This window comes from Bradyrhizobium archetypum (assembly GCF_013114835.1).
GTDB lineage: Bacteria > Pseudomonadota > Alphaproteobacteria > Rhizobiales > Xanthobacteraceae > Bradyrhizobium > Bradyrhizobium archetypum.
The window spans coordinates 388,289-444,228 of the sequence record NZ_JAAVLW010000005.1 but is presented as its reverse complement, the minus strand read 5'-3'; the positions used below and the strand labels follow the sequence as shown (position 1 = coordinate 444,228).

Annotated in this window: 57 protein-coding genes (2 of these 57 running past the window's edge); 28 read left to right on the top strand and 29 right to left on the bottom strand. The window is 62.5% G+C overall.

Annotated elements, in window-relative coordinates:
• On the bottom strand, nt 1-137 hold the beginning of the coding sequence (locus HCN50_RS18510; protein ID WP_171711093.1) for an ATP-binding cassette domain-containing protein. It extends 1,726 nt beyond the left edge of the window; only the first 137 of its 1,863 coding nucleotides appear in the window; it begins with the start codon at nt 135-137; its stop codon lies beyond the left edge, outside the window.
• Between the two features lie 466 nt (nt 138-603).
• A complete protein-coding gene (locus HCN50_RS18505) occupies nt 604-861 on the bottom strand; it encodes a sulfur globule protein precursor (protein WP_171711092.1) in 258 nt (85 codons plus the stop codon).
• A gap of 321 nt (nt 862-1,182) precedes the next feature.
• On the opposite strand from HCN50_RS18505, the gene ndk reads away from it, so the two are divergent.
• Both ndk and HCN50_RS18495 read left to right on the top strand, forming a co-directional pair.
• Nucleotides 1,183-1,605: a nucleoside-diphosphate kinase gene (ndk, locus tag HCN50_RS18500; RefSeq protein WP_171711091.1), complete on the top strand. Its 423-nt coding sequence runs from the start codon at nt 1,183-1,185 to the stop codon at nt 1,603-1,605.
• A gap of 65 nt (nt 1,606-1,670) precedes the next feature.
• Nucleotides 1,671-2,507, top strand: coding sequence for a TerC family protein (locus HCN50_RS18495; protein WP_171711090.1), 837 nt, complete (start codon nt 1,671-1,673; stop codon nt 2,505-2,507).
• 125 nt (nt 2,508-2,632) lie between these two features.
• Here HCN50_RS18495 and HCN50_RS18490 read toward each other — a convergent pair whose 3' ends face one another.
• Both HCN50_RS18490 and ligD read right to left on the bottom strand, forming a co-directional pair.
• Complete coding sequence (locus tag HCN50_RS18490) at nt 2,633-2,800, bottom strand: hypothetical protein (RefSeq protein WP_171711089.1); 168 nt, start codon at nt 2,798-2,800, stop codon at nt 2,633-2,635.
• Nucleotides 2,800-3,720: a non-homologous end-joining DNA ligase gene (gene ligD, locus HCN50_RS18485; protein ID WP_171711088.1), complete on the bottom strand. Its 921-nt coding sequence runs from the start codon at nt 3,718-3,720 to the stop codon at nt 2,800-2,802. The genes HCN50_RS18490 and ligD overlap by 1 nt, the downstream gene beginning before the upstream one ends.
• A 106-nt stretch (nt 3,721-3,826) precedes the next feature.
• Here ligD and HCN50_RS18480 point away from each other — a divergent pair, with 106 nt between their 5' ends.
• From HCN50_RS18480 to HCN50_RS18470, 3 genes are all read left to right on the top strand, one after another.
• Nucleotides 3,827-4,114 (top strand): hypothetical protein, encoded by a 288-nt coding sequence (locus HCN50_RS18480; RefSeq protein ID WP_171711087.1) that lies wholly within the window; start codon nt 3,827-3,829, stop codon nt 4,112-4,114.
• 733 nt (nt 4,115-4,847) lie between these two features.
• Entirely contained in the window at nt 4,848-5,069 is a 222-nt protein-coding gene (locus HCN50_RS18475; protein ID WP_171711086.1) for a hypothetical protein, read from the top strand.
• A gap of 420 nt (nt 5,070-5,489) precedes the next feature.
• Nucleotides 5,490-5,729 (top strand): hypothetical protein, encoded by a 240-nt coding sequence (locus HCN50_RS18470; protein WP_171711085.1) that lies wholly within the window; start codon nt 5,490-5,492, stop codon nt 5,727-5,729.
• Nucleotides 5,730-6,216: 487 nt separating this feature from the next.
• Here the strand turns inward: HCN50_RS18470 and HCN50_RS18465 are convergent, their stop codons facing one another.
• A complete protein-coding gene (locus HCN50_RS18465; RefSeq protein ID WP_171711084.1) occupies nt 6,217-7,488 on the bottom strand; it encodes a DUF892 family protein in 1,272 nt (423 codons plus the stop codon).
• Nucleotides 7,489-7,699: 211 nt separating this feature from the next.
• On the opposite strand from HCN50_RS18465, the gene HCN50_RS18460 reads away from it, so the two are divergent.
• Nucleotides 7,700-10,048, top strand: coding sequence for a xanthine dehydrogenase family protein molybdopterin-binding subunit (locus HCN50_RS18460; protein ID WP_171711083.1), 2,349 nt, complete (start codon nt 7,700-7,702; stop codon nt 10,046-10,048).
• Nucleotides 10,049-10,215: 167 nt separating this feature from the next.
• Here the strand turns inward: HCN50_RS18460 and HCN50_RS18455 are convergent, their stop codons facing one another.
• Nucleotides 10,216-10,578, bottom strand: coding sequence for a hypothetical protein (locus HCN50_RS18455; protein ID WP_171711082.1), 363 nt, complete (start codon nt 10,576-10,578; stop codon nt 10,216-10,218).
• Nucleotides 10,579-10,872: 294 nt separating this feature from the next.
• On the opposite strand from HCN50_RS18455, the gene HCN50_RS18450 reads away from it, so the two are divergent.
• Entirely contained in the window at nt 10,873-11,103 is a 231-nt protein-coding gene (locus HCN50_RS18450; RefSeq protein WP_171711081.1) for a DUF6894 family protein, read from the top strand.
• 21 nt (nt 11,104-11,124) lie between these two features.
• Here HCN50_RS18450 and HCN50_RS18445 read toward each other — a convergent pair whose 3' ends face one another.
• Nucleotides 11,125-11,328 (bottom strand): hypothetical protein, encoded by a 204-nt coding sequence (locus HCN50_RS18445; RefSeq protein ID WP_171711080.1) that lies wholly within the window; start codon nt 11,326-11,328, stop codon nt 11,125-11,127.
• On the opposite strand from HCN50_RS18445, the gene HCN50_RS18440 reads away from it, so the two are divergent.
• Both HCN50_RS18440 and HCN50_RS18435 read left to right on the top strand, forming a co-directional pair.
• Nucleotides 11,312-12,199: a Crp/Fnr family transcriptional regulator gene (locus HCN50_RS18440; protein ID WP_311968068.1), complete on the top strand. Its 888-nt coding sequence runs from the start codon at nt 11,312-11,314 to the stop codon at nt 12,197-12,199. The genes HCN50_RS18445 and HCN50_RS18440 overlap by 17 nt on opposite strands.
• 184 nt (nt 12,200-12,383) lie before the next feature.
• Nucleotides 12,384-12,599 (top strand): hypothetical protein, encoded by a 216-nt coding sequence (locus HCN50_RS18435; protein WP_171711079.1) that lies wholly within the window; start codon nt 12,384-12,386, stop codon nt 12,597-12,599.
• A gap of 12 nt (nt 12,600-12,611) precedes the next feature.
• Here the strand turns inward: HCN50_RS18435 and HCN50_RS18430 are convergent, their stop codons facing one another.
• The 5 genes from HCN50_RS18430 to HCN50_RS18410 are packed head-to-tail and all read right to left on the bottom strand — an operon-like array spanning nt 12,612 to nt 14,597.
• Entirely contained in the window at nt 12,612-13,058 is a 447-nt protein-coding gene (locus tag HCN50_RS18430; RefSeq protein ID WP_235977052.1) for a DUF1801 domain-containing protein, read from the bottom strand.
• 38 nt (nt 13,059-13,096) lie between these two features.
• Nucleotides 13,097-13,573, bottom strand: a complete 477-nt coding sequence (locus HCN50_RS18425) for a DUF1801 domain-containing protein (RefSeq protein WP_171711077.1) — start codon at nt 13,571-13,573, stop codon at nt 13,097-13,099.
• Between the two features lie 21 nt (nt 13,574-13,594).
• Nucleotides 13,595-13,801 (bottom strand): hypothetical protein, encoded by a 207-nt coding sequence (locus HCN50_RS18420; RefSeq protein WP_171711076.1) that lies wholly within the window; start codon nt 13,799-13,801, stop codon nt 13,595-13,597.
• Nucleotides 13,802-13,845: 44 nt separating this feature from the next.
• Nucleotides 13,846-14,277, bottom strand: a complete 432-nt coding sequence (locus HCN50_RS18415) for an SRPBCC family protein (RefSeq protein WP_171711075.1) — start codon at nt 14,275-14,277, stop codon at nt 13,846-13,848.
• Nucleotides 14,274-14,597, bottom strand: coding sequence for an ArsR/SmtB family transcription factor (locus HCN50_RS18410; RefSeq protein ID WP_171711074.1), 324 nt, complete (start codon nt 14,595-14,597; stop codon nt 14,274-14,276). Before HCN50_RS18410 ends, HCN50_RS18415 begins: the two co-directional genes overlap by 4 nt.
• A gap of 133 nt (nt 14,598-14,730) precedes the next feature.
• Here HCN50_RS18410 and HCN50_RS18405 point away from each other — a divergent pair, with 133 nt between their 5' ends.
• A complete protein-coding gene (locus HCN50_RS18405) occupies nt 14,731-15,366 on the top strand; it encodes a class I SAM-dependent methyltransferase (protein WP_171711073.1) in 636 nt (211 codons plus the stop codon).
• Between the two features lie 8 nt (nt 15,367-15,374).
• Here the strand turns inward: HCN50_RS18405 and HCN50_RS18400 are convergent, their stop codons facing one another.
• Nucleotides 15,375-15,779: a four-helix bundle copper-binding protein gene (locus tag HCN50_RS18400; RefSeq protein ID WP_171711072.1), complete on the bottom strand. Its 405-nt coding sequence runs from the start codon at nt 15,777-15,779 to the stop codon at nt 15,375-15,377.
• Between HCN50_RS18400 and HCN50_RS33110 the strand changes: the two genes are divergently transcribed.
• From HCN50_RS33110 to HCN50_RS18350, 10 genes are all read left to right on the top strand, one after another.
• Complete coding sequence (locus HCN50_RS33110; protein ID WP_210264982.1) at nt 15,754-16,377, top strand: hypothetical protein; 624 nt, start codon at nt 15,754-15,756, stop codon at nt 16,375-16,377. The genes HCN50_RS18400 and HCN50_RS33110 overlap by 26 nt on opposite strands.
• Before the next feature lie 83 nt (nt 16,378-16,460).
• Nucleotides 16,461-16,868, top strand: coding sequence for a FixH family protein (locus HCN50_RS18390; protein ID WP_171711070.1), 408 nt, complete (start codon nt 16,461-16,463; stop codon nt 16,866-16,868).
• Nucleotides 16,865-18,268, top strand: a complete 1,404-nt coding sequence (locus HCN50_RS18385) for an efflux RND transporter periplasmic adaptor subunit (protein WP_171711069.1) — start codon at nt 16,865-16,867, stop codon at nt 18,266-18,268. The genes HCN50_RS18390 and HCN50_RS18385 overlap by 4 nt, the downstream gene beginning before the upstream one ends.
• The gene (locus HCN50_RS18380) at nt 18,265-21,456 is read left to right on the top strand and encodes an efflux RND transporter permease subunit (RefSeq protein ID WP_171711068.1); all 3,192 of its coding nucleotides are present in this window, start codon (nt 18,265-18,267) and stop codon (nt 21,454-21,456) included. Before HCN50_RS18385 ends, HCN50_RS18380 begins: the two co-directional genes overlap by 4 nt.
• Nucleotides 21,457-21,534: 78 nt before the next feature.
• Nucleotides 21,535-22,146 (top strand): class I SAM-dependent methyltransferase, encoded by a 612-nt coding sequence (locus HCN50_RS18375; protein ID WP_171711067.1) that lies wholly within the window; start codon nt 21,535-21,537, stop codon nt 22,144-22,146.
• 304 nt (nt 22,147-22,450) lie between these two features.
• Nucleotides 22,451-23,557 carry a TRAP transporter substrate-binding protein gene (locus HCN50_RS18370; RefSeq protein ID WP_171711066.1) on the top strand — a complete coding sequence of 369 codons (1,107 nt, stop codon included), beginning with the start codon at nt 22,451-22,453 and terminating at the stop codon, nt 23,555-23,557.
• Between the two features lie 110 nt (nt 23,558-23,667).
• Nucleotides 23,668-24,231, top strand: coding sequence for a TRAP transporter small permease subunit (locus tag HCN50_RS18365; protein ID WP_171711065.1), 564 nt, complete (start codon nt 23,668-23,670; stop codon nt 24,229-24,231).
• Nucleotides 24,228-25,652, top strand: a complete 1,425-nt coding sequence (locus HCN50_RS18360; RefSeq protein WP_171711064.1) for a TRAP transporter large permease — start codon at nt 24,228-24,230, stop codon at nt 25,650-25,652. Before HCN50_RS18365 ends, HCN50_RS18360 begins: the two co-directional genes overlap by 4 nt.
• Before the next feature lie 188 nt (nt 25,653-25,840).
• On the top strand, nt 25,841-27,166 hold the full coding sequence (locus HCN50_RS18355; RefSeq protein ID WP_171711063.1) for an FAD-dependent oxidoreductase: 1,326 nt from the start codon (nt 25,841-25,843) through the stop codon (nt 27,164-27,166).
• A gap of 21 nt (nt 27,167-27,187) precedes the next feature.
• Nucleotides 27,188-28,141, top strand: coding sequence for an alpha/beta fold hydrolase (locus tag HCN50_RS18350; protein ID WP_171711062.1), 954 nt, complete (start codon nt 27,188-27,190; stop codon nt 28,139-28,141).
• A gap of 18 nt (nt 28,142-28,159) precedes the next feature.
• Here HCN50_RS18350 and ppx read toward each other — a convergent pair whose 3' ends face one another.
• From ppx to HCN50_RS18330, 4 genes are all read right to left on the bottom strand, one after another.
• Nucleotides 28,160-29,662 (bottom strand): exopolyphosphatase, encoded by a 1,503-nt coding sequence (ppx, locus tag HCN50_RS18345; RefSeq protein WP_171711061.1) that lies wholly within the window; start codon nt 29,660-29,662, stop codon nt 28,160-28,162.
• 12 nt (nt 29,663-29,674) lie between these two features.
• Complete coding sequence (locus HCN50_RS18340) at nt 29,675-31,882, bottom strand: RNA degradosome polyphosphate kinase (RefSeq protein ID WP_171711060.1); 2,208 nt, start codon at nt 31,880-31,882, stop codon at nt 29,675-29,677.
• A gap of 142 nt (nt 31,883-32,024) precedes the next feature.
• A complete protein-coding gene (locus tag HCN50_RS18335) occupies nt 32,025-32,702 on the bottom strand; it encodes a P-loop NTPase family protein (protein WP_171711059.1) in 678 nt (225 codons plus the stop codon).
• 101 nt (nt 32,703-32,803) lie between these two features.
• Nucleotides 32,804-33,346 (bottom strand): CDP-alcohol phosphatidyltransferase family protein, encoded by a 543-nt coding sequence (locus HCN50_RS18330; RefSeq protein WP_171711058.1) that lies wholly within the window; start codon nt 33,344-33,346, stop codon nt 32,804-32,806.
• Between the two features lie 150 nt (nt 33,347-33,496).
• Between HCN50_RS18330 and purM the strand changes: the two genes are divergently transcribed.
• The 3 genes from purM to HCN50_RS18315 all read left to right on the top strand — a co-directional run bounded on the left by purM (nt 33,497) and on the right by HCN50_RS18315 (nt 36,016).
• Nucleotides 33,497-34,570: a phosphoribosylformylglycinamidine cyclo-ligase gene (gene purM, locus HCN50_RS18325; protein WP_171711057.1), complete on the top strand. Its 1,074-nt coding sequence runs from the start codon at nt 33,497-33,499 to the stop codon at nt 34,568-34,570.
• Nucleotides 34,567-35,220, top strand: coding sequence for a phosphoribosylglycinamide formyltransferase (gene purN, locus HCN50_RS18320; RefSeq protein ID WP_171711056.1), 654 nt, complete (start codon nt 34,567-34,569; stop codon nt 35,218-35,220). The genes purM and purN overlap by 4 nt, the downstream gene beginning before the upstream one ends.
• Before the next feature lie 64 nt (nt 35,221-35,284).
• Nucleotides 35,285-36,016 carry a glutathione S-transferase family protein gene (locus HCN50_RS18315; protein WP_171711055.1) on the top strand — a complete coding sequence of 244 codons (732 nt, stop codon included), beginning with the start codon at nt 35,285-35,287 and terminating at the stop codon, nt 36,014-36,016.
• 62 nt (nt 36,017-36,078) lie between these two features.
• Here HCN50_RS18315 and HCN50_RS18310 read toward each other — a convergent pair whose 3' ends face one another.
• Nucleotides 36,079-36,282, bottom strand: coding sequence for a cold-shock protein (locus HCN50_RS18310; protein ID WP_171711436.1), 204 nt, complete (start codon nt 36,280-36,282; stop codon nt 36,079-36,081).
• Nucleotides 36,283-36,639: 357 nt separating this feature from the next.
• Here HCN50_RS18310 and HCN50_RS18305 point away from each other — a divergent pair, with 357 nt between their 5' ends.
• Nucleotides 36,640-37,779 carry an autotransporter outer membrane beta-barrel domain-containing protein gene (locus HCN50_RS18305; protein WP_171711054.1) on the top strand — a complete coding sequence of 380 codons (1,140 nt, stop codon included), beginning with the start codon at nt 36,640-36,642 and terminating at the stop codon, nt 37,777-37,779.
• Nucleotides 37,780-37,886: 107 nt separating this feature from the next.
• Here the strand turns inward: HCN50_RS18305 and HCN50_RS18300 are convergent, their stop codons facing one another.
• Entirely contained in the window at nt 37,887-38,282 is a 396-nt protein-coding gene (locus tag HCN50_RS18300) for a rhodanese-like domain-containing protein (protein WP_171711053.1), read from the bottom strand.
• Between the two features lie 53 nt (nt 38,283-38,335).
• Nucleotides 38,336-38,920, bottom strand: a complete 585-nt coding sequence (locus HCN50_RS18295; RefSeq protein ID WP_171711052.1) for a carboxymuconolactone decarboxylase family protein — start codon at nt 38,918-38,920, stop codon at nt 38,336-38,338.
• A 235-nt stretch (nt 38,921-39,155) separates the two neighbouring features.
• Here HCN50_RS18295 and HCN50_RS18290 point away from each other — a divergent pair, with 235 nt between their 5' ends.
• Nucleotides 39,156-40,187, top strand: a complete 1,032-nt coding sequence (locus HCN50_RS18290) for an AraC family transcriptional regulator (protein WP_171711051.1) — start codon at nt 39,156-39,158, stop codon at nt 40,185-40,187.
• Nucleotides 40,188-40,255: 68 nt separating this feature from the next.
• Here HCN50_RS18290 and rnd read toward each other — a convergent pair whose 3' ends face one another.
• Both rnd and HCN50_RS18280 read right to left on the bottom strand, forming a co-directional pair.
• Nucleotides 40,256-41,404 carry a ribonuclease D gene (rnd, locus tag HCN50_RS18285; RefSeq protein WP_171711050.1) on the bottom strand — a complete coding sequence of 383 codons (1,149 nt, stop codon included), beginning with the start codon at nt 41,402-41,404 and terminating at the stop codon, nt 40,256-40,258.
• Between the two features lie 690 nt (nt 41,405-42,094).
• Nucleotides 42,095-43,567 (bottom strand): protein adenylyltransferase SelO, encoded by a 1,473-nt coding sequence (locus HCN50_RS18280; protein WP_171711049.1) that lies wholly within the window; start codon nt 43,565-43,567, stop codon nt 42,095-42,097.
• A 191-nt stretch (nt 43,568-43,758) separates the two neighbouring features.
• Here HCN50_RS18280 and aspS point away from each other — a divergent pair, with 191 nt between their 5' ends.
• Entirely contained in the window at nt 43,759-45,534 is a 1,776-nt protein-coding gene (gene aspS, locus HCN50_RS18275; RefSeq protein WP_171711048.1) for an aspartate--tRNA ligase, read from the top strand.
• A 1-nt stretch (nt 45,535) separates the two neighbouring features.
• On the opposite strand, the gene HCN50_RS18270 is transcribed toward aspS, so the two are convergent.
• A complete protein-coding gene (locus HCN50_RS18270; protein WP_171711047.1) occupies nt 45,536-47,518 on the bottom strand; it encodes an aq_1923 C-terminal domain in 1,983 nt (660 codons plus the stop codon).
• Between the two features lie 258 nt (nt 47,519-47,776).
• Here HCN50_RS18270 and HCN50_RS18265 point away from each other — a divergent pair, with 258 nt between their 5' ends.
• Complete coding sequence (locus HCN50_RS18265) at nt 47,777-50,086, top strand: NADP-dependent malic enzyme (RefSeq protein WP_171711046.1); 2,310 nt, start codon at nt 47,777-47,779, stop codon at nt 50,084-50,086.
• A 278-nt stretch (nt 50,087-50,364) separates the two neighbouring features.
• On the top strand, nt 50,365-50,817 hold the full coding sequence (locus HCN50_RS18260) for a DoxX family protein (protein ID WP_171711045.1): 453 nt from the start codon (nt 50,365-50,367) through the stop codon (nt 50,815-50,817).
• A gap of 26 nt (nt 50,818-50,843) precedes the next feature.
• Here the strand turns inward: HCN50_RS18260 and HCN50_RS18255 are convergent, their stop codons facing one another.
• The 6 genes from HCN50_RS18255 to HCN50_RS18230 form a co-directional block, all read right to left on the bottom strand.
• Entirely contained in the window at nt 50,844-52,262 is a 1,419-nt protein-coding gene (locus HCN50_RS18255; RefSeq protein WP_171711044.1) for a TRAP transporter large permease, read from the bottom strand.
• The gene (locus HCN50_RS18250; RefSeq protein WP_171711043.1) at nt 52,259-52,852 is read right to left on the bottom strand and encodes a TRAP transporter small permease subunit; all 594 of its coding nucleotides are present in this window, start codon (nt 52,850-52,852) and stop codon (nt 52,259-52,261) included. The genes HCN50_RS18255 and HCN50_RS18250 overlap by 4 nt, the downstream gene beginning before the upstream one ends.
• Nucleotides 52,853-52,924: 72 nt before the next feature.
• Nucleotides 52,925-54,001, bottom strand: coding sequence for a TRAP transporter substrate-binding protein (locus HCN50_RS18245; RefSeq protein ID WP_171711042.1), 1,077 nt, complete (start codon nt 53,999-54,001; stop codon nt 52,925-52,927).
• Between the two features lie 172 nt (nt 54,002-54,173).
• Nucleotides 54,174-54,728 (bottom strand): dihydrofolate reductase family protein, encoded by a 555-nt coding sequence (locus HCN50_RS18240; protein ID WP_311968066.1) that lies wholly within the window; start codon nt 54,726-54,728, stop codon nt 54,174-54,176.
• Between the two features lie 17 nt (nt 54,729-54,745).
• On the bottom strand, nt 54,746-55,696 hold the full coding sequence (locus tag HCN50_RS18235; protein WP_171711041.1) for a polysaccharide deacetylase family protein: 951 nt from the start codon (nt 55,694-55,696) through the stop codon (nt 54,746-54,748).
• A gap of 157 nt (nt 55,697-55,853) precedes the next feature.
• Nucleotides 55,854-55,940, bottom strand: the final stretch of a protein-coding gene (locus HCN50_RS18230) for a glutathione peroxidase (protein WP_171711040.1). Its footprint extends 486 nt past the window's final position; only the last 87 of its 573 coding nucleotides appear in the window; the start codon falls outside the window, past its right edge; its stop codon occupies nt 55,854-55,856.

Genomic DNA, 55,940 nt, shown 5'->3' with positions numbered 1-55,940 from the left:
GCGTGAAACAGCGTCGATTTGCCGACGCCGTTGCGGCCGACGAAGCCGACGCGCGCGCCCGGCGCGATCTGCACCGTACTGTTGTCGATCAGGAGCCGGCCGGCAATCCGGATCGAAATGTCCGTGATGGAAAGCATGCGGCGTTGTCACCGGAGCCGCAGCCAAACGCAACCTCTATATCGGTAAAATCGGCGCCCCGACGGCACTCAATGCACGTCACTGTCGTGGCGGCGCAATTCTTCTAAGAGCTCTCGTAAGCGTGGAGACAGTTCGGCTTCGGGGCGGAAGCTCTGTTGTAGCCGTTCGCCGATGGCGTCGCAGATTGACACGCATGTCTTGTGGTCGATTTGTTCGAAGTCACGGCTGATTCGGACATCCATCGGCGGTTTCTCGGCGAGTTCCACCTCGCAGCGCTGGCAAGGCTTGAATGTGAATATTTGATGGATCAAGTCGCGGCGGCGAAATTGGTTTCCCGCGCAAGGAACGTGTGCGTTCGTTTGCAACTGCGCGAATCACGGCTGCAAATTCTGTTCCGCATAAGGCGCATAAAAAACGCCCCGGCACGGGGCCGGGGCTTCAAGTCAAGGGGAAGCTCACATCAGATCAGTAGCAGCGGTTCACCAACCGCCAACGTGGACCCCAAGGGGTCGGAACCAAGCGCCGCACATAGCAGCCGCCGTATCCGCCAAAGTAGGCTGGGCCGCCGATCACGACGCGAGGGCCCCAGCCCCAGCCGTGATGGTGATGATGCCAGCCGTGATGATGCCAGCCGCCGCCCCAGGCCGAGGCCGATGTCGGCGCCAGTGCGGCCGCTCCCAGCGCGGCCGCAGCCGCTGCAACGAGTGAGAATTTGCGTAACATGATCGTCTCCTCAAGGTTCGGCGCGAGTCTACGCGCCATCGGTGAGATCGCCTCCCGTAACGCCCCGGGCCGCGGATGCGTGCCCGGCGTCCGATCGTCGGAAAGTCTAGCTGTGCAAAGCTGAATGGCGGCGTGACGAAGATTACAGAATGGGTTCACCTCCGTGAAATTGCTGTAATCTTAGCGCCACGGAGGCGTGTGCCGGGTGAAAACACGCCCAAAAGGGGTGGCAGCCGCGTCACCGGGTCGCTTGCCGTCATGGGATGGCACCGATATAAGCCCCGCAACTCTCCCACCCGGCGTTTTGCAAGGACGTAAACAATGGCGATTGAACGCACTTTCTCGATCATCAAACCGGACGCGACCGCGCGCAATCTGACCGGCGCGGTCAACGCGCTGATCGAGAAGGCTGGCCTACGGATCGTGGCCCAGAAGCGCATTCGCATGACCCGGGAGCAGGCGGAAACCTTCTACGCCGTTCACAAGGCGCGTCCGTTCTTCGGCGAACTGGTCGACTTCATGACCTCGGGCCCGGTCGTGGTGCAGGTGCTGGAAGGCGAGGGTGCTATCGCCAAATATCGCGACGTGATGGGCGCCACCGATCCCTCGAAGGCGGCGGAAGGCACGATCCGCAAGATTCATGCGAAGTCGATCGGTGAGAATTCGGTGCACGGTTCGGATGCGCCGGAGACCGCGGCGGTCGAAATCGCGCAGTTCTTCTCAGGTAATGAGATCGTCGGCTGATTGATTGGTGGAGCGGCAGGCAATAGCCGCGCGCAACGGCCGCAGGGCCGTGGGGGAGAAACGTTGTGAACTGGCTGTTGCAAATTTTTGATCCGGCGGTGATCTCGGCATTCTTTGTCCAGTTCCAGACCGAGGTGCAGCAACCCGCTTTCTGGGTAGCGCTCGGCAAGATCATGTGGATCAACATCCTGCTGTCGGGCGACAACGCGCTGGTCATCGCGATGGCCTGCCGAGGATTGCCGCCGCGCCAGCGATTCTGGGGCATGATCCTGGGCGCCGGCGTCGCCGTCCTGCTGCGCATTATCTTCACGGGGATCGTGGTGACCTTGATGGCGCTGCCATACCTCAAGCTGGTCGGCGGACTGGCGCTGCTGGTGATCGCGGCAAAGCTCCTGGTACCGGAACACGAGGATGAGAGCGACACGGAAGCGGCCGCGCATCTGTGGGCCGCGGTGCAGATCGTGGCGATCGCCGACATCGTGATGAGCCTCGACAACGTCATCGCGGTCGCCGCGGCCGCCAATGGCAGCATTCCGCTGCTCGTCATCGGCCTTGCCATCAGCGTTCCCCTGATCGTCGCGGGAGCGGCGCTGATCATGGCGTTGCTGACGCGCATTCCCGCGCTGGTGTGGGCCGGCGCGGGTCTGTTGGGCTGGATCGCCGGCGAGGTCATGGCAACCGACCCGGCGGTGCAACCGTATCTGCATGCGTTTTTCAACGGTCCGGCGGGCGTTGGCCTCGATGGCGTCCTCAAATCGCTCGGTATGCCGCCGCAGTTCGCCAATGGCGGACATGGCGGTGAGGTGATCCTCGGAATCATCGGCATCGTCGTGGTGCTGATCGCGGGATCGGTCTGGCGGAAGCGCAAGCTGCAGGGCGCCGAGCACTCCGCCACGGCATAGGCGGATACGATTTTCAAGTAGCAGCGCGGGCCAGCCGCCCGCGTTGTTGCGGTCATGCGGACGGCGGTTCTCACCCGCCGCGGAGCTTTCTCATTCGAAGTCGCGGCCGGTATGGCAGAGAATGCTCAGTTCGCTTGCCATCGCCGTACCGCCTCGTTGACCTTGTCACGGTCGTGCCGCTCGTGCGGAGCTAGCCGCATGACGGGCGTGTGGATCGCCGCCGGGATTGTGAGCATGCTCTCCGGCAGCTTCTCCGCCCATTCCCACCATTGATCGAACGCGTCCTTCGACATCACAGGTCTTCCCGCAAGCCCTTGAAGAACGGATGTCGGATTTTGCCCTCCGCCGATTTGGCGCGGTATTCGATTTCCGCCAGCAGTTCTGGTTCGACCCAGATGCCCTTATGCGCGATCCTCTTGCTGTAAGGCTGAGTCTTGCGGATCAAAGGCGTCAGCCGCTTGCGAAGCTCAGTGGACGATTTCTTGTCGAACCCATGGTCGCACTTGCCGGCATAGATGAGGTCGTTGCCCTTGTGACGGCCGAGATAGATGCCGTCCCATTTGTTGCCGTCGAGCGCGAAGCCCGCGATGGTCAGCGTCTCGCGTTGCGCGCAGGTCTTCTTGACCCAATCGTTGACGCGGCCGGAGACGTAGCGGCTGTCACGCACCTTGGAGATGACACCTTCGAGGCCGACCTTGCAGGCATGCGCGTACATCTCGCTGCCGTCGATCTCAAAACTTTCGCTGAACTGGACGTCGGTGGCGTCAATGGTTTTTTTCAGCAGCGCCTTGCGCTCCTGTAACGGCACCGTCCGCAGATCGTAGCCATTGAGGTAAAGCAGGTCGAAGGCAACCAGCACGATCCGGTTTGATTTGCCCTTCAGTTCGTTCTGCAGCACGGAAAAATCGGTCGTGCCGTCTTTGGACGGAACGACCACTTCGCCATCGATGATCGCGCTTCCGGCGGCGATATGCCAGGCGTCGTCGGCGATTTTGCGAAATCGCCTGGTCCAGTCGTTGCCGCGGCGGGTGAAGACCTTGACGGCGCCGTTGGTGAGATGGACTTGCACCCGGTAACCGTCGAACTTGATCTCGTGAATCCAGCGCTTCCCAGTTGGCACCCTCTCGATCGAAGAGGCTAACGCCGGTTCGATGAAGCCGGGGTAGTAGGCCTTGATCCCGATCGCCGCCGGCTTGCTACGCTGAAACGCCACAATCGAACTCCACGCCCAATATACGGATTCAAATCGATTAAAAACCGTTGGTTCATTTAAATTGCCACTTTTTCCTGACCTGCTCCGGGCTGGAATTCAGCTCAGAATGGCCGTGACCGGTGGCGCCATGCAGGACGTGAGCAGGCGGCTGGAAAAAGGGCTGCGTATCGGCGCGAAGAACTGCGTGTTGATCGGCAAACTGGCGACAGATGCCACACAAGCGCGAAATCATCTCACCGTGCTCAACGGCGAGGTCGCACAGGTGATTGCCGAAAGGCACTCAAGGGGCGAGGCACGCGTGGGTCTTCCCGGAGGTGGAACCGGGAACTCCGGGTTTGCGCGTAAGCCGTGCCTCGAACAGAACGAGGCCCGCCTGGGAGTCCGGACCTCGTGACCTCAAGGGCCCGCTGCTTCGGGCTCGGTGTGACAACAAACTAAGGGAGACCCGCTGGCTCCAGGTTGATCTTGCTCAATCGAGGTGTCTTCCGGTCAAGTTGGCGCGTGCGGTCCTGGCGATGCAAGCCACGCTTGAATATGCACGGCCGTCTCGGCCTGCCGGGCTTTCCTGATCAGCCGTTCCCGCGCCAGTCCCGGCGGGGTGCCTCGCGCTTCCTTTCGAAGGCGCTTCGCCTCTTCGGTCAATCGCTGGGCTAGTGAAGTCGTTTGTTTGAAACGGCGACGCGGTTGCACGCGCTGTTCCTTTCCCTTCGGAAGGCGGGAGCGCAACTGGCGTTCTCGTCACCGATAACTGCCGGACTACCTTGCGGTGATGTTCGCAAGCTTACGCTACCTTACCGCCGCTGTCGGTCCACTAGTGCACAATCGGCAAATAGGGACGGGCTGTAGGAACGGCCTTGGCTGGAGGCCGTTAGCAGGTTGTGCCGACCGGAGCCGCCCGTCGGCACGGCTTCAAGAGGGGCCCCAGCTTTTCCCCCGGGCTGGGGCCGTCCTCATGGTGGGATCTGTCGCTGCGCCCACCGGAAGCCAGTGCAAGAACATTCCACGGTGCGCGCATCCAAACATCAGGCGCTTGTCCGTCGATCTGCACGGCCGCTCGCGATTGCGAACGGTCATAGGAACGAAGTTCATCCTTCCGATTTGAGTCCGCGCTCACTGAGGCGCGCACCATGAACACCCCGGACGAGGACGTCCTATTGAGGGCCATTGAAGATGCCCGGCGCATCCTGGGAGAACACGTCGCGCCAGAGGCGCCGGGGGACGCAACGCATACGATCGAGCGGCTGTTGGCCGTTCTCGACCGAGATGAGGTCGTGCATGCTCTCGATCGTATGACAAGGCGCCGAACCGTTCGGCTCGTGGATGAAAAAGGCTCCAGCGCACAGGGCTGAGCGTCCATGGTTTCCGGATGAAGGGCATTTTAGAAAGCGCCAGCGACGGCTCTGGCCAGCGCGCCGAGCACTCGCCTGCGGTACAGCGTTCAAATTTCCGCTCACTTCCCGCCATCGAGGTTGACTGCGGCCTTCATTCAAAGACGTCACAGCAGGACCGCGCGTCATCCGGAACGGCGAGACCAAAAGCCATTCGCGCCTGAATTCGGTTTCATTCACGGAACATCAGCCTGTTCCGTCCGTTTTATACAGGTAAGAAGGAGGAGGAGACCATGCCTGTATTACTGCTTTGGGCCGTGCCCACCGTCATCGTAGTCGGTGGTCTCGGCTACTATTTTCTTCGTGTAGTCCACTAAGCGGAGTGTCACTGCCCGTGCCGGGAAACCGGCCGGGCTATTTTCCTTATTGAAGGGTCCCGTGATGAAATACCCGCTTTTAGGAATTGCGGCGCTTGCCACGCTGGCTGGGCCAGCCTTTGCTGATCCATGGAAGGACGAGAGCGGCAATGGCCGGTGGAGGCAAGATCGCGGCGCTTACCGCGCCTACAATTACGACCGCGAGTACAAGCAAGAGTTCTACCGCGGCCCATGCAAGATTGAACGCAAGTGGGAGCGCAACGGCGAATATAAGGAAGAAACGAAGTGCAAAGGCTATCACTGAGTCAGTTGGACTAGCCGTTTTTGAGTCGCCTTATTTGAACCCTGATGTTCGTTCCACGGCGTTAGAAGAGCTTTCAGGCGTATCCGGTCAGAGCTGACAGCCATACAATCGCGTCGATCTGGTTTGTATTGAAGAAGAAAAGTGCGCGCGAGCGCGCCGAACTATTCGTCGAGGCAGAGTTCTGGCAGTCTGGAACTGATAACGGTTCGGCCGCAGCAGTAAGCCTCAGCCTGAGCGGACCGGCCCCGGCCGGGCAATAGGAGGGCCGGGGCCGCTCCACGATCTCTCTACAACAGAGAGAGGCTCTTGCAACTCCGTTTTGGGATCCGGTTCCGAGCGTGGAGGTAGATTGCTCGACAACTGCGACGGCGCAACCAGAAAAAGAAGGGTCTACCGCGCAGCGTGCCGGATAGCTATCACCTCTGCCGCCGATGAGCTCCTGCAACCCGCTGGATCGCAAGAGCTCCTCTCAGTTGTTTATTAGCCGTTATTCGGCCTGTTCGACAGCGGCGGGCATCTTTGCCACCGACATCAGCGATCGGGCCACCTGATTGAGGAGTTGATCGGAATTTTCCTCTTCCGCCAGCGACTTCGACAACAGGGCGACGACAGCGCTGTGCCGCAATTGCTGGGCGAGGTTCTTCGCAGTCGTGTAGGCCGACATCTCGTAGTGCTCGACGCGTTGCGCGGCGCCGATCAGGGCAAGGTCGGCGGCAACGTCCTCCTTCTTTTCGCCCTCGGCCATGATTTCCTGGCCTTCCTCGACCAGGCCCATCATGCCCTTGCAGGGCTTAGCCCGGGCCGTTTTGCCAAGCAGTTCGAAGCACTCGTTGATGCGCTCGATCTGATTCTCGGTCTCGAGCAAATGCTGCTCGAACAGCTCGCGGAGTTGATCGAAGCGCGCCGCCGCGGCCATCTTTGGCAGCGCCTTGGTGAGCTGCTTCTCCGCATGAAGAATGTCACGCAGCTCGTCGATCAGGAGCTCGGTGAGACCGGCCTCGTCGACCGGCGGCGAGCTCTCCGCGATGATGGCCGTCGCCGCGCCCGGCTCGCCAGCCTGGATCGCCGGAGATTCCGTGAATACCCATCCGTTGCCCTCGTTCCAGGGGCCGCGCGCGTCGATCTCGCCATGTTCACCGGTTCCGGTGGAATCGTTGAAGAACTGGTCGACGAGGCCCGGCGTCGGCGCGATGCGGCCGATGCTGAAGGCCGGTTTGCTCATGCTTTCGAGCGCCAACGCGAAGGCCTTCATATGGGTGATTTCCCGGGTCATCAGGAACTGCAGGGCGTCCTTGCTGCCGGCGTCGTCGCAGAAATTGATCAGGCGCTCATAGACGATCTTGGCGCGGGCCTCTGCCGCAATATTGCTGCGGAGATCGACGTCCAGCTCGCCGGTGATCTTAAGGTAGTCGGCGGTCCAAGGATTGCCTTGCGAATTGAACAGATTGATTCCACCGCCGCCGGCGATGGCGATCAGCGGATCGGCTTCTGCGGCCTGGCGGTCGAACTTGGACGGCTTCAGATGCATGCGTGCGAGACAGCCGACGACTTCGAGATGGCTCAGTTCCTCCGTGCCGATATCCATCAGAAGGTCCTTGCGGTCCGGATCTTCGCAATTGAGGCCCTGTATCGAATACTGCATTGCCGCGGCCAATTCCCCATTGGCGCCGCCGAATTGCTCAAGGAGCATGTTGCCAAAGCGCGGGTCGGGCTCGTCGACGCGAACGGTGAACATCAGTTTCTTGACGTGATGGTACATTGGGAGACTCCGAAGGTCGGGTGAAGAATCTCGAACCGGAGGTTGTGATGTTTGTTCCTAATTCCGCGGGGCCGCCTGATTGGATCGGATGATCGACGTGAAACAGGCGCACTCTCACCGCAACCAAATGGGCACAATCTCTCGTAGTCCGTTTCCTTCGCCGCAAGGCGACCTATTGCCTTTGCCCGCGCCCGGTTCCATACAGCTTGGCATGACCGAGCCGTTGTTGGGGCACAGCATCAACCGCATTGAGGACGAACGCTTCGTGCGGGGACGCGGGCGCTATGTTGCCGATCTTGCGGCGCCGAACGCGCTTCACGGCGTCGTCGTTCGCTCGCCGCAGGCGCACGCGCGCATCACTACGATCAGGGTCGATGCGGCGCGTCAAATGCCTGAAGTCGCCGCCGTGCTGACGGGCACCGACCTGGCCGCCGACAATATCGGACCGCTACCATGCGCGGTAACCGCCATTCCGATGACCACGCCCCTGGTGGTACCGCCCTATCACGCGCTGGCGCGCGACGGCGTCCGCTATGTCGGTGAGCCGGTCGCGTTCGTGGTTGCGAAAAGCGCCGAGGCCGCGCGCGATGCTGCCGAAGCCGTCACCGTCGACTATGAGCCGCTGCCGCCGGTCGTCTCGATCGCAGATGCAATTCTGCCGGACGCGCCCTCGATCTGGCCGGAGGTTGCTGGCAACATCGCGTTCCAGTTCAACCGTGGTGAGATCGGCCCGGTGGAAGCGGCGATCCGCGACGCCGCCCATGTCGTGGAATGCGAGCTGGTCAACAACCGCGTCGTCGCCGCGCCGCTGGAGACGCGCGGCGCGTTGGGAGAGTTCGATGCGAAACGCGGCCGTCTGCACCTGATCGCCTCGGCCGCCGGCGCGCACGCGATCCGCGACCTGCTGGCAACCTCGGTTTTCCGCATCGGGAAAGACAAGCTCCGCGTCAGCATTCCCGATGTCGGCGGTGGCTTCGGAATGAAGAACGTTCTCTATCCGGAATGGGTGCTTGTGCTGTGGGCGGCGCGCCGTCTCGGCCGTCCGGTCAAATGGATCGGAGACCGCAACGAGGATTTCACCGGCTCGGCGCATGGCCGCGACAGCCTGGTGCGGGCCCGCCTTGCCCTGGATCGCGACGGCCGATTCCTGGCGCTCGACAGCAAAGTTTTCGCTAATCTTGGCGCCTACGTCTCGACGGTGGCGCCGGCCGTGCCGACCATGGCAATGGCGAGTGCGATGGGCGGCGTCTACGACATTCCGCTGATCGCATTCGAGACGAGGGGCGTATTCAGCAACACGACGCCGATCGATGCCTACCGCGGCGCCGGCAAGCCCGAGGCGAACTATCTGATCGAGCGCTGCATCGACATCGCAGCTCACCAGCTCGGGATGGATGCGCTGAAGCTGCGGCGCAAGAACATCATGCGTCGTTTTCCTTACAGCAGTGCGATGGGACTTTCGGTCGAGCAGGGCAGCTTTGCCCATGCAATCAATCACGCGGTCGCGGCCGCGGAAGGGTTCAATGTGCGCCGGCGGAACTCGCGCGCCCGGGGCCGGCTGCGCGGCCTGGGCTATGCCTGCTTTCTCGAAACGGCGCGCGGTCAGCCCAATGAAGTGGCGGAGGTTGCTCTCGCCGCGGACGGCCGGATCGACCTGAAGGTCGGCACGCATTCCAATGGTCAGGGGCATGAGACGACGTTCGCCCAGATCGCCGCCGATGCGTTCGGCTTGCCGCTCGAGCGCTTCCGGTTTTTGCAAGGCGACACGGATGATCTCGACGCCGGTGGCGGTCATGGCGGGGCGCGCTCCATGCACCAGGGCGGCACCGCGCTCCTGATGGCGGCCGAAGGCGTGATCGAGAACGCGCGCCGGCTTGCCGCGCGCCTGCTGCAGGCCAGCGTGGATGGGATTCAGTACCAGGCCGGCATGTTGCGCGTGGCTGCAACCGGGCAGGAGATCAGCCTCGACGAGGTGGCGCGTGCCTCGTATCAGACGCCAGGTGACGACATTGCACCCGGGCTCGCGCACCAGGCGACCCACCTCTGCGACCGCTATACCTTTCCCAACGGCTGCCATGTCGCTGAAGTCGAGATCGATCCCGAAACCGGCGAGGTGAAGCTCGACCGCTATGTCATCTTCGACGATTATGGCCGCCTGCTCGATCCCCGCCTGACGCTGGGGCAGGTCCATGGCGGCGTGGCCCAAGGCATCGGTCAGGCATTGTTCGAGCAGGCGCTGTTCGATGCCGAGACGGGACAGATCCTTTCGGGCTCGCTGATGGACTACGCGTTGCCGCGCGCGGACGATCTGCCCGCGTTCGAGGGCAGTCTCACGCCTGACTTTCCGAGCCGCGCCAACCGGCTCGGCGTCAAAGGAAGCGGGCAGGCCGGGGCCATCGCGGCTCCCGCCACCATCATGAATGCCGTGATGAACGCGCTGGCGCCGCTCGGCGTGCAGCATCTCGACATGCCCGCCACGCCCGCCCGCATATGGCACGCGATCAGGACGGCAAAATCGCGATCGGGTCAGCGCGCCGACACGAGGTTCGCCGATCAGTAACCCACGCAGGCCTCGATCCATCCGCCTACAGCCGGGTGACGTTCGAGATCGAGGAATACGAGGACATGGTCCGGCTGACGGTCAGCCATCACGAACTCGTAGCCGGCAGCGGGATGGCCAACAGGAAAGCTTGGCCAGAGCCCGTTCAGCTCTGATGAGTAGACAGGCTAATACAGCCGCATCGGCAGCGGCAACTGGACGTCCCGATAGCGGCCTTCGTAGCGATCGACAAAATCCTGCAGGAAAAATGGAATGTCGCGCTGCTGGAGATCGCAACGTCGCCGCAGTTCGTGTACGACCTCCGCCGAGGCGTCACGGCACCATCCTTCGCCGACGTTGAAGGCAACAACCCGTATCGGGTTGACGTACTGGCCGGTGAGCAGATCCATGACAACCGGCTCGAAGCCGGGCGTCTCCGAATTCACTTCTCCCCAGATCCGTCCGTGTTCGAAGGAATGGTGCTCGACGATGTAGACATCGTGCTCGTCAATGTGGGGCACGATTGACGGAACCGACTCAGCCGTGCGCATAAAGCACTCCCGGACTCCAGAACAGCGAATCAAGCTGGCTCGCTTCGATTCGTTCCTCGCCGCGCTGGACACCGACGGGCGCAGGAGGTCAGGCGGCAATCCGGCGCCGCATCCCCGCCCGAGGTTGCTCGTCGCCAGAGGAACATTTAGCGGCGCCATAGCTTGCTTACTATGTCCTGTGGCGGACACAGCGTTCGTGCCGTGACGACGTCAGTTCGAACAAGGGCCGCCGCGAATAGTCCAAGGGCGTATCGGTCGGGAAAGGCTGCCCGCCGTTAAAAAGGAAAAGCCCTCATGCCACGCTATTTTTTTAATGTGTATCACGAGCGGGCCGAACTGGACGAGGAAGGGGAGGAATTGCCCGACGTGCAAGCGGCCTGGCGCGAGGCAACCAGGACAGCGGGGCAGATCATCCAGGACCTTGATGGAAGGCTGCGTCCGGGCAAGGACTGGTGCATGGAGGTCACGGACGAGTTCGCAAATCCGCTGTACGTCATCCGCGTCTGCGCCGACCGGCGGATGTGAGACGTAAGACGGCGCGCCGCACTATTTCGGACCCTGCAATTCGCGCGATGTCAGCCAACGCTCGATGGCGGCCGCGGACTCGGTCGAGACCGCCGCCATGATCAGGCGATCGCGTTCGCGTCCTGGCGGCAGCACCTCGGCCTTTTCGCGGGCGCGAAAGGCAATTCGTTTCAGCCGCTCCTGAAGAGAAAGCTCCGGCCGGCTGCGATTGCGTTTCTTTTTCATGGATGGATCTCCTTTGTCGACAAGACCCTTTCATGTTCTGACGATCGTATCCTTAACCTTTGTTGGGAACTGGTATCGGGCGGCTTTCGTTTTCATTCAAAGGCAGCAGGTCAATTCACTCAAAAAAGGAGGCAAGCCGTTGGAGCGGGAAACGGTGTTGGCGAGCTTGTTGCGGCGGCTCAATACCGTCTCGAAACTCGATCAGGCGGACATCGCTGCAATCCGTTCGCTTCCAGTTGCGGTTCGCCACTGGGAGGGCGGGAGAGCCATCGTATCCGATGGCGAGCGTCCGACAGAATGCTGCCTGATCATCGAAGGATTCTGCATCCGGTCAAAGACGACCGAGCGGGGTGGGCGGCAAATCCTCTCGATTCACATCCCCGGGGAAATTCCCGATCTTCAGAGTTTGCACCTGCAGGTGATGGATCATGATCTGATCACGCTGGTGCCGTCGACACTGGGGTTCATCAGTCACACGTCGCTGCGCGCCCTGACGCATACGCAGCCGAACGTCGCGGAAGTGTTTTGGCGCGACACCTTGATCGATGCCGCAATATTCCGGGAGTGGATCGTCAATGTCGGACAACGGCCGGCGCCGGCCCGGCTGGCTCACACCGTCCTTGAGCTTCGCCGGCGCCTTGCTCTCACGGAGCGCGCCGAGCCTGCGGTGTTCGAATTTCCCCTGACCCAGGAGCAAATCGGCGAAGCGCTGGGCATAACGCCTGTGCATGCAAACCGCATCATCAAGCAGCTTCGCCAGGACGGAATTGTCGACGTCAGCAGGGGCCGCGTCCACGTGCTCGACGAAACAAAGCTGGCGGAATTGGCGCAGTTTGACGACCGCTATCTCCACCAGGACCCGTCGGCCTGAAGCGTCCGACCGCCGCGTCAGCGGCTCGCCGGCCTCATGGAATCGGATTTTGTCCGCCTTGTTGGAACGATTCAATTTCGGGAAAATTATGCAATAGTGTCAGGGATAGACACATGGACTTGAGCGGCTGCCGGTCCGACCTCAACGTTGCATTGGCAACCGCTTCCTTTTCACTGCCATCGCCATGAAGGACTTTGCAAACGCATCGTTCCCGCCCGAGGTCATCTCGGTGATGGAGCAGGCGCTTGAAGCCACCGTCGCGTCGCTTCCTGAGCCCGTCAGCTCTCATCACGTTCAATACATCGCGGAAGCTATCCTGCGCGGCGCCCACGCCGGAGAGCGGGATCCGGTTGTCCTGCAGCGGCTCGCATTGCTGGAATTGCAGCTTTTTCCCAGGTAGGCATCGCCATCGTCAAGCGGTCTTTGCTTTCTTCCGGGCGCTGGCGGGACGAGGGGCCGCCCGTTTCGACGTGTTCAATGCCACGGCCGCGCGAATGAGCGCCTTCAAGGCTTTTTCGTTGATCTTGTCGCCCTCGTGGATATCGATGGCGCGCCTGGTATTGCCCTCCAGGCTGGAGTTGAAGAGGCCTGATGGGTCGTCCAGCGAGGCGCCCTTGGCGAAGGTCATTTTCACGACAGCCTTGTAGGTCTCGCCGGTGCAGATGATTCCGTCGTGCTCCCACACCGGAACGCCCCGCCACTTCCATTCCTCGACCACTTCAGGGTCGGCCTGCTTGATGATGCTGCGGATACGCGCGAGCGTCTCGCCGCGCCAGTCGCCCAATTCCTTGATCCTGGCATCGATGTGCTCGGAGGGCGAGCGTCCGCCTTTTGCTTCGTTCGCGCCGCTTTTCTTCATACTTGTCGCCGCTTTCTTCGTTGCTGTCGTCATTTCGCTCACAATCGTTCGCCCGGCAATTGGCTCGCTTGCTTCACCCAGGCGACGAATTGGGCTTCGTCAAGGGCAGCGTCCTCATAGATGTCGAGATAGCGCACTTCCTTGTGCTTGGACTCGCCGGGCGGGACAGGGCGCAGCGATGTGCCGCGGAAGAAGGCCACTTTGACGTACTTGGTGAAGCAATGAAAGTTGAGGAACCAGCCGCCCTGGTCCTCGACACCGTAAAAGGGCGTGTTCCATTTGACCGCCTTGCGCACGCCGGGGACGGTGCGCACGATGAGCGCGTCAAGGATGCGGCCGACGTCGCGCTTCCATCCCGGCATGGCCGCGATGTAGGCCTGCACGGGAGCGTCGCCGTCCGCTTTCGCAACCTGCGGATTGCCGCCCGAGAGCAGGACGACCGGTTTGGCGGCGGGCCGTCTGGCGGTGGGCTTCTTGGCTGCCTTCGGCGGTGCCTTCGACGTCGTTTGCGCCATGGCGTTGATTCCTGCGCTGCTTCAGCCGCTGCGCCATTTGGCAGCATAGGGCAACATGAACATGTACAGACCCGTGAGCAGGAGCAAGATCAGCGGCAGCAGCGCCAGCAACCCCACCCAGGCGGCTTGCTTCTCCTGCACCATGGCAGCCACATTGGCGATAATGGCCACCGTGAAGGCAAGGGCTAGCCAACGGTGGACCTGTCGTATCCACTTGTTCCAGTTCAATGTGACCTCCTTTTGAAGACGAGACGGGGCGCGATGCGGCGGTTTCAGTCGACCCGCGCTACGAGTTCTTCCAGCTTGGCGAAGAATTGCTGCCATCCGGCGTGGGCGCCGCCATAGGCCTGCTTCTGATCCGGCCGGAAGCCGGTTTGCTCCATGCGCAGGCGGGTTCCCGAGGCCGTTGGCGTCAGTGTGAACGTCACCACGCTCTGCAGGTTGAAGGCCGCATCCACGTGCTTGAAATTCCAGGTGTAGGACAGTGCCTTGTTCGGCTCGATGGCGAGCACCTCGCAGTCGAGTACGCCGCCCCAGTCGCCGCGAAGATTGAAATGGTGGCCCACGACGGGCTTGAAGTCGTTCTTCATTAGCCACTCCTCGATCAAATGGGGTTGCGTGAGCGCGCGCCAGAGCTTTTCCGGCGGATAGGACATCTCGCGTTCGACGACGACGGTGCGTGTTTCGGTGGCGGAGTTGGTCATTGGTCCATCCGTTTGAGCAGGTCTTCGAGGCTATCGAACCGGTTCTGCCAGAAGCCGTGCATTTGGCTCGCCCAGTCGATCAGCGGGGCCAGGGCGCCAAGCTGCGCGCTATAATGCGTCTGGCGGCCTGCGTGACGATCGCGGACCAGCCCGGCCTGCTTCAGAACGCCAAGATGTTTTGAAACCGCCGGTTGCGAGATCCCGGCCCGGGCCGTCAGCGCCCCGACCGTCTGCTCGCCTTCGCGGCAGAGCCGCTCGAAGATTGCCCGACGGGTCGGATCGGCGAGGGTCCTGAAGAGTACGTCGCGAGCGTTCGGCATCTGAGATCGATAACCTGTTGGTTATTGATCAATCCATAACCGGAGAGATATGGGTTAGTCAACCGGGTCATTGTCGAGGGTAGCAGCCGCGATCATATATCGAGCGTCCGCACCAAGGAGAGGAGGGGCCCCTGTGGGAGAGGTCAGCCGTCAGGCCCATTGGGAGAACGTCTACACGACGAAGCGCGAGAACGAGGTTAGCTGGTATCAGGAAAGCCCGGCTCCTTCGCTCGATCTGATCGTGCAGGCGGCGGCGACCCGCACCTCGACCATCATCGATATCGGCGGCGGCGCGTCGCGGCTGGTCGACCATCTCGTGGAGCAGGGATTTCAGGACGTCACCGTGCTTGACCTGTCCACTGCGGCGTTGGCCGCCGCTAAAAGCCGCCTTGAGAGCCACCTTGGCGCCAGCGCCAGGCAAGTGAGCTGGATCGTTGCGGACGCGACGAGCTGGGAGCCGGCCAGGTCTTACGACATCTGGCATGACAGGGCGGCGTTCCATTTTCTCACCGATGCCAACGATCGGGCCGCCTACATTGCCCGTCTTCAGCGTGGCCTGAAAATTGGCGGGCACGCCATCATCGCCACCTTCGCGCCCGACGGCCCCGAAAAATGCAGCGGCCTGCCGGTCGCGCGCTACGACAGCGCGAGCCTGGGACGGACGCTCGGCGCCGCGTTCAAGCCGGTCCACACGCAGCGGCACGAGCATGCGACGCCCTGGGGCTCCCGACAGGCTTTCCAATTCAGCATCTTTCGACGCGAGGGCTGATACCTGCGCTATTGCGCCATGCTGCGTGACACTTCCTGACAGGCCTCCATGCATCGGAGACAGCTTTCCGCACAGATACGGCAATGTTCGTGCTGGGCTGCATGCCTCTGGCACTCCTCCGCGCAAAGCCGGCAGGCGGCGGCGCAGACGCTCAGCATGCGGCGCATCACCTCGTCGTCGTAACCTGTCCGGCGGGTCATGATGCGGCCGGTAATGTTGCAGATGTCGGCGCAATCCAGGTCCAGGCGGATACACTGGGTGAGATCCTGCACCATGCGCTCCGAGAGGCAGGCGTCGGCGCAGGAGGTACAGGTCTGGGCGCAGGAATAGCACTCTTCGATGCAACGGATCAGGGCGTCATTGATCTGGCCCTGGGCGGCCGGGTGGGTGCCGATCATTTCGCGGGCGTGCATGGCGGGGCTCCTTGCTTTAAGTGCCGGCTGCAAGTCGTGCGGCCGCTACCTCAAGCCGCAGCGGCCGAAAATGTTCTGCGCCAGGCCGAACAGGGAAAGGCGGCAGGCTTCCGGGATTGATCCAGCGCAATCAGGGGCGTCGCACTTGCGCTATATTAAGCAAACCCGCGGCTTTGTGATGGAACCTGGCTTCCCATCACGGGCCGAACTATGCGAAAATCGCTCCGTGAAACGCTCGATCCACCTTTGCCGGCTGATAGCGGTCTTTTTGATCGCAGGCCTCGTATTTGCCCCGCTTGCGGCGCGGGCGAACGTGGATTCGGCGGCATCGACGGCCATGGCCTCCCTGGCCGACGAAGCGGCGTTCGCGGCGGCTGACATGCCGTGCTGCCCGGAGAAATCGTCGCCCGTCGATTGCGCCGATTGCCCGCTGATGGCGCTCTGCGTGTCGGCGACGTTGCAGGCGCCGATGCCGGCGAGTGTTGTCGAAATCCAGCCTGTTACGCTTCGAACGTTTCCTGGCAGCGATCCCGAAGTGGAAAGCGTCGGATACTCGCCCCCTCCAAAACCTCCCCGGTCCCTGGTCGTTTCGGCGTAGCGCCGACAATCGCGCGCGGCGCCTTGTGGCGTCCGCGTCCATGCTGCGTTCGCAGCTGACCAGCAGATCGAGGGTTATCCCCAATGAAGGCCAATCAATTTTCGCGCAGCCTGCGGGTCGCGCTGAGCAGCGCTGTCTTGATGTGCGCCACACCTGTCGCGTTCGCCGATATCAGGAATTACGAGTTCAAACTCGTTGAACCGACCGTAAAAACGGGTCCGGACAAGATCATCGCCGTGAAGCTCGTCGACAAAACGACGGGCAAAGCCGTTCCGGATGCAGTGATTTTCGCCACGCGACTCGACATGGCTCCGGATGCCATGGAGGAGATGGTCACCAAGGTCACCCCGCTCGCGGGATCGGAGCCGGGCACCTACCGGTTCAAGGCCAGCTTCAGCATGGCCGGCCGCTGGCAATTATCGCTTGGCGCCAAGGTGCAGGGCGAAACCGGCACCGTCGAAAGCAAACTCGTCATCCAGGCCGACAAATGAAACGCTCAGTTGTTGTTGGGATCGTCGCTGCTGTCATGGCTGCCGCGGTCGCTGGCGTCCTTTCGCGTCCATATCTCTGGCCGGGCGGAGAGACGAAACATGCGCACGTCATGGAGCAGGCACGCGCCGAACCGGCTGCTGCGATCTACTATCAGGATCCCGACGGCAGGCCTTTTTATTCGCTGACACCGACAAAGACGCCGGACGGCCGCGACTACCGCGCGGTTCCGCGAGACGCCGATATCAGCTTCGACAATTCACCGCAGGAAAGTGCGGCGCCTCCGCCGACCGACCGCAAGATCAAATATTACCGCAACCCCATGGGCCTGCCGGACGTCTCGCCAACGCCCAAGAAGGACTCGATGGGGATGGATTACATCCCCGTCTATGAAGGTGAGGACAACGACGACGGATCGGTCAAGGTCTCGCCGGGAAAAATTCAGCGCACCGGCGTCAAATCGGAGCCGGCGGCCCTCCGACCGGTCCGGACGGTCGTGCGGGCGCCAGGCACGATCCAACTCGACGAGCGTCGAATCTCGGTCATCGCGATGCGCGCGGAAACCTATTTGCAATCGGTCGCTGACGTCACGACTGGCACCTTTGTCAAGAAGGGGCAGCCCTTGATGCAGGTCTATAGTCCGGCAGTTTCCAGTGCGGCCGCAGAGTATGTGACGACATTGACGTCCAAGACTACGGCGGGCGAACCGTCCTACGGACGCGGTTCACGGCAGCGGTTGACGAATCTTGACGTGCCTGACGCAGTGATCACTGAGGTCGAGAGAACGCGGGTCGTTCCGGTGACTGTCGAGTGGCTGGCCCCACGCGACGGCATCGTGTTGGAACGCAACGCCGTCCAGGGGATGCGAGCTCAGCCGGGCGATGTGCTTTTCCGCGTTGCGGACACGTCGGTGGTCTGGGCGATAATTGACATAGCCGAGCGCGATCTCGGCTCGCTTGCGGTCGGACAACCCGTAACCGTGCGCGCGCGCAGCTTCCCGGGGCGGGACTTCTCGGGAAAGATCTCTGTCATCTATCCCCAGGTCAACCGCGAGACACGGACAGCCCGCGTTCGGATCGAACTCGCAAATCCGGACCTCGCATTGCTGCCGGACATGTATGTGGATGCGGATATCGAGATTGGCGGCGCGGAGCCGGTTTTGGCAGTTCCCGACAGTTCGGTGCTTGATACCGGGTCCCGGCAAGTGGTTCTGGTTGATAGGGGCGAGGGCCGATTCGAGCCCCGCGATGTCAAGATCGGCCGTCGCGGGGACGGACTGATCGAAATCCGCGGCGGGCTGAAGGACGGCGAGCCCGTCGTCATCTCGGCCAATTTTCTTATCGATGCGGAAAGCAACCTGAAGGCGGCACTTAAGGGGCTTGCCGAGGGAGCTCAGCCATGATTGCGCGCTTGATCGCCTGGTCGGCTCGTAACCTCCTGCTGGTGTTATTCGGGAGCGGGTTCGCCGCTGCGGCCGGCATCTATGCGCTAGCGCATCTGCCGCTCGACGCCATTCCTGATCTCTCGGATACCCAGGTGATCGTCTACACCGAGTATCCCGGCCAGGCGCCACAGGTGATCGAAGACCAGGTCACCTATCCCCTGACCACGGCGATGCTCACCGTTCCGAAATCGAAAGTCGTCCGCGGCTTCTCGTTCTTCGGCGTGTCGTTCGTCTATGTCATCTTCGAGGACGGCACCGACATCTATTGGGCGCGCTCACGCGTGCTGGAATTCCTCAACAGCGCGGCTTCGAGGCTGCCCGCCGGCGTGACTCCGACAATCGGTCCCGATGCCACCGGCGTCGGATGGGTCTACCAATATGCCGTGATGTCCAGGGAGCTGAACCTTTCCGATACCCGGGCCATCCAGGATTGGAACCTGAAATTCGCGCTGGCGAAAGCGGAAGGCGTCGCCGAGGTCGCCAGCGTCGGCGGCTTCGTGCGCCAGTACAACGTCGTGCTCGATCCGCAGCGCATGCGCGATCTCGGCATCACCATGCAGAAGATGCGCGATGCGATCCGCGCCAGCAATGCCGACGTCGGCGGCCGCACCGTCGAACTGTCCGAATTCGAATATGTCATCCGCGGCAAGGGTTATCTGAAGGGCATCAACGATCTCGGCAACATCGTGCTCAAGGCCAGTAATGGCACGCCAGTGCTGCTCAGGGACATTGCGCGCGTCGAGCTCGGGCCGGACGAGCGTCGCGGCATTACCGAACTCAACGGCGAGGGCGAGGTCGCCAGCGGCATCGTGCTGCAGCGTTTTGGCGTCAATGCGCTGGACGTCATTCAGAACGTCAAGAAGCGCTTTGCGGACATTGCATCGAGCCTGCCGAAATCGGTCGAGATCGTGCCGGTCTATGACCGGTCCAACCTCATCAATGCCGCCATTGCCACGCTCAAAAACACGTTGCTGGAGGAGTGCATCATCGTCGCATTGGTGTGCATCGTGTTCCTGCTGCACGTCCGCAGCGCGCTGGTCGCGATCCTGATGCTGCCGGTCGGCGTGCTGATGGCCTTCGCGGCCATGAAGGTATTGGGCATCGGCTCCAACATCATGAGCCTCGGCGGCATTGCGATTGCGATCGGCGCGATGGTCGATGCCGCCATCGTCATGATCGAGAACGCCCACAAGCATCTCGAGAGGGCCAGGCCCGGACAGTCGCGGCTTGCGATCTTAATCGAGGCTGCAGCCGAGGTCGGGCCGGCGCTGTTCTTCAGCCTGCTGATCATCACCGTATCCTTCATGCCGATCTTCACGCTGGAAGCGCAGGAGGGTCGGCTGTTCAGCCCGCTCGCCTTCACCAAGACGTTTGCGATGGCGGCGGCGGCGCTGTTGTCGGTGACACTGGTGCCGGCGCTGATGGTGGTATTCGTGCGCGGCAAGATCATTCCGGAGCACAAGAACCCGATCAACCGCTTCCTGATCTGGATTTACCGGCCGGTCATCAAGGCGGTGATGCGCGCCAGGATCATGGTGATCCTGATTGCACTCGGCATTCTCGCGGCGACGGTGTGGCCGGCGCGGCAGCTCGGCACCGAGTTCATGCCCAATCTGAACGAGGGCACGCTGCTCTACATGCCGACCACGCTGCCCGGACTTTCCGTCACCAAGGCGGCTGAGTTGTTGCAGGTGCAGGACCGGATTATCCGGAGCTTTCCCGAGGTGGCCTCGGTCTACGGCAAGGCCGGCCGTGCTGCGACCGCAACCGATCCGGCGCCGACCGAGATGTTTGAGACCATCATCAATCTCAAACCGAAGGCCGAATGGCGGGCCGGGCTGACGCTCGAGAGCCTCACGGCCGAAATGGACAAGGCGCTGCAATTTCCCGGCGTCTCCAATGCCTGGACCCAGCCGATCAAGGCGCGCATCGACATGCTCTCGACCGGCATCCGCACGCCGATTGGAGTCAAGGTGATCGGCACCGATCTCGTCGAGATCGACCGGCTGGCCAAGCAGGTCGAGCAGGTGTTGCGCGCGGTGCCGGGCACCTCGTCGGCTTATGCCGAGCGTGGCATCGGCGGCTATTATCTCGAAATCGTTCCCGACCGTGCGGCATTGGCACGTTACGGCATCATGATCCAAGACGTGCAGGACGTGATCGCGACCGCGCTCGGCGGGCAAACGGTGACGACGACGGTCGAGGGCCGCCAGCGCTTTTCCGTCAACATGCGCTATCCAAGAGACCTGCGCAGCGATCCCGCCTCGATCGCGCGCGAGGTTCTGGTGACGATGCCCGCGGGCGGGGCGGTGCCACTCGGCGAGGTGACGAAAGTCGCGCCGGCGCGCGGCCCGACCACGATCCGGACCGAGAACGGGCAGCTCGCGACGTACGTCTATGTCGACATCAGGGACCGCGACATCGGCGGTTACGTTGCCGAGGCGCAGGCCGCCGTGAAGGCCAGCATTCAGGTTCCGCCGGGCGCTTACCTCGTGTGGAGCGGCCAGTACGAGTATCTGGAGCGGGCGGCGGCGCGGCTGAAAATCGTCGTGCCGGTGACGCTCGCGATCATCTTCCTGCTGCTCTATCTCAATTTCCGCTCGCTGACGGAAACGCTGATTGTGATGCTGTCGCTGCCGTTCGCGCTGGTCGGCGGGCTCTGGCTGATGTGGTGGCTCGGCTTCAATTTGTCGGTCGCCGTCGTGGTCGGCTTTATTGCGCTGGCCGGCGTTGCGGCCGAGACCGGCGTGGTGATGCTCATCTACCTCAATCATGCGCTGGATGAACGGCGGGCGCGCAGAGCCGCCGAAGGTGGCACGCTGACGCGCCGAGATCTCTACGATGCCATCATGGAAGGCGCAGTCGAACGAGTGCGGCCGAAGATGATGACGGTGGTCGCCATCATGGCCGGCCTGTTGCCGATCATGTGGAGCACCGGCACCGGCTCGGAGATCATGCAGCGCATTGCGGTCCCGATGATCGGCGGCATGATCTCCTCGACACTGCTGACGCTGATCGTGATTCCGGCCGTATTTGGCCTGCTCAAGGGCTTTGGACTGCCCGGCGATCCCGACGCAGGCCGGCCTGCCGCGGCAGTTGCGACGCATGCGAAGAGAGTGGAGCGCGCCGCGGAGCCGGTTGAATGAGATCAATGATGTCCTACCTAGTGGTCGCTCGCTGATACGTCTGTCGCTACATCCGATGGGCGGCTGGAGGAATGGACCATGGGCTTCTATGGCGACGTTATCCTGCCGAGACTCTGCGATTTCGCGATGCGAAACAAGCAACTGCAGCCCTATCGCGAGCGGGTGATCGGCGCGGCCGAAGGTCGCGTGCTCGAGATCGGGATCGGGTCGGGCCGGAACTTGCCGTTCTATCGTTCACCGGTAACAGAACTGCTGGCGCTGGAGCGGTCTCCTCAACTTACGGCGATGGCCCGGAACGCACCGCAGCCGGGAGCGCCGGTCAACTTCATCGAAGCTTCGGCGGAGGCGATTCCGCTCGATGACCGTAGCATTGACACCGTTGTCACGACCTGGACCTTGTGCAGCATTCCGGATGCCGCCATGGCGCTCACCGAGATGCGCCGGGTGCTTCAGCCAGGCGGTAAGCTCCTGTTTGTGGAGCACGGCATGGCGCCGGACAGGAATGTGAGGCGATGGCAGGACTGGCTGACGCCTGCCTGGAAGTGCATCAGTGGCGGCTGTCATCTCAACCGGCCCATCAGTGCGATGATCGAAGGGGCTGGCTTCCGGATTGAGCGGGTGGAGACCGGCTATATGCCTGGACCGAAGGCGATGACCTTCATGTACGAAGGCAGCGCCCGTCCAAACTAGTCTTACTGCGTCATGGCATTGTGTAATAATCGCGCCGCCGTGCCGCATCCCTTAAGTTGCAGGCGCTCGCGCGACGGGGAATCGTAGCGTGACAGACGAAATTCTCAGCTCAACACGATCGAGCCATCACAACGATCGAAGCCTTCGCACGCCGCATGCCGGCGCTTGCCAACGCCAGAAAGCAAGATGACAACGTGAGGCGATGGTGGCAGAATGGTGGCAGACGTGATTTCAAGACTGGCGGCTAAGAAAAACGAACAAAAGCGATCGCCGACGTCACGTCGTCCAAGGGAGGAGATGGCTCATGAAACGCTTGTTTCTGGGAGTAATCGCCGTTGCCCTGATCGCATCGGCGTTTGTCGGATCCACCACGGCAGTCATGGGGCAGACGAAGGTGCTGAAGATGCAGGCCACATGGCCAGCGTCGCTTACGCTCTATGACAACTTCACCTACTTCGCCGAGCGGGTGAACAAGCTATCGGCCGGCGCGCTGAAGATCGAGGCCATGCCCGCCGGGCAGGTGGTGCCGGCGTTCGAGGTGCTGGATGCGACCCATAAGAAGGTGCTCGACGGAGCGCATTCGTGGGCCGGCTACTGGACCGGCAAGAACAAGACTGCGATCCTTTTCACCGGCGGTCCCGGCGGCACGTTCGGCATGGACTTCATGGACGTGATGGGCTGGCTCTATCACGGCGGCGGCCTCGACCTTTACAACGAGTTCTATCAGAAGGAGCTCAAGCTCAACGTGGTCGTGTTCCCCATCCTGCCTGCAGGTCCGCAGGCGTTCGGCTGGTTCAAGAAGCCGATCCAGACGATTGAGGACATGAAAGGCATGAAATGCCGCCAGACTGGCATGGCCGGCGAGGTCTGGCAGGCGCTCGGCTTCACGGTGGTCAACATGCCGGGCGGCGAAATCATTCCCTCGGCGCAGCGCGGCGTGATCGATTGCGCGGAATGGGTCGGCGGCATCGAAGACCTGCAGCTCGGTTTCCACAATGTCTGGAAGTACCACTATTCGCCCGGCCTGCATGAGAACGTGACGGTAGGCGAAATCGTGATCAACGGCGATGTGTGGAAGGAGCTCAGCGCGCAGCATCAGGAAATCATCAAGTCGGCGGCAAACGAGACATTCCTCGTCTGGTGGACCAAGTGGCAGCGCCAGAATGCCGATGCGCTGATTGAGATGCAGCAGAAGCATGGCGTACAGATCCTGCGCACGCCGACCGAGATCCTGCTGGCCTTCATCAAGAAGTGGGACGAGATCGCGGCGGCGGAGGGCGCCAAGAACCCGTTCTTCAAGAAGGTGCACGACTCGCAGAAGGCCTATGCCAGCGCTGTGGTGCCGTACAAGCGGTCCTATTTTCCGCCGTATTCCTTCATGGCGAACTATTACTTCCCCGTCGAGAAATAGGGCTTCGTCCGGGGCGACCGGTTCGGCCGCCCTCCATTGATGCGGCTCATGCGGCCGGCCTGCATCGTGCGGCAAATCGGCCGCCCGAACGGTCGGCGGAAAGGGGAGGGATGGCTGATACAACAGGCAGGCAGCCGCCGGCGCTCCTGGCCATAATCAGGATCATCGACGGCTTCACGGACCGGACCGGCACGATCATTTCGTGGCTGTCGGTGCCGCTGGTTCTCGCCGTCGCCTACGAGGTTACAGCGCGTTACCTGTTCAATGCGCCGACCATATGGGCCTACGACGTAACCTACATGCTGTACGGCTCGCTGTTCATGCTGGGTGCCGCTTACGCTTTGCACAAGGGTGCTCATATCCGCACCGATTTCTTCTGGGAGAAGTTTTCCGTCCCCAGGAAGGGCTGGATCGATACGATCTCCTATATCGTCTTTTTCTTCCCGAGCCTGATCATGCTGTTCCTGATCAGCTGGAACGAATTTCACTACGCCTGGCTGATCAACGAGACTTCGGACCAGACACCGTGGCGGCCCGTGCTGTGGCCGTTCAAGTTCGTCGTGCCGTTCGCCTGCCTTCTGCTGCTGATCCAAGGCGTGTCCGAACTGATCAAGAGCATCTACATGTGGCGCACCGGCGTCGAGCTCGAGCACAAGGAGAAGGTCGAGATATGACCGCGGAAGCGCTCATCGGCATCATCATGCTTCTGGTCCTGCTTGGAGCGATCTTCATCGGCGTGCCGATCTCGTTCACGTTGCTGTTTCTCGCCTTTTCGTTCGGCTACTGGGGCATGGGCTCAACGGTCTTCGAACTAGGCTACTTCCAGACCATCGGCATGATGAAGGAGGAACTGCTGGCCGCCGTGCCGCTGTTCATTTTCATGGGCTTCATCACCGAGCAGGCGGGACTCATGGAGCGCCTGTTTACGGCGTTCCGCATGCTGCTTGCGCCGGTGCGCGGTGCACTCTTCCTCGTCGTCATCCTGACCTCGACCGTGTTCGCGATGGCGACGGGCATCGTCGGAGCAGCCGTCACCGTCCTTGGCATCATGGCCTCGCCGATCATGACGAAAGCGGGTTATGACCCCAAGCTTTCAGCGGGCACCATCACGGCGGGCGGCACGCTCGGAATTCTCATTCCTCCATCGGTCATGCTGATCGTGATGGGGCCGGTGCTCGGGGTGTCCGTCGCCGATCTCTATGCTGCAGCCTTTGGGCCGGGCTTCCTGCTGGCCGGCATCTACATTGCCTATTTGATGGGCCGTGCCTTCATGAACCCCAAACTAGGGCCACCGGTGCCAAAGGACGAGCGGATTTACTCGGCGCCGTACATCGCGCGCGAGGTGATCGTCGGCACGCTGCCTCTGCTCGGGCTCATCACGGCGACGCTCGGCTCGATCATCGGGGGGCTTGCGACGCCGACGGAGGCCGCCGGCATAGGCAGCGTCGGCGCGCTGATGCTGGCGATCGTTTATGGCAGGTTCTCGCTCAGCGGACTGCAGCGCGCGCTGACCTCGACGATGGCGACCTCGAGCATGGTCCTGCTGCTGGCGGTCACGTCGAACATTTTCGGTGCGGTGTTCGCCCGCCTCGGTTCGGCAAACTGGATCACCGACACGATGCTCGGTCTCCAGTTGCCACCCAGCCTTATGCTGATTGTCGTGCTCTTTCTCATTTTCCTGCTGGGTTGGCCGTTTGAGTGGCCAGCCATCATCCTGGTGTTCCTGCCGATCTTCTATCCCGTCGTGAAGGGGTTGAGCATCGACCTCATCTGGTTCGGAGCGTTGGTTGCGGTCGTGCTGCAGACCGCCTTTCTGTCGCCACCGGTCGCGATGTCCGCCTACTATCTCAAGCAGGTGGTGAAGGGCTGGAGTCTCGCGACGATTTACGCCGGCATGTTCCAGTTCATGATCCTGCAGGTGATCTGTGTTGGGCTGATGATCGCCTTCCCCGGTATTGCGACCTGGTTCCCGCAGACGCTGCACGAGGCATCTCGCAGTCAAGTCATCCCGGATGAGTACAAGAAAATCCTGGAGCAGCAAAAGCAGGCGCCGTCCCTGGAAGACGAGGACTGGCTGACACCAAAGAAGAAGTAGTCGCGCGTTGTGCGCTCACCCTGGGAGCCAAACCCTTGATGCGATGCCGGCACCCTCAATTGTGATGCCTTTCACCATGGCCACAAAAGAGATCGGATAGGCTCGGTCCTATCTGAAGCCGCTGCGTCGGGCGTACGGTCCGCCGCGGATCCACTCCGATCATCCATACTCCCTTCCAGGAGGAGCACGTGCCAGATCTTGCAAAAAGTCACGCGGTGGTCATTGGTGCCGGCATGGCCGGCCTTACGGCCGCTCAGGCGATCTCCCGGCATTTCGGGAAAGTCACCGTTCTCGAGCGCGACGTGCTTCCCGCCGAGGCCGCACCGCGAAGCGGCACGCCGCAATGCCAGCATGCGCACATGCTGCTCGCGGGCGGGCTGCAGGCCCTGCAGAACCTGTTTCCGGGATTCGAAAACGATCTGGCGGAAGCGGGCGCCGTGAAGATCCGCACCGGGAAGGATATCAGGCTGGAGCGCCCGGGTTTCGATCCATTCCCCATTCGCGATCTCGGCTTCGATATTTTCTGCATGTCGCGCCCACTGCTTGAGACCTTGACGCGACGACGCGTCCAAAAGACGCCGAACGTCACGATTTGCGTGCGCTCGCGCGTTACCGCACTTGTCGCATCGCGCGATGCCAAGCGGATCAGGGCGGTCCGTTATGATGACGAGGATGGTCGTTGTGCAACCCTGGATGCCGATCTCGTTGTCGAAGCCTCCGGCCGCTGTGGCCTGACGCTGCAACTGCTCGAAGAGCTTTCTCTGCAGAAGCCCGAAGAAACCGAGATCGGCATTGATCAGGCGTATGCGAGCACGATCGTCGAGCGGCCGCTCGATCACAACGAAGGTTGGCTGGGCAATATCGTGCTGCCGTCGGCGCCCGCCAGCAGCCGCGGGGCGTTCCTGTTTCCGATCGAGAAGCGGCGGTGGCTGCTTTCCATCGGAGGCAATCATGGCGATGTGCCTCCGGGCGACCGCGCCGGATTCATGGACTTCGTCAGGAGCCTGCGCACCCCGACCATCCATGATGCGGTGAGCGACGCGCGACCGCTAACTGATATCGTTCGCTACCAAATGCCTTGCAGCATACGGCGACATTTCGAGCGCCTTGAAACTTTCCCCGCGGGCCTGCTCGTGACAGGCGACGCGCTCTGCCGCTTCAATCCGGTCTTCGGCCAGGGCATGAGAGTGGCGGCGCAGGAAGCGGTGATCTTGGACCGGTTGTTGGCGAAAGACGTCCCCATGGAGCGCCTGGCGCGTGAATTCTTCGCTGCCATCCAGGACACCATCGCGACGCCGTGGGGCGTTGCCGTTACCGACTTCGTCTACCCGGCCACGCGCGGTGTTCGGCCGGACGATCTCGCGCAGCGCCTGCAATACGGCATGGCCTTGACCAGGCTCGCCGCGCAGGATCCCGAGGTGCATCGGCTGACGGTGGAAGTCTCGCAGCTGGTCAAGCCGCAAGCCGCGCTGCGCGAGCCGATGCTGGCGGCACGCGTAATGTCACTGATATGATCGATCATGCAGGGGGGCGCGATGGACTTTTTCACTGTCCGAAACGGAGCGACGGAACTCAGTGTGGCGGTCAGCGGCTCAGGTCCGTTGATTGTCTGCGTCCATGGTTTCCCGGAGCTCTGGTACTCCTGGCGGCACCAGATCGCGCACTTCGCCGCACGGGGCTTTCGGGTAGCCGCGCTCGACGTGCGCGGCTACGGGCGAAGCTCGAAGCCAAGAGAAATCGCGGCCTATACGCTGCGTCATCTCGCATCGGACGTCGTTGCCGTGATCAAACATATTGGAGGTGGCCCGGCCGTTCTTTTTGGCCACGACTGGGGCGCGCCGATCGTGTGGCACACAGCGCTGCTTCACCCCGACGAGATCAGGGCAGTGGCCGGTCTGAGCGTGCCGTTCCGCCCGCGTGGACCCGTACCCTTCATCGAGCTCGCGCGGTCGGTCTACAAGGGGCGCTTCTTCTATCAGATCTACTTCCAGCAAGAGGGCGTGGCGGAGGCTGAACTGGAGTCGGACATCGCTGGTGCTCTCCGTAAAATATACTTCGCGCTGTCCGGGGCGGCGCCCCACAACAAATGGCTCGAGCCAAAGCCGCCGGAGGCAAGGCTATTGGACGGGCTCGTTGACCCGCAGCCGTTTCCGGACTGGATGAACGAGAGCGATCTGGCCGTCTATGTCGATGCCTTCAGGGCCAGCGGCTTTCGCGGCCCGCTCAACCGCTACCGCGCGCAGACCCTCGATTTCGCCGATCTGGCTGAATTGAGCGGACGCGGCATTATGCAGCCATCGGCCTTCATCGCCGGTGAACGCGACCCCGTACGCGCCTTCGTTCCAGGTGTGGACCTTTACGCCGAGCCCGGAATCGCCTGCGCCGATTTCCGCGGCTCCACCATTGTCTCCGGGATCGGACATTGGGTGCAGCAGGAAGCGCCAGACGAGACCAACGCGGCCCTCGAAGCGTTCGTACGGGGGCTGTAGCGTGCGCGCTTGCGCGGGTCAGCTTCGCACGATCGAGCCGGCGCGGCCGACGAGCCGCGCCAGTTGCTTGAAACGGCTGCCGACGCGGTCAGCCACCAGATCGACCATGCGGTGCTCGAACACCAGCATCAGCTTGCGGCCCTGGGTGCGGAAATGCGTCGCCGGCAACACGCCGGTCCGCGCCGCCGAGATCAGATGTGCGACACGGAAGGCCGCGCCGAGAAGACGGGCGCGCTCGTCCATCGCCGGCGGGATCAACTGGCGGATGTGCTCCGGCGGTTCGTTTTCCTCGCTCAGGCCCGCATAGCGATAGAACACCGACAGCGCGACAAATGCGCGGCCCTGATGGCTGATCGAGCCGAAATTGCCGTTGGTGATCAGGCTCAGCGTTTCCTCGCCGCGGTGGTCGGGATGCACCCGCCAGCCGATATCTGAGAGCAGGCAGGCGGCATGGCGCAGCCTTCGATCTTCGTCGGTTTCGCGCAGCTTGACCACTCGCACCAGCCGGTCGGTCCATGCGACCAGCTCTTCGGCGTGGCGTGCTGAGCGCGACAATAGCCCGTTCAGGGTCTGCGCGGCGCAGATAAAGCCGTCCTTGGCGCGCTCCTGCGTCGGCAACATCTCGTAGAGCAGGCCTTCGCGAACGCCGAAGGTCGAGAACACGATCGTCTTCGGCTGACCGACGCGGATGATGTATTCGAGCACCAGCGCCGCATAGGTCAGCAGCGGCCGCCGTGCATCCGCGACCACTTCGATATCGGCGAGCATGTTGGCGGCCGCCAGCCGGCGCAGGCGCCTCGCAAAATCGAGTGCGTCGGCGGCGGGTATCGAATAGCCGTGCATCACGCGCAGCGGATAGCCGCTCTGCACGATATGGATGCGCGCCAGTGCGCGCCAGGTACCGCCGACGGCGTAGAAGGTGCGGCCTTGACCAGCCTTGAGCTGGGCGACGTCGGACAGGTCGTCGCGAACGATGCGCTCGGCGCGCTTCAAGGATTTGTCCGAGAGATCCTGCAGCGCCAGGCTTCCCAACGGCAGCGTGACGCCGCTGAGGACCCGGTTCTTCTGCACGTCGATCAGTTCGAGCGAACCGCCGCCGAGATCGCCAACAATGCCATCGGGATTGTGGATGCCGGAGACGACACCGAGCGCGGAAAGTTTTGCCTCGCGCGGTCCGGACAGGATTTGAATGCGCGCGCCGCAGATGCGCTCCGCCTTGGCGATGAAGTCGGGACCGTTCTTGGCGTCGCGGCACGCGGCGGTGGCGATGGCGAAGACGCGCCCCACCTGCTGGATGCGGCACAGCGCCCGGAACCGCCGTAGCGCCGTCAGCGCTTTGGTGACCGCGTCCTCGGCTAGAAGGCCGGTGCTCTGCACCTCGCGGCCGAGCCCACACAACGCTTTTTCGTTGAAGATGGTGACGAGGCTGCGCGCCATCGTTTCATAAACAACGAGACGAACCGAGTTCGAACCGATGTCGATGACGGCGACGCTGGAAGCGCGCTTGCGCGGCCGCTTCACAGCGGTGCTCCCTCATGATGACGATGGCTGATGCTGACGCTCGTTACGGCGCGTGAGGCGGCGCGGCGAAGATTCCTTGAGAGACTTTCCACGTCCAGACAGGCTCGGATTCGTCATGAAATAGTTGTGCAGATTGAACGGCTCTTCGCCTTTCGCGGCCTTCATACGCGTTGACGACCCGTCCGGCAATAACTGCCAGCTCTGCTCGGTATCCTTCAGGTTCGCGACCATGATCTGTTCGAGAACCTGCTGATGTACCGTGGGATTTTGCAATGGACAGAGGACTTCGACCCGGCGGTCGAGGTTTCGCGGCATCATGTCGGCGGACGAGATATACACAGCCGCCTTCGGGCCTGGGAGGCCTTGCCCCATACCAAAGCAGTAGATTCGGCCATGCTCAAGGAAGCGGCCGATCACCGATTTGACGCGGATATTGTCTGATAACCCGGGCAGGCCGGGCCGCAGGCAGCAGATGCCGCGCACCACCAGTTCGATGGACACGCCGGCTTGGGAAGCCTCGTACAACGCGTCGATGATGTCGGGGTCGACCAGCGAATTCATCTTCATCCAGATCGCGCCTGGCTTGCCGTGCCTTGCGTGATTGGTCTCGCCCCTGATGTGTTCGATGATGCGCTTGCGTAGCGTCAACGGCGACACCGCCATGCGCTCGATGTCGCTGGGTTCAGCATAGCCGGTGATGTAGTTGAACACCCGCGCCGCATCGCGGCCGATGATCGGGTCCGAAGTGAAATAGGAAAGATCGGTATAGATGCGCGCGGTGACCGGATGATAATTGCCGGTGCCGGTGTGAACATAGGTCGTCAGGCTGCCGCCTTCGCGCCGCACCACCATCGACAGCTTGGCGTGCGTTTTCAGTTCGAGAAAGCCGTACACGACCTGCACGCCAGCGCGTTCGAGATCGCGCGCCCAGCGGATATTGGCTTCCTCGTCGAACCGCGCCTTCAATTCGATCAGCGCGGTCACCGATTTGCCGGCTTCCGCCGCCTCGGCCAATGCGCGCACGATCGGCGAGTTGTTCGAGGTGCGGTACAGCGTCTGCTTGATGGCGACGACATCAGGATCGCGGGCCGCCTGCTGCAGGAATTGCACGACGACGTCGAAGGATTCGTAGGGGTGATGAACGATGAGGTCCTTTTGCCGGATCGCGGCAAAGATGTCGCCGCCATGGTCGCGCACCCGCTCGGGATGGCGTGGCACATAGGGCATGAATTCGAGGTCGGGCCGGTCGAGCCGGGTGAGCTGCGAGAGCTCGTTCATCGCCAGCACGCCATCGACCAGAAACACCTCGTCGTCGGCCGCCGAAAGCGCCTGCCGTACGAAGCCGCACAGCGCTTCCGGCATCTTGTCTTCCATCTCGAGCCGGATCACCGAACCGCGCCGGCGCCGCTTCAGCGCGGTCTCGAACAGGCGAACCAGATCTTCGGCCTCTTCCTCGATTTCGAGTTCAGAGTCCCTGATGATGCGGAAGGCGCCCTGGCCCTTCACCGTGTAGCCGGGGAACAGACGGCCGATGAACAGGCCGGTCGCCTGCTCCAGCGGGATCAGATGCACCGTGCCGTCCTTGCCGGCGGGCATGCGGATGAAACGGTCGATCTTGCCGGGCATGCGGATCAGCGCGTTCATTGCCTTGCCGTCGGAGGTTCGCGACAATTGCAGGGCGATGGTGAAGCCGAGGCTCGGGATGAACGGGAAGGGGTGCGCAGGATCGATCGCCAGCGGCGTCAGCAGCGGGAAGATGTTGTGGAGGAAATGATCCTCGAGCCAGCTCCGCTCCGCCTTGGTGAAGTCGTGGCCGTCGACCAGCTTGATGCCTGCGTCCGACAGGGTGGTACGCAGATCGCGCCAGATCGCCTGCTGGTCCGAGGCGAGCTCCGAGACCGTCCTGTTGATAAGCGTAAGCTGCTCGGCCGGCGTCAGGCCGTCCGGGCTGCGTTCGGCGATGCCTTCACGGACCTGCGCCTTGATACCGGCGACGCGTACCATGAAGAATTCGTCAAGGTTATTGGCGGAAATCGACAGGAATCGAACCCGTTCGAGCACGGGATGGCCGGGATTGACCGATTCCTCGAGCACACGGCGGTTGAAATGCAGCCAAGATAGCTCGCGGTTGATGAAGCGCTCGGGGCTCGTGGCAATCGTGGACGGAGCCTCGGCAATCGGTTCTTTTTCTTTTATTTCAACAGCTTGTGCCAATTCCATAAAGCTTTGATCCATCTCGGGCGAGGCAGGTCGATTTTAAGGGGATGCGACCCACACCATGTGATACGCCGATGACGTTTCAATGACATTGATGTTCCGCCCGCAGCCGCCGTCAAGGTGGCAGGAGGCCACGTCCTGCCGGTCAGACGTTGCGCAGGAGTTCCGCAGCCAGCGCCCGGGTCACCGGCCGGCCGAGGCGCAGCGCCTCGGTATCCAGAAGCTCGACCGCCTGGCGGGCGGCGGCATAGGAGCGCTCGATCCGGGTCGCCAGGTAGCTCACCACCGTCTCGTCGATGCTCAACTGGCGGTCCGCGCAGAACTTGACGATCAGGCCGCGGAACAAGAGATCGTCGGGCGGTGACAGCGACACCATGGGCAGGGCGCGCAGCCGGGAGCGGAGATCGCGTAGCTCGATCTCGTAGGCCGATGGCGGAACGCGCGCCGTGATCAGAATGTAGGCCGCATCCTCCCGTGCCAGATTCAGGAGATGAAACAGCGCGCGCTCATCGAAATCGCCAGGCTTGAGGTCCTCGACCACAAGTGCGCCGGTGGCGAGCGCGCCGGGCACGGCAGCGGGATTAAGCGCATGCGCCGATGTCGAGCGCGCGCCCGCCTGTTCGGCCCAGATCGCGGCGAGATGGCTCTTGCCGGAGCCCTCCGGTCCTACCAGCAGCATGATGCGGTTCGGCCAGTCCGGCCAGCTTTCGATCAGCGAGAGCGCGGCTTGATTGGCCGGCCCTTCCAGGAAATTGTCGCGGGTCAGGCTCTCCGCATGGGGCAGCGCAAAGGCAAGCTGACGAGGTTGAACGCGAACTGCCACGCAAGTCTCCAGGCCGGGATTCCACGGCTTTCATAGCGTTTTCAAGCGAAATGGCCACCGGTTCGCTTCAGGAAAACGCAACAAAAAAATAAAAGAAAATTCTAGCGCGCTTCGATCGTGCTCATGTGCCGCACCCACTCGACGAGATAGAGCGAGACGGAAACCAAAGTAAAGACCGTTACGAATCCCATCAGGATCACGTCATAAGGTGCCGGCTTGAAATTGAAACCGAGCGAAGCCAGCACCAGCGCCGCAAACGCCACCTGCGCCACCGTGTTGAGCTTCGAGACCATCAACGGTTTCATCGGAATGGGCTTGTCGAACAGCCATGATACGATCACCGCCGTGACGATCATGATGTCGCGCGACACCACGAGGATGACAAGCCAGCGCGGCATCGCACCCCAGATGCCGAGCGCCACGAAGATCGAAACCAAGAGCGCCTTGTCGGCGAGCGGGTCGAGCAGGGCACCCAGCTCACTCGACATGTTGAAGCGCTTGGCGAGAAAGCCGTCGACGGCGTCGCTCACCCCGGCAACGACGAAGATCGCAAAGGCGATTTCCATCTGGCTGGAAACGATCGCCCAGACGATGACCGGCACCAGAATAATGCGGCCCAGCGTAATGATGTTTGGAATACTCAACTCGGTCGCTTCCCGGCTCCCGGCCTCGATCCGGCCTCTGGCGGGTTTCAGCCGGTTCTTATCTACATAGTATATGCGCCAAGCGCTTGCGAGCCATTGCAGGATCGCCGAATTCCTCGTAACCAGCCGTCATCATACTGGAATTTGGGCATGAACGACCGCAAAAACGGGCTCACTTACGCGGATTCGGGCGTCGATATCGATGCGGGCAACCGCCTGGTCGATTTGATCAAGCCGATGGTCCGCGCCACCGCCCGGGCCGGCGCCGACGCCGAAATCGGCGGGTTTGGCGGCCTGTTCGACCTCAAGGCGGCCGGTTTCAAGGACCCGGTGCTGGTGGCGGCGACCGATGGCGTCGGCACCAAGGTCAAGATCGCGATCGAGACTGGCCTGCATGGCGGCATCGGTATCGACCTGGTGGCGATGTCGGTCAACGATCTCGTCGTGCAGGGTGCGGAACCGTTGTTCTTCCTCGATTATTTCGCCTGCGGCAAACTCGATCCCGAGGCCGCGGCGGCCATCGTGGCCGGCGTAGCCGAGGGGTGCCGCGAATCCGGTTGCGTCCTGATCGGCGGCGAGACGGCGGAAATGCCAGGCCTCTATAAGGACGGCGACTACGATCTTGCGGGTTTTGCGGTCGGGGCTGCCGAGCGCGGCACGCTGTTGCCGAGCGCGGACATTGCCGTGGGCGATGCCGTGATCGGGCTCGCTTCATCAGGCGTTCATTCCAACGGCTTCTCGCTGGTCCGCAAGATCGTCGAACAATCCCGCGTGGCGTTCGACGCGCCGGCGCCTTTCTCCCCGGTCATGACGCTGGGCGGCGCGCTGCTGATGCCGACGCGGCTCTATGTGAAATCCTGCCTGCGCGCGATTCGCGAGACCGGTGCGATCAAGGGCCTTGCCCACATCACCGGCGGCGGCTTCACCGACAACATTCCCCGCGTGCTGCCAAAACATCTCGGCGTCGGCATCGACCTGGCGCGGCTGCCGGTGCTGCCGGTGTTCAAATGGCTGGCGGAGCAGGGCGGCATCGCCGAACTCGAATTGCTGCGCACCTTCAATTGCGGCATCGGCATGGTCGCCATCGTCAAGCCGGATGCGGTCGAGCAGGTGACGGCAGTGTTGACCGAAAGCGGCGAGACCGTCGCCCTGCTCGGGGAAGTAATCCCGGCAACGGGCGAGCATCGCGTGGTCTACAACGGTCATCTCGATCTCACGCAATGAAACGCCGGGTCGCCATTCTGATTTCGGGGCGCGGGTCGAACATGGCCGCGCTGATCGACGCGGCCAAGGCTGCGGACTTTCCGGCCGAGATCGTCACCGTGATTTCCAACCGGACCGACGCGCCGGGGCTCGCGCAGGCCGCCGCGAGCGGCATTCCGACGAGGGTGATCGAGAGCAGGCCGTTCGGCAAGGATCGTGCCGGCTTCGAAGCCATCCTGCAGCGGGCGCTGGAGGAACAGGGCGTCGAACTGATCTGCCTCGGCGGCTTCATGCGGCTGTTCACCGCCGATTTCGTGCAGCGCTGGTCCGGCAAAATGCTCAACATCCATCCATCGCTGCTGCCGTCGTTTCCGGGCCTCGATCCGCATGGCCAGGCATTGCAGGCGGGGGTGAAGATCTCGGGTGCCACCGTGCACTTCGTGATTCCGGAAACCGACGCCGGCCCGATCGTGATGCAGGGCGCGGTGACGGTGGCCGATGACGACACGGCGGAGACGCTGTCACAGCGTATTCTTGGTATCGAGCATCGCATCTATCCCGAGGCGCTGCGCCTGCTTGCGAGCGGCCGGCTTCGCCTCGAAGGCGATCTCTGCAAAATTGCCGACAGTGCCGACCGCGACGGCACCCTCATTTCGCCGCGGACGATCTGATATTATCGATGGTATGCACGGGCGGGTGCGGAACCGCGCCCGGCAAAAATCCATTGAGGCTTCCATGATCACGCTCTATGGCTCCGGGCCCAATTTCGGCCTTCCTGACGCAAGCCCATTCGTGACCAAGGCCGAGACCTTGCTGCGGATGTCGAAGCTGCCGTTCGAAAAGGCGCTGATGAGCTTTTCGAAGGCGCCCAAGGGCAAGATCCCCTACATCGAGGACGATGGCCAGTTGCTCGGCGACTCCACGCTGATCCGCTGGCACCTTGAGAAGAAGTACGGGATCGATTTCGACCAGGGTCTCAGCGCCGAGCAGCTCGCCATCTCCTGGGCATTCGAGAAGATGGCGGAGGACAATCTTTATTGGGCCAGCGTCTACTTCCGCTGGATGATCGATGCCAATTTCCGCAAGGGCCCGGTCAATTTCTTCAAGGGGGTGCCTGCGCCGGTCCGCCCCATCGTGGTCGCGATGATCCGCCGCCGTCTGCGCAAGACGTTACATGGCCAGGGCATCGGCCGCCACTCTGCCGACGAGATCACCGCGATCGGCATCCGTTCGATCGACGCGATGGCGGCCTATCTCGGCGACAAGCCGTTCTTCATGGGCCGCGCGCCGGCTGGTATCGACGCCACGATGTTCGCCTTCGCGGTCAGCGCGATCTGTCCGCTGTTCGAGTCAGACTTGCAGCGGGCGGCCGCAAGCCACGACAATTTGCGGCGCTATGTCGGCCGAATGACCGCACGATTTTATCCCGAACTCCGCGAACTCGCGGGGTGCGAAGCGGCGGCGTGAATTCCGGGGCAGGGCGCAACAAAAGCCCCCGGCGAAGCCGGGGGTTTTAATGTCGACGAAGTCTAGGTGACCTTGAGGTTTTCCGCGGACGTCTTGCCGCGGTTTTCGACAAGGTCGTACTCGATGTGCTGGTTCTCGTTGAGAGTGGTGAGTCCCGCGCGCTCGACGGCCGAGATGTGGACGAACACGTCCTTCTCGCCGACCGCCGGCTTGATGAACCCATACCCCTTGGTGGGGTTGAACCACTTGACGGTGCCCTTGTGCATCGCCATCGCCTGTCTCCAAGTTGGTCTAGATACAAAAAAGACGCGGCCACGTTTTCCACGTGCCACGCCACAAACGGGCTTCCCGGTAGCTGCTAGATTTCCTGCTCGCGAAACGCACAGTCGAACGGCCTGAATCCGATTGCAGCTCGGATTGCAACACGAATTTTGGGCGTTCGCAAGGTTCTGACGAACTCCCACGACTCATCCTGATGTCGGCGCCTGTGGCAGCCGAACCACATCAGCGCGTATTCGGTCGCGCGCCGATTGACCCTTTGCGCGAACTGGGGGCAAATCGTTGCGGTTTATCGGCATTTGCGCATTTTAGTCTTGGCGCTTCGCCCTTTTGGAATGGATTGCATGCGCGGCTCTCGGCGGCCTTCGCGAGCACGGCAACTCGGAACCGGGTGCGCGCTGGCGCGTCTGGCCGCGATTGCATTCGTCCTCGTCGCCCTGATGTCCGCGGCGCACGCGCAATCGCCGACGCCGACTCCCACACCGACACCAACGCCTTCGCCGACGCCCAGTCCGACACCCACGGTAATCAATTCGAAGGCGTCATCGGGCGCGGCGCTGACCAACCTCGGCAGCAACTTCCTGGAGCGGCTGGGTAATCAGTCGAACAACGGCTTCAACCGCCTGCAGCGAACCAATCCGGGTGGGGGCGGCGCCTCCGAGAGCACCGAAGCGCCGCGCTACCGGACCTGGTTCGAAGGCTACGGGAACGCGACCAAGAACGGCGCGATCGGCGATTTCGTCGGCGATAACAGAAAGACCTGGGGCGGCGTGGCCGGCATCGGCGCGCGGGTGGCGCCGGGCATCAATATCGGCTTTTCGGTTGACCAGAGCCGATCCTCCATCGATATTCCGCTGGCGCTGCAATCGGCGACGATCGACCTGACCCAGCTCGGGTTCACGGCCTCTGTCGATAGCGGGCCGTGGACCTGGGCAAGCGCGGTGGTGCAAGGCTTCGGCAACATCAATTCGCGCCGCGACACCGGACTGGGACCAGCGACCGCCGGATACGATGCGCGGCTCGACGGCGTCTTGAGCGAGATCAGCTACTACTGGTCCAAGGACCAGGGGCGCATTGTGCCGAAGGCTGCGTTCGAATATGTCCGCGCCCAGACCGGAGCGCTGCAGGAGATCGGCGGCCTCGCTCCGGTATCGGCGACGGGCGCCACCGTGCAGCGCGCGCGGGTGCTGCTCGGCGCGGAGATCGGCCATTACTGGATTTTCGACGGCAAGATTTTCGACCTGTCGGGCTACGGCAAGTTCGTCGACAACCTTGTGCAGAATTTCTCCGACGTCACAGTCAGCCTCGGCGGTCAGAGCCTGACGCTACAGGGCATCGGCGAGAGCCGGTATGGCGCCGATGCCGGCGCCTCGGCCTCGCTGAGCCTCAGCAACACCGCGCGCCTCTACGTCAACTACGACGCCAAACTCCGCGCCGCGATGCAGTCGCACCAGGGCACGCTGGGGCTGGAATTGAAATGGTAGCGAACTGCAATAGTTCGGCCCACCGCGTCATGCACGGCTAGGCCCGCCACTCGGGCGGCGGCTCGGATGTTTCGCGCTCGTTCAAGTGATGACGATTACGATTGTCATCACATGTCAGGCTCTATCGGCTTATCGATCGCCTCGCCGCTCTCGGCCCAGTCCTTGAAGGCGCCGAGATTGTAGACATTGGGGTACCCCATATCCTTGAGCACCTTGCCGCCAAGCGCGGATCGTCCGCCGGACGCGCAATAAAGGATGACCGTCTTGTCCTTGGCAAAATTCTTGTCGTGATAGGGCGTCTCCGGATCGGCGCGGAACTCCAGCATGCCGCGGGAGACATGGATGGCTCCTGCGACCTTGCCGCTCTTCTCCACTTCCGGCGCGTCACGCACGTCGACGACGAGGGTGCTTCCTTTCGCAATCATCTCCTTGGCCTGTGCGGGCGTGATGCGCGGCACCGCTGCGTTGGCGGCTTCCATCATCTGTTTGACGTTAGTGGTCATAGTCACCTCCTCTTATGCTCGGTTGAAAGTTCTGGGTTGAAAAAATCTCTTCATCAGATCGCTCGGCCGACCGTCATCGCCTTGCGAAAATCGGCGTCTGCGTCGATGAAGGCCGGCTCCGGGCCGGCGCCGACCGCATCGAAGAACCGCGCGACGAAACAGCGGAACGCGGCGCAGAACGCGATGTCGCAGATCTGGATGTCGGTGAAGCCCACCGCCCGCAGCCGCTCGATGTCTTTCGCTGTCACGCGGGACGCGTCGCTTGCGATCATTTCGGCATAGCGCAGCATTTCGACGTCCCGTTCGCTTAGTCGCGCCGAGGCGAAGTTGCGTCGCACGGCAATAACCGCTTCCTTCGAGCCGAGGTCAGCGAGAAGCTGCTTGCCGTACACGTGCGAGCAGTAGGTGGACGGCACCTGCTTTGCGGCGACGAATGTGATCAGCCGCCAGTCGCGCGGACTTAGCGAGAAGCCGGTGCGGATCTTGTCGGCGAACTCCTGGTAGATCGGCAGAAGATCCGGCCGCGCGGTCCAGCAGCGCGTCGCGGACATTACGAAGCCGCTCTGGGCTTTCTGCGCCGCGTAGAGCTCGGCGATGCGGCCTGTCGCCTCAGTTTCGTCAATCGTCTCGAGAAACATCCAAAATCTCCGTTCGTGAAACAATTTTCGCGGCCAGTGCCGCATAAAATTCGGCCGGTTCTGCCGCGATGGATCGGCCATGGCCCGATCGACCGCATCGGGCGGGCTGCGAAAGCTCGCTCAACCGAACCGGACGGTGAACTAAGGCCGGGCCAGAGTTGACACAATGATCGTGGCGCTCAGATTCTTTGCCGAGACGCTACGCACCGTTTAGTGATCCAGCCCTGGAGGCCAAATGGACGTTTTGTCCGAGGTTCTGCGCGTCATCCGTGTGTCGGGCGCCATTCATTTCAATGCCGAGTTTACGCGGCCATGGTCGGTCGTGACCTCCCCACCGGACCTGCTGGCTTCGCGGCTAATGCCGGGCGCGGAAGCGATCACGCTGTTTCATCTGGCAATGAACGCCGGCTGCTGGATCACATGCGGCAAGCTCGAACCGATCAGGATAGAGGCCGGTGACGTTCTGGTGTTCCCGCGTGGCGATCAGCACGTCATGACCAGCGACCCCGGGCTTTCTCCCGTCGCGATTGCCAGCATCTTCCCCAAGCCGTCGGCCGAGCAGATCACCTGGGTCAAGCATGGTGGGGGCGGGGAGGAGACGCGCTTTGTGTGCGGCTACCTGCATTCCGACCAAAGGTTCGGGCCACTCCTCGACGCAATGCCGGCATTCATTTGCGTCCGCCTGCGCAACGGCAAGGTCATCCTCGATGCATTTTCTGACACGGAGCGCTATGCGGAGCCGGTCACGCTCGATCAGGAGGCTGGCTGGTGGCGGGCTGCGATCGGTCAGCTCGTCGCCGAAGCGATGCGGCCAGGTCCCGGAAACCGCGCCATGCTCGCCCGTTTGTCCGAGCTGCTCTTTATGGAGGTCGTGCGCTGGCAGCTGACCCATGTCGCCCAGGGGCGTCCCGGCTGGCTGGCGGGCCTCAACGATCCCCATGTCGGTCGCGCGCTGACGCTGCTTCACGCCGAGCCGGCGCGGCCGTGGACCGTCGAGGAGCTGGCAGACCGCGCGGCAATCTCGCGCGCCGCGCTCGGCAAACGCTTCGTCGAGCTGGTCGGCGAAGCGCCGATGACGTACCTTGCCGGATGGCGGATGCACCTCGCCAGGCGATTGCTTCGCGACAGCAGCCTCAGCCTTGCCGAGATCGCTTCCCGTGTCGGCTACGAATCCGAAGCCGCCTTCAATCGCGCCTTCAGCCGCCTCGTCGGCGCGCCGCCCGGCACATGGCGGCAGAGCAAGGGGCTATCGAAGGCCGGTTCATGACGTAGCCGTATCGCGATAGGCTCCAGGCCCGGAGCCGCAGAAGTGCGGCTACGAAACTTGTCTGTTCCTTACGTCCGATCAACCCTGATGACGCGGCCTTTTTCGATCGCGAGCGCGAGACGCCCGTGCTTCAGGGCAATCGCGGCTTCACCGAACAGTTCACGGCGCCAGCCGTGCAGGGCGGGAACGTCGGCGTGGTCGTCGGCCGCGATCTGGTCGAGATCGTCGACGGTGGCAATCACCTTGCTCGCGACGGCATGGCGTTCCGAGGTCATCCGCAGCAGCACCTTCAGGAGTTCGACGGTCGCCGCACCGTTCGAATTGCCGCGCGGCCTTTCGATCTTCGGCAACGTGTGCAGATCGCGGGCGAGGCCGCGCTGGACGGCGGCGATGATGTCGGTGCCCCATTTCGAGCGGTCAAAACCCTTCGGTAGCGAGCGCAGGCTGGCGAGGCGCTCCAGGGTGGTCGGCGCGTGGGTGGCGATGTCGCCGACCGCATCGTCCTTCAACACGCGCGAGCGCGGCACGTCGCGGCTTTGCGCTTCCTGCTCGCGCCAGGCTGCGACCTCCATCAGCACGGCAAGCTCCTTCGGCTTGCGTACCCGCGTCTTGAGCCGCTCCCAGGCGCGCTCGGGGTGGAAATCGTAGGTCCTTGGCGAGGTCAGGACTTCCATCTCTTCGCTGACCCAGTCGCTGCGGCCGCGCTTTTTCAAATCGGCGTCGAGCGCTGCAAAGACATCGCGCAGGTGGGTGACGTCGGAGACCGCGTAATGCATCTGCTCGGGCGTCAGCGGCCGCCGCGACCAGTCGGTGAAGCGGTGGGTCTTGTCGGGCCGGTGGCCAGTGACGCGCTCGACGAGCTGATCATAGGCGATGCTGTCGCCATAGCCGAGCACCATGGCGGCGACCTGCGTATCGAAGATCGGGTGCGGAATGGTGCCGGACTGGTGCCAGACGATCTCGATGTCCTGGCGGGCGGCGTGAAACACCTTCAGCACCGCCTCGTTTCCCATCAGTTCGAAGAACGGCTTGAGGTCGATGCCGGGCGCCAGCGTGTCGATCACGACGGCCTCGTCGGGGCTCGCCATCTGTACGACGCAGAGCAGGGGGTAGTAGGTCGTCTCCCGCAGAAACTCGGTATCGACCGTGATGACCTTGTGCTGGGCGAGCCGCGAGCAGGCCGCGGCGAGGTCGGAAGTGGTGGTAATCAGATCCATGAACTATCCATGACGCTTCCGACAGGCGTTCTGCCGAAAACGCTGATATGTCAAGGGCGTCGCAGGGGATTTGAGCCCTGCATTTGAGCCTGAACACGGCTTTTTTGCGTCGTTTGGCGGGCGGAATGGCGCAGTTTGTGATTCCGGACCAACGCCTGTGCCGTGCAGCCTGCCTCATGAGACCAGAAATGCCTTTCGATTCGGGCATCGCCACGCGTCTGGTGATCACACGGTCGGGATACGGTCGATATCCGAAAGACGTCACTAGAGCATGATGAGATCAGGTTCGGCCCGCTGCTGCATTGAGGCCAAACAAAATATCGAAAACAACCCCATGCAAAGTAGCCGTCAACGCCGGCGCAGCAGGCGATCGACTGAACCGAATCTCATCGCCCTCTAGTAGCGAATGTGTCGCGATCGGCGTCGGCCCGACGGCAACGCGAGCACGGCGAGACAGAGCGCAACCATCACCATTCCCATGAATGCGAAAGCAAAGGCGTCCATGGCAATTCTCCCACAATAAACCAGTAGATTTGCGGGGAGCGCGTTGACCGTTTCTTAATTTGTGGAACCCTCGGATGGATTGGGTCGGTGGATGGTGGACGGACTCTTAAGGAGTGAGGTTAACGGCAGTGCACCCATCATTTCTCTGCCAGGACTTGGCGGCTTCGCTTCCGCTCCACCCGTCTCTCACGTCCCGCAGAACGTTCGCAGCACGCGCTGGTCCGGCAGTGGCGGCTCGGTATAGGCCGCATAGGCCGGGTGATCCTCGTACGGCTTCGCCAGCACCCTCAGCAATTCCTCGAACGGCGCGTAGTCGTTGTTCACGGCCGCGGCGATCACAGCTTCGACGCGGTGGTTACGTGGAATGAAGGCCGGATTGACCGCGCGCATCATGGCCTGCCGCTCGGCGGCGGACTGCGGCTCGTCGGCGAGGCGCTTGCGCCATCGCGTGGCCCATTCGTCATATGCTGCGGGATCGGTGAACTGATCTCGCACCTTGTCGTCGGCGCCATCGCCAGCAGCGTCGGAAAGGCGGCGGAAGGTGAGGGTGAAGTCGGCCGTGTTCTTCGCCATGGCGTCGAGCAGATCCTGGATCAAAGCTTCGTCGCCGTCGCGCGTGGTGAACAGGCCGATCTTCTTGCGCAGCCCTGCCTGATAAGCCGCGGTAAATTTGTCGGCGAATTCGCCGAGGATGAATTGCGCCTGTTCGATCGCACTGTCCTGCTCGTCGGAGAACAGCGGCAGCAGGCATTCGGCGAGCCGCGTCAGATTCCACAGCGCGATGCGCGGCTGGTTGGCATAGGCGTAGCGGCCAAACTCGTCGATCGAGGAGAACACCTGCGCCGGATTGTACTCATCCATGAAGGCGCAGGGGCCGTAGTCGATGGTCTCGCCCGAGATCGAGGTGTTGTCGGTGTTCATCACGCCATGGATGAAGCCGACCAGAAGCCAGCGGGCGACGAGGTCGGCCTGGCGGGCGACGACGCCTTCGAGCAGCGCGTGATAGGGTCGCTCGGCCCTTGCCACATCAGGATAGTGCCTGGCGATGACGTGGTCGGCGAGCGCGCGCACGCCGTCGGTGTCGCCACGCGCCGCGAAAAACTGGAAGGTGCCGACGCGGACATGGCTGGCAGCGACGCGCGTGAGCACTGCGCCGGGCAGCATGGTCTCGCGCATCACGCCCTCGCCGGTGACCACGGCGGCGAGCGAGCGTGTGGTGGGGATGCCGAGCGCAAACATCGCCTCGCTGACGATGTATTCCCGCAAGACCGGGCCGAGCGCGGCGCGGCCGTCGCCCCGGCGCGAGAACGGCGTAGGGCCGCTTCCCTTGAGTTGGATGTCGCGGCGGATGCCGTCCTTGTCGATGACTTCGCCAAGCAGGATGGCGCGGCCGTCGCCGAGCTGGGGCACGAATTGACCGAACTGGTGGCCGGCATAGGCCATCGCGATCGGATCGGCGCCTTCAGGCAGGCGCTTTCCGGCGAGGATTTCCGCCCCTTCCGGGCTCTCCAGCACGTCCGGATCGAGGCCGAGATGGACCGCCAGGGCCCGGTTCAGCTTGATCAGCCGGGGGGCGGCCACGGGCGTCGGCGCCACGCGGGCGAAAAAGTTCGCCGGCAGGGCCGCGTAGGTGTGCTGGAACGGGAAATGGACAGTCATGGCCTAAAGATAGGCGCGCCCCCGGAATAGGCAAACGGTTCGGCCGCTGGAGGGCGGAATCTCGCTTTCAGAGCGCAAAACAGGCCCCACCATTGGTTGCCGCCCCCGGCCGCGTCGGGTAAACCCTCCCGCAATTCGCGCGGGCTTTGGCCCCAGATTCTGGCCTCCGACATCTGTTTTTTGGGACTTCCATGCATCGCTACCGGTCACATACATGCGGCGCGCTCCGCGAGAGCGACATCGGGCAAATCGCCCGTCTTTCCGGCTGGTGCCATCGCATCCGGGATCACGGCGGCGTGCTGTTCATCGACCTGCGCGATCATTACGGCATCACCCAGTGCGTGGCCGACCCGGATTCGCCGGCATTCAAGGAAGTGGAAAAGTTCCGCTCGGAATGGGTGGTGCGGATCGACGGCAAGGTGCGCCGGCGACCCGAGGGCACCGACAACCCGGAACTGCCGACTGGCAGGGTCGAGGTTTACGTCAGCGAGATCGAGGTGCTGGGCCCGGCCGGCGAATTGCCGCTGCCGGTGTTCGGCGAGCAGGAATATCCCGAAGATATCCGGCTCAAGTACCGGTTCCTCGATCTCCGTCGCGAGAAGCTGCACCAGAACATCATGACCCGCGGCGCCATAGTGGATTCGATGCGCCGGCGGATGAAGGAGCAGGGTTTTTTCGAATTTCAGACCCCGATCCTGACGGCATCGTCGCCGGAGGGCGCGCGCGACTTCCTGGTGCCGTCGCGCATCCATCCCGGCAAGTTCTACGCGCTGCCGCAGGCGCCGCAGCAGTACAAGCAGCTCCTGATGATGAGCGGCTTCGATCGCTACTTCCAGATCGCGCCGTGCTTCCGCGACGAGGACCCGCGCGCCGATCGTCTGCCGGGCGAGTTCTATCAGCTCGATGTTGAGATGAGCTTCGTCACGCAGGAAGACGTCTTTGCGGCGATGGAGCCGGTTGTCACCGGAGTGTTCGAGGAGTTCGCCAAGGGCAAGCCGGTCACCAAAGGCTGGCCGCGGATTCCGTTTGCGGAAGCGCTGCGCAAATACGGCACCGACAAGCCGGACCTGCGCAACCCGATCGTGATGCAGGATGTCTCCGAGCATTTCCGGGGCTCCGGCTTCAAGGTGTTCGCGCGGATGCTGGAAGACCCGAAGAACCAGGTCTGGGCGATCCCGGGCAAGGGCGGCGGTTCACGCGCTTTCTGCGACCGCATGAACTCGTGGGCACAGGGCGAAGGCCAGCCCGGTCTCGGCTACATCATGTGGCGCGAGGGCGGCGAGGGCGCCGGCCCCTTGGCCAACAACATCGGCGCAGAACGGACGGCCGCGATCCGCGACCAGCTCGGCATGAAGGAGGGCGACGCCGCGTTCTTCGTGGCGGGCGATCCGGAAAAATTCTGGAAGTTCTCAGGGCTCGCCCGCAGCAGGGTGGCCGAGGAATTGAACCTGGTCGACAAGGACCGGTTCGAGCTCGCCTGGATCGTCGACTTCCCGATGTACGAGTACAACGAGGACGACAAGAAGGTCGACTTCTCGCATAACCCGTTCTCGATGCCGCAGGGCGGGCTTGAAGCGCTGAAGACGATGGACCCGCTGACCATCAAGGCGTTCCAGTACGACATCACCTGCAACGGCTACGAGATCGCCTCCGGTGGCATTCGCAACCACAAGCCGGAAGCGATGGTGAAGGCGTTCGAGATCGCGGGCTATGGCGAGAAGGATGTCGTCGAGCGTTTCGGCGGCATGTATCGCGCGTTCCAGTATGGTGCCCCGCCGCATGGCGGCATGGCGGCGGGTGTCGACCGCATCGTGATGCTGCTCTGCGGCACCACGAATCTGCGCGAGATCTCGCTGTTCCCGATGAACCAGCAGGCCGTCGACCTCTTGATGGGCGCGCCGTCGGAAGTCACGACCAAGCAGCTCCGCGAGCTCCACATCCGGCTCAACCTGCCGGCTAAGGGTTAGCTCACAGCCCCGTCGAAGCCTCAATCCGGAATTGCGCCAGCGCGATCAGCGGATCGGACTTCAACATCTGAAAAAGCTCCATCGCCGGCACCTTGCCGAGCGGTGTAAGCTTGATCGTAAGCGTCGTCCCCGGCGTCTCGATGAAGCGCGCCAGCGAATCCACGGCCGCCGCTGCATCGGGGTTGCCGGTCGCCGCCTTGGCGCCGCTCTCCCTGACGTCGTCGACGATCGCAAGCCGCGCCGCGTCGCGGCTGACGTTCTGCGTCCTTGCATAGTGGGTAACCGCGAGATCGACGATACCGAGATCACGCACCGTGAGCTCGATTGCGCCGGCCTCGATTTGCGCGGCCATGACCGCTGCCTGAAGCGGATTGATCGAGAACACCTCGCGCGGAACGTTGGCGAGCGAAATTTTTGCGGATGCCTTCAGCATGCTGCCAAGTTCGACCGCCGCCGGCTCCAGCACGAATGAACGTGATGCTTCGGTCCACGCGGTGCCGAGATCGAGATTGATCGCCATCTTGTCGAGGCCCGCGGCAATCAGCATTCGCTGGCCGGGATGACCAGCGTCAAGCGGACCGGACATCTTCGCGATCAGCCGCGCCTTGCTCGGGACAGGTCCGACGAACTGTCCCCAGTCCAGGCTGACGAGGTCGACGTTGATCGGCCTGCCGGTGTTCTTGTAGGGCGCAGCGAAGCCCTTGAGCTCGGCGCCCTCGAGCAGGGCGATCATGCCGAGCGCCTGGTCGGGCGGCGGTGGTTGCGCCGGGTTCGAGAACAGCGCGGTCATGCGCAACAGGCCGGCGATATCCAACCCCTTCAGCGCAAAGCGGGTGAGCTTGATCGGACCCTGCGGCGTCCGGCCGTCAAAGCCCTCGACCGCAAATTCGCCGGTCTTTCCGTTCTCCAGGCTGAAGCGCATCGAGGCGAGCTTGAAGCCGCCTTCCGGCATATCCATCGAAAAGCCGCGCATCTCGGCGCTTCCAATGCGCACGCCCTCGTAGATCTTGGCCACCCGCTCCATCATTTCGCGCGCCTGTGCCGGCGTCGGCTGCGCCGTGCCGGACGGTATCGCTGCCAAGAGCGCAGCCAGTTGCAGCCGCGAGGGCCGCGCCCCGATATCGTCGGCCGTCAGCCCCTCGATACGCACCGTCGGCCCTTGCCCTGAGGTGAGCGTATAGGCGCCGGCGCTGATCTGCCGGTAGACACGGTAGTATTGGTCGTCATTAGCGCGCTGCGGATCGAGGATCGCTGCGGCGGCTGCCGTGTCGACGTCCTGCGCGGCGAGATTGGCCAGGTCGCCGGTGACCTTCTGGGGCTTGCCCTTCGGTTGCGAGGTCGCCGTGAACGTCATTCGATCGACGGTGACGGCGGCGATCTTGCCGGCCTTGATGTCGCGCAGCGCAAGATTGGAATAGGCGAATTCCCCGTTCCCCAGCGCCGGGTTTCCGGAGTTCATGGTGCCGGCAACGCTGGGCGCCGTGATCGAGGAGGCGGTGAGCGCCCCAAGCTGTTCGATAAGCTGTCGATAGAGATCGATCACTGACGAGGATGCCGGTGGCCGCGGCAGGCTTGCCGGTCCGGAGAAATCCTTCGCGGTAATCCGCGGCACCTTGTAGGTGACCTGCCAATCCGCTCCTGCAGGCATTCTGGTATTGAGTTCGAGGTCGCTCGCCTCGATGGCTTCAGCCGAGAAGCGCGTCGCATCCGGCTGACCGACACCAGAGGCTGTGATGCTGGCGATCTTGACGCTTACCGGCGGCTGCGACGCCGATTCCGTGGCAATGTCCGCGATCCTGAGCGTGCGGCTCTTCAGGTCGAACGACACCTTGCCGTGGCTGGCCTTGCCGCCCGTGGCTCTGATCTGCTCGAACGCGGCCTCGACCTCGCGCGTGATCCGATGCTGGGTGTAAAATTCGAAGCCGAAGAAGCCGCCCGCCGCGATCACGACCGCGGCGACCAAGCCCACCAGTATCTTTACCATTAGTTGTGCTCCGGACACCGACATTTGCGGGAGGCGAATTTGCCACATTGTCGGTCAAGGGACGGGGTAGGGAGGAAAATATGCTACCGGCTTTGCTGCCTTGCGTCGATGGCCCTGTTGATGGGAAAGCTGGCGGATGTTGCATCCAAGTGGGTGCCCGTGCTTCACATCCGGCTCAATCTGCCGCAAAACTGACGGTTCGCATCAAGACCGGCCTCGGCACGTATTCGGGGTCGTTGAAGCCCGTGGGGGGAGTGTATGTCGTCCTATTCTGAAGATCTCCATTCCGCGGCGCTTGCGTATCATCGGCTGCCCCGGCCCGGTAAACTCGAGATACAGGCGACCAAGCCGCTCGCCAACCAGCGCGATCTCGCTTTGGCGTATTCGCCCGGAGTAGCTGCGGCCTGCACCGAAATCGCCAGCAATCCGGCCGAAGCGGCGTCGCTGACCTCCCGCGGCAATCTGGTCGCCGTGGTCTCCAACGGAACCGCGGTATTGGGGCTCGGCAATATCGGTCCGCTGGCCTCGAAGCCGGTGATGGAAGGCAAGGCGGTTCTGTTCAAGAAATTCGCCGGGATCGACGTTTTCGATATCGAAATCGCCGCCGATACCATCGAGCGCGTGGTCGAGACGGTGGCGGCGCTGGAGCCGACCTTCGGCGGCATCAATCTCGAGGACATCAAGGGGCCGGAGTGTTTCGAGATCGAGGCACAGCTCAAGGAGCGCATGAAGATCCCGGTGTTCCACGACGACCAGCACGGCACCGCCATCATCGTGGGTGCCGCGATCGTCAATGGGTTGCTGTTGAACGGCAAGAAGCTGGCTGATGTGAAGATCGTTTGCTCGGGCGCCGGGGCCGCAGCGATCGCATGCCTGAACTTGCTGGTGTCGATGGGGGCGCAGCGCAAGAACATCTGGGTCTGCGACATCGACGGCGTCGTGCATGAGGGCCGCAACACGCTGATGGACCGCTGGAAGGCGGTCTACGCGCAGAAGACCAGCGCGCGCGTCCTGGCTGATGTGATCGGCGGCGCCGACATCTTCCTGGGGCTGTCCGCGCCGAACGTGTTGACGCACGACATGGTCAAGCAGATGGCCGACCAGCCGCTGGTGATGGCGCTGGCCAACCCGGTCCCGGAAATCATGCCGGATGAGGCGCGGAAAGCACGCCCCGACGCCATGATCTGCACCGGCCGGTCCGACTTCCCGAACCAGGTCAACAACGTCCTGTGCTTTCCGTTCATCTTCCGCGGTGCCCTCGATGTCGGCGCCACCGTCATCAACGAGGAGATGAAACATGCAGCCGTCGAGGCGATCGCGCAGCTCGCGCGCGACGCGCCGTCCGATGCGGTGGCGCAAGGGTTCGACACCGGCGAGGCGCAAGGCTTCGGCCCCGGCTCGCTGATCCCGAGCCCGTTCGATCCGCGGCTGATCCTGCGCATTGCGCCGGCGGTGGCGAGGGCTGCGATGGACTCCGGCGTGGCGACGCGCCCGATCAAGAATTTCGAGGAATATACCGCGCTCTTGGAGCGCTTCGCCTTCCGCTCCGGTCTCGTCATGAAGCCGGTATTCGCCAAGGCCAAGACGCAGCCGGTGCGCGTGATCTATGCCGAAGGCGAGGATCAGCGCGTGCTGCGCGCCACGCAGGTCGTGCTGGAAGAAAAACTGGCGCGGCCGATCCTGGTCGGACGGCCCTCCGTCGTCGAAGCCAGGATCAAGCGGTTCGGCCTCTCGATCAAGGCCGGGCAGGATTTCGATCTCATCAATCCCGAGGACGATCCGCGCTATCGCTCCTACGTGCAGACCTATATCGACGTGGCCGGCCGGCGCGGCGTCACGCCTGAGGCGGCGCGCACCGTGGTTCGCACCAACAATACCGTGATCGCCGCGCTAGCGGTTGTCCGCGGTGAGGCCGATGCCATGCTCTGCGGCGTCGAAGGCCGCTACATGAGCCACCTGCGCCATGTCCGCGAGATCATCGGCTTCCTGCCGGGGGTGAGCGATTTCGCGGCGCTGGCGATGATGATCACCAGCAAGGGTTCCTATTTCATCGCGGACACGCAAGTGCGGCCCAATCCGAGCGCCGAGGAACTTGCGGAAGTGGCCTCGCTGGCGGCCAATCATGTGCAGCGCTTCAACATGAAGCCGCGCATTGCTTTCGTGTCGCATTCCGACTTCGGCAGTTACGACAGCGACTCCTCGCGCAAGATGCGCCGCGCCACTGCGCTCTTACGGGAAAAGCATCCGGAGATCGAGGCCGACGGCGAGATGCAGGGCGATACCGCGCTTTCGGCCGCCGCGCGAAAGCTCGTGCTGCCGCACTCGAACCTGGAGGGCGATGCCAACATCCTGATCATGCCGAACCTCGATACCGCCAACGTCGCCTACCAGATGATCAAGACGCTGGCGGATGCGCTGCCGGTGGGCCCGATCCTGATCGGGCCGTCACGCCCGGCGCATATTCTCACCCCGGGCGTGACGGCGCGCGGCGTCCTCAACATGACGGCGGTGGCCGCCGTCGAAGCCCAGGAGCGCGCCGGCCGCCAGCAGCCAACCTTGTTCGGCTAGATCCGGGTTCAGACCGATTCAAAACCGGCGTCCAGCCTTTTGTTCTGGCGCGCTTTCTTGATACGCGCGGCTACCGCGCCCCGGGGAGTCCGGGGCGCTTGAAAAGCTATGATCAAGAAAGCGCCTTGGTTCTGCTTCTATCAGGAGGTCTGGTTGGGGGCGCGCAGGCTGCTGCGCGGATGGTTTCGATTTTGAGCGTTTGAAAAGCGGAGACGAAACGCCCATAATCGTTTCGCGCCGCCTGCTAATTTTGCATGCCATTCAGTGAGGCCGATCCCATGCCAGCGTTAGTGACCTTCGGGCGAGTCCTGTTCGCCGTCCTCTTCATGTACACGGGAGCGACCAAGCTCTTCGCGCTACAGCAGACGGCGGACTTCATCGCATCCAAGGTGGCTATTCCGGCGATGCTTGCGCCCTATACCTCCCAGCTCGAGACCATGACCGGCATGCCGATATCGCAATTGCTGGCGGTAGGCGCCGGCGGCTTTGAAATCCTCGCCGGCCTGATGATCGCAGTCAATTTCGGCGCGCGTTTCTTTGCGATCCTGCTGATCTTTTTCGTGCTCGCCGCGACCTTCTACTTCCATGATTTCTGGAATCAGCCGGCGCCCGAGAACGCCAAGACGCTGATCGAAGCCCTGAAGAACCTGTCGATCATCGGCGCCCTGTTCATGATCGCGGGCTACGGCAAAGGGCCGCGGCCGAACGAGCCGGCTTATGGAGAAATTTGAATCCGGTAGCGGCGGATTCAGGCGAGTCAGAAATTCCGGATTGCCACGCGTGGGCCATCAAGCGTCGCAGCAGCACTCTGCGGCGGCGCGACGTACTCGATCTGCGCGGTGCGCGCCGCGACCCGGCGCGCTTGCAGCCATTGCGGGAACCACATCGCAATTGCCGGGAAGATCAATACCAGCGCCACGCAGACGCACTGGATGACCATGAAGTCGGCCATGCCGCGGTAGATCAGCCGCAAATTCCATTCCTTGACGACCTGTTTGAGATAATAGGCCGACATGGCGACCGGCGGAGACAGGAAGGCGGTCTGCAGCACAACCGCGACGATGCAGCCGAACCAGACCATGTCGTAGCCGAGGCCCTTGGCCACGGGCGCGAGCATCGGCAGAAAGATGAAGACGATCGCGGGCCATTCGAACGGCCAGCCGAGCAGGAATATCAGCGTCAGCAATAGCGACATCGTGCCCCAGGGCGGCAATGGTGAGGCGAGCAGCGCCTTGGTCATCCAGGTCGCCGTGCCGAGCCATGCGAACACGGCGCCGAACACGTTGGAGGCGACCGCGAGCAGCAGCACCATGCTGGTCGTCGCCAGCGTGGCGTAACAGGCGTCGAGCAGGCCGCGCCATGTGAATTTGCCATAGGCGACAACGAGCAGGATCGCGCCAAGCGCACCGAAAGCCGCCGCCTCCGCGGCCGTCGTGATGCCGGCAAGAATGGCGCCAAGCGTCACGATCGTCAGCACGGTCACGGGCACCAGGCCGACCAGGCATTCCCACAGCACGATCCGCATCGAAGCCTGCCGCTCCTCGACCGGCACCGGCGGGCCGAGCTTCGGATTGAAATGGCAGCGGATCAGGGTGTAGGCGATGAACATCGCGGACAGCAGGAAGCCCGGGCCGAACGCGGCCGCATAGAGATCGATGATCGAGATATCGAGCACGGGCGCCATTACGACCAGCATCACCGACGGTGGGATCAGGATGCCGAGCGTGCCGCCGGCGGCAATGGCGCCGGCCGACATCCGCACATCGTAGCCCGAGCGGATCATCATCGGTCCGGCCATGATGCCGAGCAGGGCGACGGTTGCGCCGACGGTTCCGGCAGCGATCCCGAACAATGTCGCCGTGAGAATCACGACCACGTAGAGCGCGCCCTTGAGCGGCGCGAACAGATCGCGGAACGCCTTGAACAGCCGCTCCATCAGTCCAGCCTGGTCGCAGATGAAGCCCATCAGAACGAACATCGGCACCGCGACCAGTTCGTCCTGCTTCATCAGGCCGATGGTCTGCAGGTAGGCGAGGTTGAAGACGCGCTCCCCCATGCCGACATAGCCGAACATCAGCGCCAGGAAGAGCAGCGTGAAGCTGATCGGCAGACCGATAAAGATCGCTCCCAGCATCACCAGGAGCATGACAAGTCCGAGAAGCTCGACTCCGGTCATATCTCGATCTTTTCCCTATGTACGAACTCGCGGCCGAACTGGACCTGGTACCAGCACTTCAGGACCTCGGAGACGCCCTGGATCATGAGCAGAATGGCCGCCAGCGGAATCGTGGCGCGGAACGGCCACATGATCGCGCGCCACACGCTTTCCTGCGATCTTTCGCCGGTCTCGTAGGAATGCCAGGCATCGTCGATGCTGATCAGCATGAAAATGATCATGGCCGGATAGAAAAGGAGCAGGTAGGACACCAGATCGACGATGCCCTTCGTCCGCTCCGAGTAATTCTCCCAATAAATGTCAGTGCGAACGTGCGCGCCTTTCAGCAGCGCGTATCCAGCGCCCAGCATGAAGGCCGCGCCGTTGACCATGAAGCTCGATTCGTAGACCCAGATCGTCGGCGCGCCGAACCCGTAGCGCATGACGACCTCGTAGGAGATCGTCACGACCAGAAACAACATCGACAGCGCAATGAGCTTGCCGGTAATATCGGTGAAGCCGTCGACCAGGCGTATTGTCGCGTAAAAGGCGCGCGGGAATTCGCCGCCCGAATTGCCGGTGACCGAAGCATTCGTGGTGTCTGACGACATGATCAAACCTCTTCAGGCAGTGCCGGCGTCCCTTCGCGGGACGCCAGCCGCTCCGCTAGATGCGAAGAGAGATCACTTCTTGGTCAGGTAGATCTTGTTCTTCCAGTAATACTCGCCGGCAAAATTGTACGGCGGGAACCAGGACAGCTTGAACGGCACGATCTGTTCGGCGTAAGCCTTCTGGCTGTCGATCACCTTCCTGTAGAAGGGATTCTTCGCCGCGTGCTCGGTCTGGATCTTCTCCCATTCGTCGAGGAAGTTCTTCAGGATCTCGTCGGGTGTGCGATGCATCTGAACGCCCGCCTTGATCAGATCCTGGCAGGCTTGCGCCGTCTCGCGGTTGAAGGCGAAGTTGCGCTGCGTCGTTGCATAGACGCTCGCCACCTTGATGATTTCCTGCAGGTCCGGCGTGAGCTTCTTCCAGACGTCGCCGTTGATCATCAACTGCCCGCCGGTGACGGGCTCGTGCATGCCCGGCGTGTAGTAATGCTTGGCGACCTGATGAAGGCCGAGCTTCTTGTCTTCCTCGCAGTTGATCCACTCGGCGCCCTCGATCACGCCGCGCTCCATCGCCGGCACGATCTCGCCGCCGGGAATGGTGACGACCGACACGCCGAGCCTGCCATAGGTTTCCGCACCGATGCCGTAGATCCGGTACTTCATGCCCTTGAGATCGCTGAGGCTATTGATCTCCTTCTTGAACCAGCCCATTCCCTGCGGGTAGTCGGTCGGGATCGGGAAGCCGACGACGTTCAGTTTGAGGACGTCGCGATAGAACTCTTCGAGCAGCTTCATGCCGCCACCGTCATAATACCAGGCCCAGTAGTCCGAACCGTCCATGCCGTACAGCGGACCGTGCGACATCGGTATCGTTGCGGTGTTGCGGCCGAGGATGTAGCCGAATGGTCCCATGCCGACATCGAGAACATTCTTGGAAGTGGCGTCGAACACCTCGAACGGCGGCACGATCGCTCCTGCCGGAAGCGTTTCGATCTTCAGGCGTCCGGCTGTCATCTTCTCGACGGTCTCGGCCCAAAGCTTAAAGATAAGATGGAAGTTCGAGGATGCAGGGTGGGTCGACTGACCCTTCAGCACCAGCGGCTTTTCAGTGGTTTGAGCCTGAACCGGCTGCGCAAAGATGGTGACCATTCCAAGAGTCACCGCTGCAAGCATAGTTGAAGCGTACCTCAACATGTTGTGGTCCTCCCGATGATGATATGTGTTTTTTTCTTTTCAGGGTGGAACCGTGTCCGCTTGCTGTCAAGCGGTCTCTGGCCGCAGGTGGCTTACGGGGAGGTTGATTGGACGAAAGGATGACGGCTTAGCCGCCGCGCCGCCACGGTGTGACGGTGACCTCGTGCGCGGCATCGAGCATTTTCGGCGCGCCGGCGCGCAGGCCATGCGCGGCCAGGATGTCCTGCGGCGAACGCGCGGGGACGCCGGGGAAGCAAGGTTCGCCGCCGGGAAGGCGGACACGCGGCGCCATCGACAGCCAGAACTCGTCGTAGCGGTCCATGAACATGCCGAACACGCCGGGACCGCCGATCACCGCGACGGTGCCGGTACCGACGCCGGCATGGCTGCACGCGGCTTCAAACGAAACGCCCGCGGGATTCCACAGCGTAGCTTTCGGATTGCCCGGATCGGGCGCGATCGCATCGACCTTCCGCGTCAGGACGATCCGCCTGCGCCGCGGCGAATTCGGCTGGTCCTCGTAGGAATTGCGGCCGTGCACGACCAAATCGACGCGGTCGAGAGCGGCGGTGAAAAACGCCTTGTCGCCCTCGAACTTCAATTCGTCCGGCATGACGTTGCGCGCATCCGCCAGCATGCCGTCGGCGGAAATGATGACGTAACCTTCGATGCGCAGCGCCACTTGTGCGTCGCGCCGCGTTATTCCGAGATCGTGTGCACGACGCTGGAAACCGGTCGCGAGCTTACTGTCGGCAGCTTGAGATCCTTGACGATCTCTTCGTCATACTGCGCGAGGGTCTGCACCGGCGTCTTGGCACGCATCGCAACCACCTTGTAACCGCCGGCCTTCAGCTTCTTGAGAAGTTCGGGGAGGGCTTCCGCGGTGTGCTTCTGGAAATCGTGCATCAGGATGATGCCCTTGCCGTTCTTTTCGACCTTGCGCATCACATTGTCGATGATGGTTTGCGCTTTGCTTGCCTTGAAGTCGAAGGAATCAAGGTCGCAGGAGAAGATCCCGATGTTGCGCTCGCCGAGATAGGTGACCATCTCCGGCGGGTGCTGCAGCGCCGGGAAGCGGAAGAACGGTGCAGGGGACTTGCCGCCGAGCGCCCATTTCACGGCGCTGAAACCCTTTTCGATTTCATCCTTGCGCTGCTGCTCGGTCAGCTTCTTGTTGACGAGCGCGGCATGCGACCAGGTGTGCGATCCGATCGAGTGGCCGGCCGCCATCACCTGCTTGAGGATCTCAGGATAATAGGTGGCGTGCTTGCCAATCGGGAAGAAGATGCCGGTGGTGCACTCTTCCGCAAGCGTCTTCAGGACCGCAGGCGTATTCACCGGCCACGGGCCGTCGTCGAAGGTCAGCACGACCTCCTTGTCCCGAAGGAAGTCGAGCTCCTTGAAATGTTCGAAGCCGAAACCGGGGCCGCCGGTGGTGTCGATCTCGACCGTGCGGCCGATGCCGAGCGCGTTCGGATTGTTGCAGGGCGGGCGCGTCGGGGCGGGCGCGGCCGCCGGAGCAGGGGTAGGAGCCGGCGCGGCTTGTGGAGGAGCAGCCACGCCTTTCGCGGGTGGTACCTGCGCCCATGCCGTGCTCGATGCCAACAGCGAAACAGCGCCTGCAAAGATCATCCCTGCCGCAATACGCATCTTGTTTTCCCTAAATTTGAATCCCGCACCCGGTCGCGGCGCAGCCGTCGTCCGGTCTGCCTCCATTCCCCGAAGCACATAATAGCCTAGTTGGAGCAGGCGCGCCAACGCAACCGCTGCGTCTACGCTGAGCCGACTTGTCACCGGACAGATTAATTCAGGACGCAGCCAGCGCCCGTGCGATCGCGGTCTTCACCCGTGTATCTACGGGGTCGACCGATTCCGGGAAGACCTCGGCGATGTA

Coding starts and splice junctions, on each gene's coding strand:
- HCN50_RS18505 (WP_171711092.1), bottom strand. CDS start 861: ATGTTACGCAAATTCTCACTCGTTGCAGCGGCTGCGGCCGCGCTGGGA.
- ndk (WP_171711091.1), top strand. CDS start 1,183: ATGGCGATTGAACGCACTTTCTCGATCATCAAACCGGACGCGACCGCG.
- HCN50_RS18490 (WP_171711089.1), bottom strand. CDS start 2,800: ATGTCGAAGGACGCGTTCGATCAATGGTGGGAATGGGCGGAGAAGCTG.
- HCN50_RS18480 (WP_171711087.1), top strand. CDS start 3,827: ATGGCCGTGACCGGTGGCGCCATGCAGGACGTGAGCAGGCGGCTGGAA.
- HCN50_RS18475 (WP_171711086.1), top strand. CDS start 4,848: ATGAACACCCCGGACGAGGACGTCCTATTGAGGGCCATTGAAGATGCC.
- HCN50_RS18470 (WP_171711085.1), top strand. CDS start 5,490: ATGAAATACCCGCTTTTAGGAATTGCGGCGCTTGCCACGCTGGCTGGG.
- HCN50_RS18465 (WP_171711084.1), bottom strand. CDS start 7,488: ATGTACCATCACGTCAAGAAACTGATGTTCACCGTTCGCGTCGACGAG.
- HCN50_RS18460 (WP_171711083.1), top strand. CDS start 7,700: ATGACCGAGCCGTTGTTGGGGCACAGCATCAACCGCATTGAGGACGAA.
- HCN50_RS18455 (WP_171711082.1), bottom strand. CDS start 10,578: ATGCGCACGGCTGAGTCGGTTCCGTCAATCGTGCCCCACATTGACGAG.
- HCN50_RS18450 (WP_171711081.1), top strand. CDS start 10,873: ATGCCACGCTATTTTTTTAATGTGTATCACGAGCGGGCCGAACTGGAC.
- HCN50_RS18445 (WP_171711080.1), bottom strand. CDS start 11,328: ATGAAAAAGAAACGCAATCGCAGCCGGCCGGAGCTTTCTCTTCAGGAG.
- HCN50_RS18435 (WP_171711079.1), top strand. CDS start 12,384: ATGAAGGACTTTGCAAACGCATCGTTCCCGCCCGAGGTCATCTCGGTG.
- HCN50_RS18430 (WP_235977052.1), bottom strand. CDS start 13,058: ATGAAGAAAAGCGGCGCGAACGAAGCAAAAGGCGGACGCTCGCCCTCC.
- HCN50_RS18425 (WP_171711077.1), bottom strand. CDS start 13,573: ATGGCGCAAACGACGTCGAAGGCACCGCCGAAGGCAGCCAAGAAGCCC.
- HCN50_RS18415 (WP_171711075.1), bottom strand. CDS start 14,277: ATGACCAACTCCGCCACCGAAACACGCACCGTCGTCGTCGAACGCGAG.
- HCN50_RS18410 (WP_171711074.1), bottom strand. CDS start 14,597: ATGCCGAACGCTCGCGACGTACTCTTCAGGACCCTCGCCGATCCGACC.
- HCN50_RS18400 (WP_171711072.1), bottom strand. CDS start 15,779: ATGCACGCCCGCGAAATGATCGGCACCCACCCGGCCGCCCAGGGCCAG.
- HCN50_RS18390 (WP_171711070.1), top strand. CDS start 16,461: ATGAAGGCCAATCAATTTTCGCGCAGCCTGCGGGTCGCGCTGAGCAGC.
- HCN50_RS18385 (WP_171711069.1), top strand. CDS start 16,865: ATGAAACGCTCAGTTGTTGTTGGGATCGTCGCTGCTGTCATGGCTGCC.
- HCN50_RS18380 (WP_171711068.1), top strand. CDS start 18,265: ATGATTGCGCGCTTGATCGCCTGGTCGGCTCGTAACCTCCTGCTGGTG.
- HCN50_RS18375 (WP_171711067.1), top strand. CDS start 21,535: ATGGGCTTCTATGGCGACGTTATCCTGCCGAGACTCTGCGATTTCGCG.
- HCN50_RS18370 (WP_171711066.1), top strand. CDS start 22,451: ATGAAACGCTTGTTTCTGGGAGTAATCGCCGTTGCCCTGATCGCATCG.
- HCN50_RS18365 (WP_171711065.1), top strand. CDS start 23,668: ATGGCTGATACAACAGGCAGGCAGCCGCCGGCGCTCCTGGCCATAATC.
- HCN50_RS18360 (WP_171711064.1), top strand. CDS start 24,228: ATGACCGCGGAAGCGCTCATCGGCATCATCATGCTTCTGGTCCTGCTT.
- HCN50_RS18350 (WP_171711062.1), top strand. CDS start 27,188: ATGGACTTTTTCACTGTCCGAAACGGAGCGACGGAACTCAGTGTGGCG.
- HCN50_RS18340 (WP_171711060.1), bottom strand. CDS start 31,882: ATGGAATTGGCACAAGCTGTTGAAATAAAAGAAAAAGAACCGATTGCC.
- purM (WP_171711057.1), top strand. CDS start 33,497: ATGAACGACCGCAAAAACGGGCTCACTTACGCGGATTCGGGCGTCGAT.
- purN (WP_171711056.1), top strand. CDS start 34,567: ATGAAACGCCGGGTCGCCATTCTGATTTCGGGGCGCGGGTCGAACATG.
- HCN50_RS18315 (WP_171711055.1), top strand. CDS start 35,285: ATGATCACGCTCTATGGCTCCGGGCCCAATTTCGGCCTTCCTGACGCA.
- HCN50_RS18310 (WP_171711436.1), bottom strand. CDS start 36,282: ATGCACAAGGGCACCGTCAAGTGGTTCAACCCCACCAAGGGGTATGGG.
- HCN50_RS18305 (WP_171711054.1), top strand. CDS start 36,640: ATGCGCGGCTCTCGGCGGCCTTCGCGAGCACGGCAACTCGGAACCGGG.
- HCN50_RS18300 (WP_171711053.1), bottom strand. CDS start 38,282: ATGACCACTAACGTCAAACAGATGATGGAAGCCGCCAACGCAGCGGTG.
- HCN50_RS18295 (WP_171711052.1), bottom strand. CDS start 38,920: ATGTTTCTCGAGACGATTGACGAAACTGAGGCGACAGGCCGCATCGCC.
- HCN50_RS18290 (WP_171711051.1), top strand. CDS start 39,156: ATGGACGTTTTGTCCGAGGTTCTGCGCGTCATCCGTGTGTCGGGCGCC.
- rnd (WP_171711050.1), bottom strand. CDS start 41,404: ATGGATCTGATTACCACCACTTCCGACCTCGCCGCGGCCTGCTCGCGG.
- HCN50_RS18280 (WP_171711049.1), bottom strand. CDS start 43,567: ATGACTGTCCATTTCCCGTTCCAGCACACCTACGCGGCCCTGCCGGCG.
- aspS (WP_171711048.1), top strand. CDS start 43,759: ATGCATCGCTACCGGTCACATACATGCGGCGCGCTCCGCGAGAGCGAC.
- HCN50_RS18270 (WP_171711047.1), bottom strand. CDS start 47,518: ATGGTAAAGATACTGGTGGGCTTGGTCGCCGCGGTCGTGATCGCGGCG.
- HCN50_RS18265 (WP_171711046.1), top strand. CDS start 47,777: ATGTCGTCCTATTCTGAAGATCTCCATTCCGCGGCGCTTGCGTATCAT.
- HCN50_RS18260 (WP_171711045.1), top strand. CDS start 50,365: ATGCCAGCGTTAGTGACCTTCGGGCGAGTCCTGTTCGCCGTCCTCTTC.
- HCN50_RS18255 (WP_171711044.1), bottom strand. CDS start 52,262: ATGACCGGAGTCGAGCTTCTCGGACTTGTCATGCTCCTGGTGATGCTG.
- HCN50_RS18250 (WP_171711043.1), bottom strand. CDS start 52,852: ATGTCGTCAGACACCACGAATGCTTCGGTCACCGGCAATTCGGGCGGC.
- HCN50_RS18245 (WP_171711042.1), bottom strand. CDS start 54,001: ATGGTCACCATCTTTGCGCAGCCGGTTCAGGCTCAAACCACTGAAAAG.
- HCN50_RS18235 (WP_171711041.1), bottom strand. CDS start 55,696: ATGCGTATTGCGGCAGGGATGATCTTTGCAGGCGCTGTTTCGCTGTTG.